Here is a 57,671-nt window from a genome sequence, read left to right as displayed (position 1 = left end):
TAGACATCCAGAACAATACAGTTACCGCGCAAAATAAGGGTATACGAAAAGAGGAGGGTGATTTGGGAATTGTCATGAGAGATGCTCCTTTCGAGATACAAAAACAAACAAAGGGATTTCCAACCCGAAGTTGTAATCCCTTTACTTTTATTAGCTAGATGAGAACATGATCTGTGTCTCATTATTGCTGGCAGTGATTTTCTTTCAAAGCTTCACTCATACGTTCTTGTAACTTGTTTTCATATTGTTCTAAGCCTTTTGTGTCTGTGCTTCCACTTTGGTTATGCGAAATCACAGCATCTTGCATTTGTTTCGTATACGCAGCCATAAATTCCCTACAAGCAGTACCAGTGGATAAGGAGTTGTTCTTTGGTGTCGGCGTAGGTGCCACCGGTGGCATATTCGGCGCAGACAAATCTGTCGTTGCAGAAACAATTTCATGCCGCCATTTCATCATAAATTCATATTCAGACAGTTTCTTTTTAGCAAATTCCTCTGCATCAGCTTTATTAATGATAAAAAAATCAATTGTTTTATTATTATGAATTCGGTTTACAACAAGTAGTTCAGCAGGAGAAGTTGAAACGAAACTTGATAAAGCAATTATATGATCATTGTCCTTATTAGAATCATTAGATTGTTCTAGATCCACTTTCAAATAGGAACCATATTCGTTATAGATAAGCTGTATATTTTTAGCGTCGTAATCCGCAGCTTTAGCTTTAAGTAACTGGAGTTTAGAGGTGAAATCCTCGACAGGGTTCGGAAAAGTAAGATCAACCGTATACGTGTCAGCATCCCACTTTACAGAGGCACCGGCTTGTTTCAGTAAGTACAGGGGAACCAATGTGCGCCCATCGCGTATAGTAGCAGGCACATCTTCAACTTTCAGTTCTTTGCCTTGGGACAAAACATTAACAATCGGATCGCCATTATAATCACCGTGAATACTTGAGGCGCTCACTATGCCACTAAAACAAAGAAATAATAGAGTGGTAGCGAGGATCTTCTTTTTTCTCATAAAATAATTCCCTTCTGCGTAATCTGCTTTATATGACGCACACGTCAATTGGAGGATTTATTTATGCAGAAATGAGCTATCCAAGCAATCTGGATTTATGGGCGCTTGCTCACGCCAAGGTGCGTTTTGAGCGCATCCTGTAATATGTGCGAATAGTTAACGTTCTGCTCGGCCGCAATATCGTCGAGCCACTTTGGAATCGTCAGCGTTTTCTTAACGGCTCTATTCGCCATCTTATCGCGGAAAGGCGGCATCCATACGTCGATGAGTACAAGCGTCTGTTGCGGTTCGAGATCGTTGCGCAGGATTTGCGTGGACGAAGGCTCCGGAATCTCGTCTCCATCGGATTCCATGCCGAATAGGTGCAGCGCCATACACTCGCGAGCCATGCGTAACGCTTCTTCGTCAGTGTCGCCGCAAGTAATCGCGCCGCGTAAGTCGGGAAATGTTACAGTAATACCGTCGTCTGCGTAATCAAAGATCGCGGGGAATACGTATCGGTCTTTTTTCATTTAATTTATCCGCTCCTCTTATTTAAAATGATAATCATATTGTTATCTATAGCCCAAGCGATAATCTATTATATTAATCCCGTAGAGGAAGGGGCTATTTAAGCCCCGCCTGTTTTAGGATGCTATGTACCGTTTTGATCGGTAAATCTTTATTCGGATGGGGGATAGTGACGCGTCCCTTTTTGGTCGGATGCTTGAACTGCTTGTGGCTTCCTTCATGATTAACCTCGTACCATCCATCGCGTTCGATCATCGCGATTAACTCCCGACTACCCGCCATCACGTCAACTCCTTTCCATATACCTATAATAGCACGTATTTTTACACGTGCAAATACGTTTATGCGTATTTTTACACGTGATTCTTATGAAGAAAATAGTTCCGTCAAGCTGGCGTTATAACTACCCTTAACTACGGACTTACCTTTCCGCGGCTCTTCGCGCAAACAAAACCTCCTACGTATACCGTAAGAGGTCGCATAAATCCGTTATGATAGCGAAGAATTTAAGACACACAGTCTCGTCCATTTTCACGTATAAACTGTGTACCTTGCGAAGGCCTATCCGTTATATTCAACGTTAGCTAAACGTTAATCTACCGCGGATTTGTGTTAAATGACGCGCCCGATACGATTCGAACGTACGACCTACAGTTTAGGAAACTGTTGCTCTATCCTGCTGAGCTACGGGCGCATAGCAAGAATTATGATAGCACGAAGCCTTTCGTGGCGCAAGCTTTCGGAGGATGACATTATTCGTTGAAGCGCAGTACTATTCTTTGCCGCGCAGCTTACGAAAGAAAGTGGTGAGCAGCGAAGCGCATTCTTCCTGCATAACGCCGCTTATCACATCTACTCGGTGATTAAACCGTTCTTCTTGCAGCAGATTCATTAGGGTTCCGGCGCACCCTGCTTTGGGATCCGTAGTACCGTAGATGACCTGCGGGATGCGTGACTGCACAATGGCTCCCGCACACATCGGGCAAGGCTCCAGAGTCACATATAGCTTGCAATCGAGCAGCCGCCAGGCCTGAAGATGTTCACTGGCTTGCTTGATAGCGATCATCTCTGCGTGAGCGGTTGGATCCAGTGTTGTTTCGCGTAAATTGTAGCCGCGGCCAATGATGGTATCGTTATGTACCACAACAGCCCCGATGGGGACTTCGCGGATAGCTTCAGCTTTGAGAGCCTCTATGATGGCTTCTTTCATCCATGGCAAATGTTCATCCACAGGGGGACACCTCGCAAACTTTTGATTATCCACATGTGGATAAGAAACGAACAAGTATTCGTTGTTAACAACCTGTGGACAAGTGTGTGGATAAGTCGATAAGTTGTGGATATATGTTTTTCATTGTAGGCACTCTCTATGCGTAATGCAAGGAAGACCTATAGCTATGAAGGGCAAATTAGCAAAATAGATTGAAAAAACCAGAAAAAATAGGTATACTACAGGTAATCAATAGGTCTTTTAGACCACAACTTGTAAAATTACATAGCAGGTTCGATAATAGCAAACTTGTCGAAAGGCAAGGACGCAAAGCTGAGGGTCTAAAGTTCCATTGGAACTATGACAGCCTGGTTACCGAAGATCATTGCTTTTCGATTGAGGTAATAGGCTGTTCCCACTGAGATGGGACGGTCTATTTTTATTTTAAATCAAAAATGGTTGCAGAGAGGATGTGGAGACCAGAATGGCGAAACCGCAAGAACTCATGAAGTTTTACGGAAGTAAGGAAGGTAATGACGCGGATGTTCTCATTGAAAGCAGGGCAGTGTTGTCTAAGAAAGATTTCGTTTCGACGGGCGTGATCACCTATTCACTGGGCGAGATCATGGAGCTTGAGATGCCTCAATCCGAAGCTTTCCAATTAGGAGATAAGGTTAAGGTGACGATTTATTCGAAATCAGGCTTGTTCGTATTCGATACGACCGTGGTGGCGAAAGATCAAGGTTCGGTCGTTATCATTAACCCACCGGAGAATCGGAAAAAATTTACGGAAAAACGTGAGTTCCCGCGTATCGATGTTACCCAGGACGGATTACTTCACAGCGTTCACGATCTGCGTAAACAGAACAAACACCAATTTGAAAATCCGGTTGTTATCTCGATTAAAAATATTTCGCTGAGCGGGGTTGGTTTTACAATCCTTGAAAATTCCATTGTAGATAAAATTGTAGAGAAACACTTGCATCTGGATGTAGAGCTGGATTTGGGCTTCTCTATGGCGTGCAAGACGGAAATTGTCCGCAAAGAAAAATCGGAATCGGGCATTTATTATGGGGCCAGGTATATTGACGTACCGGACATGAAAACGAACGCGCTCAGAGCCTTTATTCTTAAAAATCAGATTGAAATGTACTTCGATCACAAGAGAAAAGCCGAATATAAAAGCCAATTGGAAAAAAAGTCTGCGGCGAATCAATAGCCTGCAGGCTTTTTTTTGACTTGCAAGTGCTATATAATGAATATGGATCATTTTCGAAAATTAAGGAGTTGTAACTACAATGGCTTTGAAAGCAGGAATCGTCGGTCTACCGAATGTAGGAAAATCGACATTGTTTAACGCAATTACACAGGCGGGGGCAGAATCTGCGAATTATCCGTTCTGTACGATCGATCCGAATGTCGGGGTAGTAGAAGTACCGGACGAAAGATTGCAGAAGCTGGTGGAGATCGTTGTGCCGAAGAGCATTGTTCCGACTGCCTTCGAATTCGTCGATATTGCGGGTTTGGTGAAGGGCGCGAGCAAGGGCGAAGGGCTTGGAAATAAATTTCTGGCACACATTCGTGAAGTGGATGCCATTGTACACGTTGTCCGTTGTTTTGTGGACGAGAATATTACGCACGTTTCCGGGAAGGTTGACCCGGTAGGCGATATTGAGACGATTAATCTTGAGCTGATTTTGGCAGATATTGAATCTGTAGAGAAGAAGCTGGATCGTTCCCGTAAAAACCTGAAAGGCGGCGATAAGAAGGTTGTTGCTGAGGTTGAATGTTTGGAACGGATCAAAGAGGCGCTTTATGAAGATAAGCCGGCACGCAGCATTGACCTGAGCGATGAGGAAAAGTTAATCGTGCGTGATTTGCACTTGTTGACGATGAAGCCTGTGCTGTATGCAGCAAATGTTAGCGAGGAAGAAGTAGCATCGGCCGATGAGAATCCTTATGTGAAAATCGTCAAGGAATATGCGGCGAAGGAAAACAATGAAGTGGTTCCGATCAGCGCCAAGGTCGAATCGGAAATTGCTGAGCTGGAAGACGAAGAAAAAGCGATGTTTCTCGAAGAGTTGGGACTTCAAGAGTCTGGCTTGAATAGATTGATTAAAGCGGCTTATAAGCTGCTTGGTCTGTACACGTACTTTACAGCTGGCGTGCAGGAAGTAAGAGCTTGGACCATTCGCAAAGGAATGAAAGCACCGCAAGCCGCTGGCGTCATTCATACGGATTTCGAGCGTGGCTTTATCCGTGCGGAGGTTGTATCTTATGACGATCTTATCGCGGCAGGTTCGATGAACGGTGCGAAAGAAAAAGGGCAGCTTCGTTTGGAAGGCAAAGAATATGTCGTACAGGACGGCGATGTGATGCATTTCCGATTTAATGTGTAAAATAAAGTAAACAACCTCAAAAAAGATAAAAGGAGTGATCCGATATGTTAGATCGTTTGCAGGCAGTCGCGGATCGCTATGAGAAATTAAGCGAACTGCTGTGTGACCCCGATGTGACTAGCGATACGAAGAAGCTAAGGGAGTATTCCAAAGAGCAATCCGATCTTCAGGAAGCTTATGATGCTTATATCGAATATAAGAGTGTAAGCGAACAGTTGAGTGATGCGAAAGTGATGCAAAACGAGAAGCTGGACGAAGAGATGCGCGAAATGGTCAAAATGGAGATCGAAGAGCTTAGCGAGCAAGCTGCACAGCTGGAAGAGAAATTGAAAGTGTTGATGATGCCGAAGGATCCGAACGATGACAAGAACGTTATCGTCGAAATTCGCGGCGCCGCCGGTGGTGATGAAGCTGCGTTGTTTGCGGGAGATTTATACCGGATGTATACGCGCTATGCGGATGGCCAAGGTTGGAAAACGGAAGTGTTGGACGCTTCTTTGAACGATTTGGGCGGATTTAAGGAGATTATTTTCATGATTACGGGCAAAGGCGCTTTCAGTAAGCTGAAGTTCGAGAGCGGCGCGCATCGTGTACAACGTATTCCTGTAACGGAATCTGGAGGTCGTATTCATACCTCCACGTCGACGGTAGTTGTCATGCCGGAAGCCGAGGAAGTCGAGATCGAAATTCATGATGCGGATATTCGTGTTGATACATTCTGTTCCAGTGGAGCGGGCGGTCAGTCCGTTAATACGACGAAATCAGCAGTTCGGGTTACACACGTGCCAACGGGGATTGTAGCGACATGCCAGGATGGCAAATCGCAGAACTCAAATAAAGAGCAAGCGCTTCGCGTGCTTCGTGCGCGGATTTCCGATAAATTGCGCGAGGAAGAAGAAGCGAAGTATGCTGGCGAGCGTAAAAGCAAAGTCGGTACGGGCGATCGCTCTGAGCGTATCCGTACGTACAATTTCCCGCAAAGCCGGATTACCGATCACCGTATCGGTTTGACGCTGCATCGTTTGGAAACGGTGCTGAACGGAGATATGGGGGAAATCGTGTCTGCACTCACCATTGCGGCGCAGTCGGATTTGTTGCAAAACGGGGAGCAAGCGATGTGATGTCGACTGCTGGTAAAAGCATTAGAGAAGCCTATGTTGAGGCTTCTTCTTTTTTGGGGCAGCAAGGCGTAGCGGAGGCTGCGTCTTGTACGGAGCTCCTGCTCCAGCACCTATTGGGCTGGAGCAGGACAGAACTGCTGTTCCGCTGGCAGGAACAGCTGCCGGCTGAGTTGGCGGAACCATGGCACCAACTGGTGGAGCGGAAGGCCGCGGGTGAGCCGGTTCAGTATATCACCGGCGAGCAGGAGTTTTACGGCCTTCCGTTTGCCGTTAACGGCGCGGTACTGATCCCGCGGCCGGAGACCGAGCTCCTCGTGGAAGCTTTGCTCCACGAGGGCTCTCGTTTGTTCCCGCAAGGCGCTCCGCTTCTTGCGGATGTAGGCACCGGGAGCGGAGCCATCCCGGTGACGGTGGCGCACGCGCGCCCTGCGTGGCGCGTGGCGGCCAGCGACATCTCCGCGGCAGCGCTGGAGATGGCTCGCTTGAACGCGCAGCGGCATGGCGTGGCTGCGCGGGTGGAGTGGCTCGAGGGCGATCTCCTCGAGCCTTATATCAAGCGCCGATTGGCGCCGGATATATTGGTGTCGAACCCACCCTATATTCCGGACGGCGATCTGCCGGCGCTTCAGCCGGAGGTGCGGCTGTATGAGCCGCACACAGCTTTATTCGGCGGTGTCGAGGGACTCGACCTGTACCGCCGGATGATCTCGCAGCTGCCGCAGCTGCCGCGAATCCCGACCATAGTCGGGTTCGAGGTTGGCATCCGGCAAGCGGAGGCTGTGGCGGCGATGTTGCGCGCCGCCGCCGACTGGGACGAGATCCGATTCGTACCGGATCTCGCGGGCATTGATCGCCACGTGTTGGCGATTCGTGAGCGAGACCGGGCATAGCGGAAAGTCTTGACTCTCTCATCTACGAAGCAAAAAAATGATAGTTTACTAGGTTTAGCCCCTTCTCTTTTTGCCCATACTGATTTGTAGAAGCGAAGGGAAAGGGGCTTTTCCTCATGGTGAAAAAACGGGTACGTCATTCATTCAAGCACTTATTATTGGTAGCATTTGCACTCATAGTTATGATCGCATGTTGGGACTCTAACCGCATTAACGCAGCAGTCGTATCGCCGTCGATTCCAAAGGAATCGATTCGTTTGCGGATTCTAGCAAACTCGGATTCTGTGCAGGATCAAGCGTTGAAACGCGAGATTCGCGACGCCATTATTGCTCGCATGCAGGAGTGGGTCGTAGGCCCGCATACGTTGAATGAGGCGAGAGCGGTTGTGAATGCGCATTTGCCAGAATTCGATGTGTTGGTCGCTCAAATGATCGAAGAACGCGGTTATAAGTATTCGCACACAGTTGAGCTGGGCAAAGTTCCATTTCCGACTAAAATGTATGGAACTGAGGTTTATCCCGCTGGTGATTATGAAGCGCTTCGCGTCACGATTGGCAGTGGCGAAGGCCAAAACTGGTGGTGCGTGTTGTTCCCTCCGCTGTGCTTCGTGGATTCAGTTTCCGGAGAAGCGGTAGCATCAACAGCCGATGTTGTCGCGAAGACTGAAGGCGATGGGAAAGCGTTGTCCTCCGCGAGTGGAGGAAGTAAAGGAAAAGAATCGCAGGCGAAGTCTTCAGGGCAGGATGTGAAGATTGCGAAAGTTGCGAAAACGGATAAATCCAGTACGGAACAAGTGAAATCTAATGCAAACGCAAGCAGTAAAGAAGCGGGGGTCGAACAACCACAAACGGCTCAGCCGGAAGTGAAGTTTTTCCTCTGGGAAATGATTAAAAAAGTGATATCTTGGTTCAGTTAAGAAAGAATCACAAAGGTAAGGATGGCAGACATCGTGACTATATACTGGAAAGTGGATATGACCGGAGGACCTGACTACCCGAAGCTAGGTAATGGCGCTGATCTGGCGATCAAGGAGGCGGCCGCGCTTCTACAAAGCGGCGAAACGGTTGGTTTCCCGACGGAGACGGTCTACGGTCTCGGAGCGGACGCCACAAGCTCAGCTGCTGTGGAGCGAATCTTTAGGGCAAAGGGGAGACCTTCCGACAACCCGCTGATTGTTCATATTGCTGATCGGGAGCAGCTTGCAGGATTGATCGATCCATCGAGCCTCACATCGGAGCATCGCCAATTGATGGAGGCTTTCTGGCCAGGTCCGTTGACCATTGTGCTGCCTGTGCTAGCAGGTGGCATTTCGCCGTTGGTCACGGCAGGGCTTTCTACCGTCGGGATTCGGATTCCCGATCATCCGGTCGCACTGCGCCTTTTGCAGGAAGTGGGTTGCCCGGTTGCGGCGCCTAGCGCCAACAGCTCCGGCCGCCCAAGTCCGACGCTTGCTTCGCATGTAAAAGAAGATCTCGACGGGCGTATCGGCGGCTTAGTCGATGGCGGCCCTACTGGTGTTGGCGTCGAATCAACGGTGATTCAGATCGTAGCGGGTGAACTTTATATTTTACGTCCTGGGGGTATAACGTCGGAGCAGCTTCGTACGATACTGCCGGATACGCTTATTCATGAGCCGGAGCGGGAAGACGTGCACGAGAAAGAGGTGCCTCGCGCACCAGGCATGAAGTATACGCATTATGCCCCAAAAGGGTATATGTACATTGCGCAAGGAGATCATGAGGAGGATGTCGCCTCATGGATTCAACGCGATATCGATGCGGCTAAATTGCGCGGGGAGTCTACAGGCATCCTCACGTTCACAGAGCATGCTTCCCGCTATCAAGCTGATTGTGTGATTGCTTGTGGCTCATTATCGCGCCCAGAGACGATCGCGCAGGAGCTCTACGCCGCGCTGCGCCGTTTTGATGAGGAAGGCATTTGCTATATTGCTGCCGAGGCTTGTCCCGAGCAAGGAATTGGTCTTGCTATAATGAACCGGCTGCGTAAAGCGGCGGGAAATCGGATTGTACGCATTAGGTAGAGGGAATTGCCCGTAAAACCCATGGCTTGTAGGCTTATATACGGCAGATAACCCCATATCTCCTTTTCCCTTGATACTCGGGCTTGTACGCACTTAGTAAGCATGATTCCCTGTTTGTCCGCATATGTTGGGATAGAAAACGTGGACAGGGGGATGGCATCATGCTCGCATCTTCGATAGAACTTGGTCAGCTAGTAACGATTATCATTATGGCGGTAGCCTTGGGACTAGATGCTTTCTCTCTTGGAATCGGCATAGGGATGAGGGGCATTCGATTGCTTGATATTTTGAAAATTAGCCTGATCATCGGGATATTTCATATTCTTATGCCCTTGATGGGGATGTTTATGGGGCATTATGTTAGCTCTCTGCTCGGCAATGTAGCGACGGCAGCCGGAGGCTGTCTGCTTATCCTTCTCGGGTCGCATATGGTCTACAGTTCAATTCGGGGAGAAGAAGCCGCTTCATTTGACCATAGATCCATTTTGGGCTTGACGGTTTTTTCGCTTAGCGTGAGCATTGATTCATTCTCGGTCGGTGTTTCCCTTGGGATGTTTGCGACGGATATCGTATTGACGGTGCTTATTTTTGGCATATTCGGAGGCTTGATGTCCATTGCAGGCCTGCTGCTCGGCAGACGAGTAAGCGGATGGGCAGGGGAGTACGGCGAAGCATTCGGCGGGCTTATTTTGCTCGTGTTTGGGATCAAGTTTTTGCTGTGATACAATAGCCTACGAAATAGTATTCTTTTAATATGGAGGGATTTCATCTTGCGGATTCTATTTGTTTGTACAGGAAATACGTGCCGCAGTCCACTAGCTGAAGGTTTGCTGCGTATCAAGGTGCACAAAGAAGGACTTGCGGCTGAGGTTCGTTCAGCAGGCGTTTCCGCTTTTACAGGCGGTCCTATTTCCAGCAATAGCGCTTCGATTCTGAAAGAGGCAGGCTTTGAGGAACAGATCAACTCGCTAGCTATTCAGGAGTCTGAGGTGAAGTGGGCGGATGTCATTTTGACGATGACCGTGGGTCATAAGCGCACAGTTATTCAGCGGTTCCCGCATGCGGTCGATAAGACGTTTACCTTAAAGGAATATGTGGAGGACGATCCGCATATTTTGCAAGCCATCGTGGAGAGAGAACAGCTTGTCTCCGAACTTCAGCTTAAACAGGCTCTCGCGCAAACGGTATCTGTGGAAGAGAGAAGCCGTATTTTCAAATTGGAAAATAAAATCCCGGATTACGATATTTCCGATCCTTACGGCGGATCAATTGATATCTATCGTCAAACCGCTGAGGAAATTAGTATTCATCTCGATAAACTTGTTCTTAAAATTCGAAAAAAAGAGTAGCAAATTCCCCGCAGGAACCATCTTTACAGCGGCTGCGGAATACGCTAGAATAAAGTTATTGATCAAGACTCGGTGTAACTGGCGACGAGTGGGACTAACCACAATGGAGCATCGAGCTATACGGCCGGTCGCCTGGGCAAAAGAGCAACTCGCGTTCATACGCGCGTCCTGCTCTTTTTTTCGTTTTCCGGTGAGCTTTGGGATATAATAGGATGGTCGAAATCGAACAAGCAAAGGAGCGTTTCACTCATGAAAATTGCCTTAGGTGCGGATCATGCAGGCTATCGTTTGAAAGATGTCATCATTCCTTTTATCGAATCATTAGGTCACCAAGTCATCGATTATGGCTGGAATGGTCCGGATTCTGTGGATTATCCTGATTATGCACTGCAAGTGTGCGAGCAAGTTGTTGCGGGTGGAGCAGACAAGGGAATCCTCATTTGCGGGACTGGCATTGGCATGTCGATTGCCGCGAACAAAGTTCCTGGCATCCGCTGCGCACTTGTGCATGACCTGTTTTCCGCGAAAGCGACTCGCGAGCATAATGACACGAATGTGCTTGCCTTAGGCGAGCGGGTGATTGGGCCTGGTGTGGCCGAGGAAATCGTGAAAATTTGGCTGGAAACTGAGTTTTCTCAAGGCGTTCGCCATCAGAACAGACTCAGTAAAGTGAAAAGCATCGAAGATCGTTTCACGCTTCACCCGTAAGAAAGAATGGGGAGGTCAGCGCATGACAGATCCAATTCTTCACAACGTTGCTGAAGCTGTAGAAACCAATTTGCGAGAGCTAATCCGTGTTGGTGAACTTCGTTCTGGGCAGCTTCTCGTCATTGGCACGAGCACAAGCGAAATTCTCGGACACCGGATCGGCACATCGGGCACATTGAATGCGGCGGAGCCGATCTTCCAAACGGCGTTTCGTGTGAGCCGGGAGTTCGGGCTGCATCTCGCGTTCCAGTGCTGTGAGCATTTGAATCGTGCGCTTGTAGTTGAAGAAGAAATACTGACGCGCTATCCACAACTGGAGCAGGTATCGGTGATTCCGGTGCCGAAGGCCGGAGGTTCTATGGCTTCCTATGCGTATCGGCATTTTGTCCGCCCGATTGTCGTTGAGACGATTGAAGCGCATGCCGGCATCGATATTGGCAGTACACTCATCGGCATGCATCTTCGAAGAATTGCTGTCCCTGTTCGTCCGCCGGTCCGGACGATTGGTCAAGCCTATGTGACCATGGCCTTCACTCGGCCAAAGCTGATTGGCGGTACTAGGGCTGTTTACTCGGCGGAAATTGCTGAGCAACAGTACCGAGCTGCAGCGCCTGACGCAGACTGTTAGTGCCTTACGAAGGAATCAATGTTTTACGCAGATACAAATAAAACTTAGGAGGAACCTGAAATGTCAGATTTTTTAAGCAAGCAAGATCCTAAAATTGTGGAAGCTATGAATTTGGAGCTCGGTCGTCAACGCGACAAAATTGAGCTGATCGCATCTGAGAATATCGTAAGTCAAGCGGTACTGGAAGCTATGGGCACTGTTTTGACGAATAAATATGCAGAAGGCTACCCAGGCAAAAGATATTATGGCGGCTGCGAGTATGTAGACATCGTAGAAGATATCGCTCGCGATCGCGCGAAAGAATTGTTCGGTGCAGAGCACGCGAACGTTCAACCTCACTCCGGCGCACAAGCGAACATGGCTGTTTACCTGGCAGCGCTGAACCCTGGCGATACCGTGCTTGGCATGAACTTGGCGCATGGCGGTCACTTAACGCATGGCAGCCCGGTGAATGCTTCCGGTATTCTCTACAACTTCGTCGCTTACGGCGTTAGCGAAAAAGATTTCCGCATTGATTACGACGATGTCCGCAAAGCGGCATTCAAGCATAAGCCTCGCATGCTCGTCGCAGGCGCAAGTGCTTACCCGCGCACGATTGATTTCGAAGCGCTGGCTTCCATCGCGCACGATGTAGGCGCGCTGTTCTTCGTCGACATGGCGCATATCGCAGGTCTGGTTGCAGCTGGCTTGCATCCAAACCCAGTGCCGCACGCGCATTTCGTTACAACAACGACGCATAAGACGCTTCGCGGTCCTCGCGGCGGTATGATCCTTACGCGCAAAGCATGGGCAGCGGCGATTGATAAAGCGGTATTCCCTGGTTCTCAAGGCGGACCTTTGATGCATACCATTGCGGCTAAAGCTGTTTCCTTCGGCGAAGCGCTTCAACCGGAATTCAAAACGTATGCGCAAAATGTTATCAACAACGCGCAAACACTGGCAAATGCACTGCAAGCAGAAGGTATTGATCTGGTTTCCGGCGGTACGGACAACCACTTGATGCTGGTTGATCTGCGCAACCTGAATATTTCGGGTAAAGATGCGGAGCACGTACTTGACGAAATCGGTATTACTGCGAACAAGAACGCGATTCCTTTCGATCCGACAAGCCCGTTCGTAACAAGCGGTATTCGTCTAGGTACGCCAGCAGTAACATCCCGTGGTATGGGTGAAGAAGCAATGAAGACCATTGCGAAAGTAATTGGCCTTACGCTCAAAAACCCTAAAGACGAAGCAACACTTGAGAAAGCTCGCAGCCTGGTGAAAGACTTGACCGCGCAATACCCGCTTTATCCAGGTTTGACTTATTAATTGAAAAGCAGAAGGCCGGCATCCTCGCCGGTCTTTTTTTATTGCTCATTTGCGTTTTCTTTCGGTTCTACAGCAGATAAGTTGGATAACATATGATATAATGGACAAGGTTTGCTTGGACATATCGGTGAAATTATAGGTTTTGTCTATAGAGGAAATTTCGTCATGCAACTTTTGTTTGCCGTGAAGAGTCAAAATTTTCGAGGGAATAACGCATAGGAGGCATATATGAGTAAAGTATTTATTTGCGATCATCCACTCATTCAACACAAGCTTACATACATTCGGGATGAGAATACGAAAACGAAGGATTTTCGGGAGCTCGTTGATGAAGTAGCGACTTTAATGGCTTATGAGATTACGAGAAACATTCCCCTTGAGCATGTTCAGGTGAAAACTCCGGTTACGACTGCGGATTGCCGTATCATATCCGGAAGAATGCTCGGCCTAATTCCAATTCTGCGCGCGGGTCTTGGCATGGTAGACGGTATCCTCAAGCTGTTGCCAGCTGCTAAAGTCGGTCATGTCGGCCTTTATCGTGATCCCGAAACGCTTCAGCCAGTCGAGTATTATGTGAAGCTGCCTACAGATGTCCTGGAGCGGGAATTGATCGTCATCGACCCCATGCTGGCGACGGGCGGATCAGCGAATGCTGCCATTGATGTGCTGAAAAAAAGAGGCTGCAGCCAAATTAAGCTGATGTGCCTTATTGCTGCGCCTGAGGGCGTGAAGGCCGTTCAACAAGCACATCCGGACGTTGATATCTACGTCGCTGCTATCGATAATTACCTGAACGATCACGGTTATATTGTACCGGGTCTTGGGGACGCAGGAGACCGATTGTTCGGAACAAAATAATTTTAGGTCTACGGAGACAAGCTTTAGGAGGAGAATCTGATGAAACGTTTGAAAGTCATTACCATCTTTGGAACGAGACCGGAAGCGATTAAAATGGCTCCGCTCATTCTGGAGCTGCAGAAGCACCCCGAACATATCGAATCTTTGGTTTGTGTGACGGCTCAGCATCGACAAATGCTCGATCAGGTGCTCGATATTTTCAAAATTACCCCTGACTTCGACTTGAATGTCATGAAGGATCGGCAAACCTTGAATGAAATTACGATGCGCGTTCTCCAAGGCTTGGAGCCCGTGTTTCAAGAGGCGAAGCCGGATCTGATTCTTGTCCATGGCGACACCTTGACGACATTCCTCGCCAGCTATGCGGCGTTCATGCAGCAAATTCAAGTGGGTCATGTCGAAGCGGGTCTTCGCACGTGGAACAAAATGTCCCCGTACCCCGAAGAAATGAATCGCCAGTTAACGGGCGTGCTCGCTGATTTGCATTTTGCTCCGACGGAACAATCCGCAGACAACCTGCGTAAGGAGAACAAGCCGGAGTCCCGCATCTATGTAACGGGCAACACCGTTACGGATGTGTTCCAGTACACCGTGCAGAAAGAATTTGAGCACCCGGTGCTGGAATGGGCAGCTGGACGCAAACTTATTCTGATGACGGCGCATCGCCGTGAAGCACAGGGTGAGCCGCATCGCCAAATTTTCCGTGCGGTACGCCGTATCGCCGATGAATTCGAGGATATTGCGATTGTATATCCGGTGCATCCGAGCCCGGCTGTTAAAGAGCCAGCTCATGAAATTCTGGGCAATCATCCACGCATCAAGTTGGTGGAGCCTTTTGATGTGTTCGAATTCCACAACTTTTATCCGCATGCGCACATGATTCTAACCGATTCGGGAGGCCTTCAAGAAGAGGCGCCATCCTTCGGTGTGCCCGTTCTCGTTCTTCGTGACACAACGGAGCGCCCAGAAGGAATCGCAGCAGGCATATTAGAGCTCGTTGGGACGGATGAGGAAACGGTCTACAAACGTGCGCGCGCACTATTAACGGACCCGAATGTATACAACAAAATGAGTCAAGCCGCCAACCCATATGGGGACGGGAAAGCATCAGAACGTATCGTGAAAGCCATTCTCCACCATTTCGGCAAGACCCCTGATCGGCCTGACGCGTTCTAACCGTGACAAAATCATGACAAACGCTACAGCGTACAGTTCGACTGTTCGGTTTTGAAATCGGCAAACCTTAGAGCCACAAGGCTCTAGGGCAATTAGCAAGGGCGAACATTTGAAGTTCATTCAATTGACAAACCTTGCGTGGCTTCGATACAATAAATGAGGATTCGTAGCATGAGCTTACGAAGCGAGTTTTCCTATGGGAAAGCTTCAGGAGGATGCGATGAAACGACAGGATCCGAAGAAGGATAATCCTTGGCGAGCAGCAGCATTAACTAGTGCAATTGGCATTGACCTCGTAGTTTGTTTACTGGCCGGTTATTGGTTTGGTGAATGGTTGAGCCATGTGCTGGGAGGACAGCTCTGGTTGTTAGGCGGGTTCTTACTCGGGCTTGTAACCGGAGTCATCAGCATTTACTTCATGATAAAGCAGTACGGAGGGCTATGATGGATGACTTTTCAGCCACTCTGAAAACGGTTCAAAATGTATTTCTCTTCTTTTTATCCTTTTGTTTAGCTGCATGGGCGCTTCTTGTCGATTACAGGGTGTATATTGCCGGATTGATGCTTGGCTCACTAGCCAGTATCATTAATGCGAGATTTCTCGCCTGGAAAATCAATAAGATGGCAGCAGCTGCGATAGAGCAGAAGGGGCGCAAGGTGACCCTAGGATTTCTGACAAGAGCGGCGATTGCTGCTTTCGCAGGATTGGTTGCCGTCCGGTATCCAGAGCATATCGCGTTACCTACAACGATCATTGGATACTTTTTTGCTCAATTGGCAACACTCGTACTGGGTATTCTTTCTATTCGAAAGACGAAGAAGTAATTCCATTCGATGAAAGGGGTGAAAATGGAAAACATGGAACATCATGCACCAGAGTTTACGTGGTTGGGTATTCACTTCGACGCATCAGCACTCATGATGATCGGAATTACGACCCTGATTGTGTTAATCCTCGCGATTGCAGGAGCAAGCAAAGCATCGGTTACGAATCCGTCGAAATTGCAAAATTTCATGGAGTGGACGATCGAGTTTGTAGAAAGCATTATTGGAAGCACGATTGGCTCCAAACATGGTAAAGGCTTCATCGCATTGGGACTTTCGCTCATCATGTACATCTTTATCGGTAACATGCTGGGACTCCCGTTCTCGATTGTAACTGAAGATCATGTCTCTTGGTGGAAATCGCCAACTGCTGATATCGCAGTTACTGGAGCGCTTACGGTTATCGTTATCGTTCTAAGCCATTACTTGGGAATTACGCGTAACACGAAGCATTATTTCGCGCACTACTTTGAGTACAAAGGGGCGATGCTGATCCTTCATTTAATTGAGGTCGTATCGAAGCCGCTTACGCTCGCTTTCCGTCTTTACGGTAACATCTACGCAGGTGAAATTATGATATCTGTCATTATCGGAGCTGGCTGGTTTGGAATAGCGCCTCTCTTCGTTTGGCAGGGCTTTAGTGTGTTCGTAGGCGCAATTCAAGCCTTCGTATTCACGATGCTGACAATGGTTTACATCTCGCAAACATTGATTCACGAAGAGCAGCATTAGAAGCAAGACTGACCTCGGGAAGTCTCGAGTTAAATACACAAAACAAACTTATGAGTTTAAGGGAGGATTTTATCAATGGGAGCAATAGCATTAGTAGCAGCAGGTATCGTATTCGGTTTGGGAGCACTTGGTGCAGGTATTGGTAACGGTTTGATCGTAGGTCGCGCACTGGAAGGTATTTCCCGTCAACCAGAACTTCGTGGTACGCTTCAAACAACAATGTTTATCGGGGTAGGTCTGGTAGAGGCTATGCCAGTCGTTGCATTGGTTCTTGCGTTCATCTTTATGGGAAAAGCTTAAGAAACCGTTTGGCGGGGATGGCAGTAATAGCCACCACGCCTTCGTTTTGCCCACGTTATCAGAAGGGAGTGACGTTACTTGCATATTGAATGGTCCACATTTTGGATACAACTTATCGCGTTTTTGATTTTATATGTGCTGCTTTCTAAATTTGCGTTCGGTCCTCTGTTTGGCATGATGGAAAAACGCAGACAATTGGTTAAAGACCAAATTCAAACGGCTGAAGACAGCCGCAAGCAAGCGGAACAACTGCTAGAGGAACAAAAACAAGAGCTGCAAAAAACGCGCAAAGAAGCTTACGAAATTATCGAGCAAGCGAAACAAACAGGCTCCAAGCAAGCGGATGAAATCGTTCGCGCAGCGCAAGCGGAAGCAACTCGTCTGAAAGACGAAGCGCTTAAAGATATCGAGAATGAGAAAAACAAAGCGGTTGCGGCTTTGCGCAGCCAAGTTGGCGCGATGTCTGTTCTGATCGCATCTAAAATTATTGAAAAACAAATCGACGAAAAGTCACAAGAAGAGTTGGTTGAGCATTACCTCAAAGAGGTAGGAGGCAACGTATGAGTGACATCGTCGTAGCGAAGCGTTATGCCAGAGCTCTTTTCGAAGTAGCGCAAGCGAAAAGCTTGATTGCTCAAGTAGAAGAAGAGTTGAAATCTGTAGCTAGTGCGATTAGGGACAATGCAGACCTGCAGAAGTTCCTGAACCATCCGAACATCGGGACTTCCGTCAAGACGGACCTGCTGAAGCAGATTTTCGAAGGCAAAGTTTCCGAGCCGGTGTGGAACACGCTGCTAGTCTTGATTGATAAAGGAAGACAATCGATTCTTTCCGCTTTGGTTGCAGATTACGTCAAAATCGCAAATGAAGCACTTGGACAAGCGAGTGCAACGGTTTACTCCGCGATTGTTTTGACGGATGATCAGCAGGCGGAAATTGCGGCACATTTCAGCAAAGTTACGGGAAAAACCATTCGCGTGAACAATGTAGTTGAGCCTAAGTTGCTCGGCGGCATTCAAGTGCGCATCGGTGATCGTTTATATGATGGAAGCTTGGCAGGCAAGCTAGACCGCTTATCCAAAGCATTAGTTTAAAAATAGTTTAAATGCCCACTTTTCGGTTTTGAAAGCGGACATTTTGAACTTGGATTTCAATTTTAAGCACTGTAAGAATAGGGGTGAAGTTCGTTGAGTATCAAACCTGAAGAAATCAGCTCATTGATTAAGCAACAGATTGAAAACTATAAATCCGATATACAAGTGGTTGACGTAGGTACAGTTATTCAAGTCGGTGACGGTATCGCTCGTGCTCACGGCTTGGAAAACGTAATGGCGGGCGAGCTGCTCGAGTTTCCAAACGGCGTTTTGGGTTACGCGTTCAACCTTGAGGAAAGCAACGTAGGTATCGTTATTCTCGGACCTTACAAAGACATTCGCGAAGGCGACCAAGTGAAACGCACAGGCCGTATCATGGAGGTTCCTGTTGGTGATGAACTTCTCGGCCGTGTTGTGAACTCCTTGGGTCAACCGGTTGATGGCAATGGTCCAATCAACACGACGCAATTCCGTCCTGTAGAGAACATGGCTCCAGGCGTTATGGCTCGTAAATCCGTTCATGAACCTATGCAAACGGGTATCAAAGCGATTGACGCGATGGTTCCAGTCGGTCGCGGTCAGCGTGAGCTTATCATTGGCGACCGTCAAACAGGTAAAACAGCAATCGCGATTGACGCGATCCTTAACCAAAAAGGCAACGGCGTGAAATGTATCTACGTTGCAATCGGTCAGAAACAATCCACAGTCGTAGGCGTAGTTGAAAAACTTCGTGCTGCCGGCGCATTGGATTACACAATCGTTGTAACAGCATCCGCATCCGAGCCTTCACCAATGTTGTGGCTTGCTCCATACGCAGGTTGCGCAATGGCTGAGTACTTCATGTACAAAGGCGAGCACGTGCTTATCGTGTACGATGACTTGTCCAAACAAGCGGCTGCATACCGTGAGTTGTCCCTCTTGCTTCGTCGTCCACCGGGTCGTGAAGCATACCCAGGTGACGTATTCTACTTGCACTCCCGTTTGCTGGAGCGCGCAGCTAAACTGAGCGACGAGCTTGGCGGCGGTTCGATTACGGCGCTTCCATTTATTGAAACGCAAGCGGGCGATATCTCCGCTTATATTCCTACGAACGTAATTTCGATTACGGACGGACAAATCTTCTTGGAATCCGATCTGTTCTACTCCGGTCAGCGTCCAGCGGTTAACGTTGGTAACTCTGTATCCCGGGTAGGGGGCTCCGCTCAAACGAAAGCGATGAAAAAAGTTGCCGGTACACTGCGCGTAGACTTGGCCCAATACCGTGAGCTTGCTGCATTCGCAGCGTTCGGTTCCGACCTTGATAGAGCAACTAAAGCCCGTCTGGATCGCGGGGTTCGTACACTGGAAATCTTGAAACAAGGCGTGCATCAGCCGCTTTCGCTCGAGAAACAAGTAGCTTCCCTTTACTCCGTTGTAAAAGGGCACTTGGATGATATTCCGGTTCAAGACGTTACGCGTTTTGAAGGACAATTCTTGGCTTACCTGGAAACAAACCGCCCGGAAATCTTGAACAGCATTCGCGATACCAAAGATTTGGTTCCAGATAACGACAAAGCACTGGCTGAAGCGATCGGTACATTTAAAAAGAGCTTCGCAGTTTCTGAATAATATGGCGAGTACCTGAGCTTCCCGGATGGCGAAGACCAAGTACTCCAAGTATGCCTGATATTAGGTTCTATCGCCTGAGATCAGGCCTTCGAATGAAGGCTTTCCAAAGCCTCAAAAGAGAGGTGAGCAGGTATGGCAAAAGGTATGCGCGAGATTAAGCGCCAAATCAAGTCGACACAAAACACGAAGCAAATTACGAGAGCGATGGAAATGGTCGCTGCAGCGAACCTCAGAAGATCACAGCAGGCAGCAGAATCGGCCCGTCCTTACTCGGATAAGCTGAAGGAAGTCGTTGCGAGCATCGCAGCAGGCACTAAAGGGGTTAAACACCCTATGTTGCAAACGCGTGAAGTAAAGAAAACCGGTTATCTGGTAATTACTTCGGACCGCGGGCTTGCGGGTGGCTACAACGCCAACGTGTTGCGTAAAGTCATGACGGAAATCCGCGAAAGACATAAGTCCACAGCGGAATACTCGATTTTTGTAATTGGTCGTAAAGGCAGCAATTTCTTCTCGAAGCGCAATATTCCGATTGTACAGGAAGTAATCGGTCTTCCCGATTCACCGAAGTTTTCGGATGTTAAATCGATTGCGGCTTCTGCCGTAAGCAATTTCGAGAATGGTACGTACGATCAATTGTTCTTGGTCTACAACCAGTTCAAAAACGCAATCACCCAAATTCCGACCATGGTTCGCCTGCTTCCGATGGAGGAAGTACCGGGAGCGACAGCTGCAAGTTACGAGTACGAACCATCACCGGAAGGCGTACTAGAAGTACTGCTTCCTAAATATGCGGAAACACTAATATACAGCGCAGTTCTGGAAGGTAAAGCAAGCGAGTTCGGTGCGAGGATGACAGCGATGAACTCTGCAACGAAGAATGCGACGAAGATGATCAGCAACTATACACTGGCTTACAACCGTGCACGCCAAGCCTCGATTACGCAAGAAATTGCGGAAATCGTTGCCGGAGCTAGCGCGAACGCTTAATTGACAAATGGCCTCGGTTAGAGGCGAAGCTTTTTTTAGGAGGGAAACCATGAGCAAAGGGCGCGTTGTGAATATTACAGGGCCTGTCGTCGACGTTGAGTTCGAGCGCGGACAGCTCCCTGAAATTCTGAATGCTATCAAGATTGAAAAAACTGAAGGTGCACAAACAACCACAATCACGGTTGAAGCGGCTGTTCACCTTGGTGACAACCTGGTTCGTTGCGTGGCTATGTCCTCGACAGACGGACTTGTTCGCGGCGCTGCTGCGATCGACTCAGGCGCACCAATTACTGTACCTGTAGGCGCGGCAACACTAGGACGCGTGTTCAATGTCGTTGGTGAGCCAATCGATGGAATCGAAGAGGTTGACCGTACATTAAGCAGTCCGATTCATAAAGAAGCTCCTTCTTTCGAGAACCTGTCCACAAAGTCAGAAGTTCTTGAAACAGGAATTAAAGTTATTGACCTGATGGCTCCTTACGCTAAGGGTGGTAAAATCGGCCTCTTCGGTGGTGCGGGTGTAGGTAAAACCGTAACTATGCAAGAGTTGATCCACAACATCGCGCAAGAGCACGGCGGTATCTCCGTATTCGCAGGTGTAGGCGAGCGTACTCGTGAAGGGAATGACCTTTACCACGAGATGAAAGATTCCGGCGTTATCGCAAAAACGGCGATGGTGTTCGGTCAAATGAATGAGCCACCAGGCGCGCGTCTTCGCGTAGCTTTGACTGGTTTGACAATGGCGGAATATTTCCGTGACGTTGAGGGCAGAGACGTACTTCTGTTCATCGACAATATCTTCCGTTTCACCCAAGCGGGTTCCGAGGTTTCCGCCTTGCTGGGTCGTATGCCATCCGCGGTAGGTTACCAACCTACACTGGCAACAGAAATGGGTCAATTGCAAGAGCGTATTACATCCACGAAAAAAGGTTCCGTTACATCGATTCAAGCGATTTACGTACCTGCGGATGACTATACGGATCCGGCTCCAGCTACAGCGTTCGCACACTTGGACGCAACAACGAACTTGGAGCGTAGCATCGCGGCTGCGGGTATTTTCCCTGCGGTAGATCCGCTTGCTTCCTCTTCCCGTATCTTGACGCCTGAAATCTTGGGCGAAGAGCACTATAAAGTAGCACAAGGTGTTAAACAAGTTCTTCAACGTTACAAAGAGCTTCTGGATATCATCGCAATCTTGGGTATGGATGAGTTGTCCGATGAAGACAAACTGGTCGTAACCCGTGCGCGTCGTCTCCGTCTGTTCCTGTCCCAGCCGCTTCACGTAGCTGAGCCGTTCAACGGATTCCCAGGCTTGTACGTACCATTGAAAGAAACCGTGCGAAGCTTCAAAGAAGTCCTTGAAGGTAAACACGACGATCTTCCTGAAGTTGCGTTCCATAACGTGGGCACGATCGAGGACGCAATCGAGAAAGCGAAAACGCTGTAAGATTACCCTAGGTAATCTACGCGTAAGCTGAGGGAGGAGAATCCAAGTGAGTACATTCCTGCTGGAAATTGTTACTCCTGAGCGCAAAGTGTACGCTGATGAAGCGAGCATGGTTGTCGCAAGGGGTGTCGAAGGGGAGCTTGGAATTTTGCCGAACCACATCCCGCTCGTGACTCCACTCAAAATCAGCTCGATTACTGTGAAGAAGCAGGGCTCTAAAGACGAGATCATCGCAGTGAACGGCGGTTTTATGGAAGTGCGCAAGGATAAAGTGGTCATACTGGCGGAAAGCGCCGAGCTGCCAGAACAAATCGATGTAGAGCGTGCCAATGCAGCGAAAGAACGTGCGGAGAAACGTCTTGCGGACGCAAAGCAAGCAAACGTTGACTTCAAACGCGCTGAAGCAGCTTTACAAAGAGCATTGAATCGGATCGCAACGTCCGGAAAGAAATAGAGCACTATTTGCCATAATCAAAAGGGATACTGGATTTATTCAGTATCCCTTTTGATTTGTAAAAAGAGAATGATGGGGCAGAGATAAAAGGGAGTTGCAGATGCCAAGACAGCCTTTCCCAGATTTTCAACGATCGCATGTGATTTTAGTCATAGCGGAGAAAGAATCGGATTGGTAGGTTGTATATGGAATGAATATCCAAGCAAGAATATAAGTCTAAATAAAAAGGAAAGGAAAGTAACAATTGTAAGTTTTGTTTGGCTGCAAGGTTGAAAAACGCTGTCATACTATAGCGTTTGGAATATAACCCCTTTTTTTGGAAACTCTATACCATAGAATGAATGGAAATTGTCATCGACGCCCAAATACCTTTTTGATATAATATTGAAGGTGATTATTACCAAATTTAACGAGTGGGATGAGAAAAGTAAATAAGAATGGAGGCGGTTACATTCGGATGATGTACACAAATAATTATGTGATCGTAGCTATTTTCCTTGGGTTAGGTATTATATTGCCTATTGCGGCCCTATCGATCGGGAAATGGTTAAGGCCGAGTAAGCCCGTCGAGGAGAAGTATACCACGTATGAGAGTGGGAACGAGCCTGTTGGTGAGGGACAGATCCGTTTTAACATTCGTTATTATTTGTTTGCTTTAATGTTTGTTATTTTTGATGTAGAGACTGTATTCCTTTATCCATGGGCTGTCGCTTACAAACAGCTTGGACTTTTTGCTTTAGTAGAAATGTGTATTTTTGTAGCCTTGCTTGCCATAGGATTATTATACGCTTGGAAGAAGAAGGTGCTGCAATGGACTTCAGTCTAGAGTCGATATCTCCCGAAGAGCGGGAAGAGTTAAACCGTAATGTATTTATGACGACGCTGGAGCAAGTGAAAGCATGGGCTCGCAGCAATTCCCTTTGGCCTTTGACCTTTGGTCTGGCTTGTTGTGCCATCGAAATGATGGGTACAGGCGGTTCCCATTATGATTTAGATCGTTTCGGAGTCATCTTCCGTACATCTCCCAGGCAATCTGATGTGATGATTGTTGCAGGGACGGTAACGAAGAAAATGGCTCCTTTGCTGCGCCGTCTATACGAACAGATGCCTGAGCCGAAGTGGGTCATTGCCATGGGTTCCTGTGCGACAGCCGGCGGTCCATACGTGAAGTCATATTCGGTTGTGAAAGGTGTCGATCAGGTTGTACCGGTCGATGTATATATACCAGGCTGTCCGCCGAATCCGGCGGCGCTCATCTACGGCATTAACAAGCTTCAGGAGAAAATTCGCTATGAAGCGAAGACCGGGAAGCAGGTGACGAACCGATGAGCGAGGAAAAGAAGCTGGAGGGGCAGCCAGAGCAGAAGCCAGATTTGAAAGCCGAAGGAGCGCCGGAAGATGAGGTGTCTGGCAGCGCATCAAATAAGACGCAAGCGGAGTCTGGCAGTACGGCAATGGAGAATCCTGGCGATGTCTCTGGGGAAGTACAAACCAACGAGACTTCTAAGGGTGACTCGCCACTGGAAGAAGCCGCCGCTCAAGTCGGCGAGCTGACACCAGAAGCGCAGCTGAGCAAGACGCCGCTCAGCGCAGAGGTTCAGGCCGCGGTAGACAGCGCGGCAGAGATCCAGGCGGCTGATCCGGCCGCCCAGACGACTAGCGAGCCGAGCGATGCCCCGGCTGCTGAGCTTGCGGCTGCGCCGGCAAGCGGCGACGCGGCTAGCGCGACGCCAGCGGAGGCCGCGCCTAGCGCAGCCGATGCCGCAGCCGAGCGCGCTGCGGCGAGAGCCGCCCGCCAAGCGGCGCGGGCGGCCGCTACACCGACGGGCGATGCTCCGTCGGCTGAGACCCCAGCGGCGGCGTCCGGTGACGCCGCCGACGCCGAGAAGGCGGCCAAGGTTCAGGCCGCCGCAGAAGCTCGCGCCGCGCGGGCTAGCGCGCGCGCGGCAACGGCAGAACCGGCGGAGCCTGAAGCGCCGAAGGAGCCTTCGCCGAACCAGCCGCTTCTGGACCGGCTGGTGGAGATCTTGAAAGCCGATGTGGGCGAGGACGCCGTCGTGGAGGCCTTCATCAACGAGAAGGACGCGCACCGTCCGTATGTGGTCATTCACAACGGCCGCTGGACGCAGGCTGCGAAAGTCATGCGGGATCACGAGGAATTGGCGTGCAATTACCTTCGCAACCTCTCGGGTGTTGATCAAGAGACACACCTGGAGGTGGCTTACCATTTGCTTTCCCTCTCGCATAATCGTGAGTATTGTGTGAAAGTGAAAACAGATCGTGATCAGCCCAGCATCCCTTCCGCTGCTCCGATCTGGCCGACAGCCGATTGGAATGAACGGGAAGTATACGACCTGCTCGGGATCGATTTCCCGGGGCACCCGAATTTAGTAAGAATTATGATGCCTGACGATTGGGTCGGCCATCCGCTGCGCAAAGATTACGAACCGCTCGACCCGGAGGTGTAGCACTTGTTACGGACAGAAGAGCTGCTGTTGAACGTTGGCCCTCAGCATCCTAGTACACATGGCGTTTTCCGTGTCATCGTTAAACTGGATGGGGAGATTATCCGGGAGGCCATCCCGGTGATGGGCTATCTACATAGAGGAACCGAAAAATTGGCTGAAAATCTCAGCTATACACAAATCATTCCATATACGGATCGAATGGATTATGTCTCCGCAATGACGAACAATTACGTGCTCGTGCATGCTGTGGAGAAAATGATGCAGCTCGAAGTGCCCGAACGCGCGGAATTCCTGCGCTTGATCGTGATGGAGCTGCAGCGTATTGCCAGCCACATGGTTTGGTGGGGCACCTACTTGTTGGATATTGGGGCAATGAGCCCATTCTTATATGCTTTCCGCGATCGGGAGATCATTATTGACTTGTTCAATGAGCTTTGCGGAGCGCGCCTGACTTACAACTATATGCGTGTTGGCGGGGTCAAATGGGACGCTCCTGAGGGTTGGATCGATAAAGTTCGCAAATTCGTTCCCTATATGCGCGATAAACTCGAGGAGTACCACAACCTCGTTTCCGGCAATGAAATCTTTCTGGCCCGGATCAAAGGTGTAGGCAAATATGACGCTGAAACGGCGATCGCCTACGGATTAAGCGGAGCCAATTTAAGATGTACCGGCGTCAACTGGGACATACGTAAAACACAGCCGTACAGTCTGTACAACCGTTTCGAATTCGACGTGCCTGTACGTACAGGCGGCGACTGTTATGATCGTTACTTGATCCGCATGGAAGAAGTGAAGCAATCGCTGCGCATTCTGGAGCAGGCGGTAGAACAATTTCCGGCCGAAGGAGAAACCATGGGTAAAGTGCCTAGGGTCATCCGTCCGGCTGAAGGAGAGGTCTACGCTGCGATTGAATCGCCTCGTGGTGAGATCGGCTGCTACATTATTTCCCGGGGCAAACAAGAGCCGTACCGTTTGAAGTTCCGCAGACCTTCCTTCGTCAATCTGCAAATATTGCCCAAGCTGCTGGTCGGCGAAACGATGACGAACCTGATTACGATCTTGGGCGGAATCGACATTGTCGTTGGAGAGGTGGATGCCTAATGATGAATCTGCTTGAAGAGAGTCTGACCTGGACGAATTTCTTCATCTTCCTTTTCTGGGGCATCGTCATGCTGCTGCTCGTGCTCGGTTTCGTTACCTATGCAATTTACTTTGAACGTAAAGTCATCGGATGGATGCAGATGCGCATCGGACCGAACCGGACAGGACCGCTGGGACTGCTTCAAAGTGTCGCGGACGTGCTCAAGCTTTTGATTAAAGAAGATACCATTCCGCGGAAAGCAGAGCGCGAGCTTTTCATTCTAGCGCCCATTATTACCTTTATCCCGTCATTCACCATTATTGCGACGATTCCTTTTTCAGAAAAACTGTTTAATGCGAATTTGAATGTGGGACTGCTTTTCTATGTGGCCCTGACGGGGATCTCAACGATCGGTATTATACTTGGGGGTTGGGCGTCCAACAACAAGTATGCCCTTCTAGGGGGCATGCGTTCTGCGGCGCAAATGATCAGCTATGAGGTGCCGCTTGTCATTTCCTTCATCGGGGTTATTATGATGACAGGAAGTTTGAACCTGCATACGATCGTTGATCATCAAACCGGTGGCTTCTGGCATTGGAATTTCATTCCTCAAATTATCGGCTTTGTGATCTTCGTGATCGCCGGCGTTTCGGAACTCAATCGTACGCCTTTTGACTTGCCTGAAGCCGAGTCTGAGTTGGTTGCAGGGTATCACGTTGAATACAGCGGATTCAGGTTTGCTTTCTTCATGTTGTCAGAGTATGTCTACGTGTTTGTGATTGCGTCACTGGCAAGCCTAATCTTTCTTGGCGGCTGGCATGCGCCGTTCCCGTTCCTTGATTTCATCCCAGGCCTTATCTGGTTCCTGCTGAAATTCTCCTTCATCGTGTTCTTCTTGTTCTGGCTGCGTGCAACATTGCCACGGGTAAGGATCGACCAATTGATGGGCTTCGGCTGGAAAGTGCTGCTTCCACTGGCACTGGTCAACATGCTGCTGACCGCGATCATCATGAGTGTAACGTGAAGTGGATGGCTTACGAGGACAGTTTTGCTAAGCAAAACGCTAGGGAGGGATAATCGATGAAAGGTATTATGAAAGGCTTGGGCGTAACGTTCAAGAGTATGACTCAGAAAAAAATAACGTACGCATACCCCGACGTTCCGATCCAAATGCCGGACCGCTTCCGTGGTATTCAACATTTTGATCCAGAGAAATGCATCGTCTGTAATCAATGTGCGAAAGTGTGTCCAACAGAGTGCATTACGCTAACGGGCAAAGCGAATCCGGACCCTGAGAAGAAGGGTAAGGTTATTGATACCTACGATATTAATTTTGAAATTTGTATTTTATGCGATCTGTGCACAGAGGTTTGTCCGACAGAAGCGATTGTCATGACAAATAATTTCGAGCTAAGCACTTACAGCCGTGATGATTTGTTCAAAAATTTGCAGTGGCTGAATGAAAACAATCAGAATGTTCGCCAAGAGAACAATTCCGCGATGCCGAAAGGGGGAGCCAAAAAGAATGTTTAACGGTATTGGCGATTTCCTTTCAAGCGGATCGAGCTGGGCGTTTTTCATTTTTGCTTTGCTGGCGATCGGCGGGGCCATCTTTATGATCTCGTTTACGAAGGTTATTCATATGGTCGTTTCCGTTGCCCTCACCTTCATTAGCTTGGCGGGGCTCTACGTCATCCTGGAAGCGGAGTTTGTCGCTTTCGTGCAGGTGCTGATTTATGCAGGAGCTATCTCCATCTTGATGATCTTCGGCATCATGATGACGAAGCATAGACAAGGTGAGGAGGCGGAGCCTAAACGTCCTTGGCATGAGGGTTTAGTGATTATAGGAGCCTTGGGGCTGTTTGGGATTTTATTCTATGCAATTCAGAAGACGAATTTCGTCGCTACAGGCACATTGGATGCCGGCAAAGATAATACGCTCGAAATCGGTAAACTGCTCTATAACGAGCACGTCATCCCTTTTGAGATTATGTCCGTGCTGCTGACAGTAGCTTTTATCGGGGCAATCGTCATCGCGAAGAGAGAGGAGGACTGAGGCTGTGGGTACGATTGTTACTCCTTATCTCACGCTGGCGGCTATCCTGTTCTGCATCGGCTTGTACGGTGCTTTAACGAAGAAGAACGGGGTTATCGTCCTGCTATCCATCGAGTTGATGCTAAATGCGGTCAACCTGAATCTGGTAGCCTTCTCGAAGCTGGGTGATCATCCAGCGCTCACGGGCCAAATTTTCTCCTTGTTTAATATCACCATTGCGGCAGCCGAAGCGGCTGTAGGGATTGCGATTCTCATTACGATTTATCGGAATAAAGGAACATCAAACGTGAATGAAATGGATTCTATGAAGCGCTAGGAGGCTGAGAAGGACATGGTATCGGACTATTCGCAATATGCATGGCTCATTCCGTTGTTTCCGCTGCTCGCTTTTCTAGCGCTTACGGCTATGGGACGCCAATTGAAAGATCTTGGCATTTACATCAGTATTTTCGCGATGCTGGCCTCATTTATCGTGGCTCTGCTGATTTTCGTTGAACGACTAGGCGGTAAAGTTGAGGATTACACATGGGATAAGCTGCACTGGCTCCAGGTCGGTGATTTCACGCTGAATATGGGCTTTGAGGTCAACAATTTGAACAGCCTCATGCTCGTCATCGTGACGCTGGTTTCTCTGCTTGTGAACATCTACTCCAAAGGCTATATGAAAGGCGACGAACGCATTCATGTGTTTTTCAGCTATATTGCGCTGTTCTCCTTCTCGATGCTGGGCCTTGTCATCGCGGAGAATATGCTGGAGCTCTATATTTTCTGGGAGCTTGTCGGCGTATGTTCCTTCCTGCTAGTCGGATTCTGGTACTTTAAACCGGAAGCGAAAGCGGCTGCGAAAAAAGCATTTATCGTTACCCGCATCGGCGACGTAGGTCTGTTCATCGGCATTCTGCTGCTGTATTGGTATATGCCAGGACACGCGCTGGATTTCAGCTCCATTCATAATGCGTTCTCATCCGGTAAAATTGACCCGACAATCGTCACATGGATCGCTATTCTAATCTTTGTCGGAGCGATCGGTAAATCGGGACAATTCCCGCTGCATACATGGCTGCCCGATGCGATGGAAGGCCCAACGCCGATCAGTGCGCTTATCCATGCCGCAACGATGGTTGCCGCTGGGGTGTACTTGGTATCGCGCACTTTCGATATTTTCCATGCCTCGCCAGATGCTCTGCTCGTCGTTGCCTATGTGGGCGGATTCACGGCGATCTTCGCTGCAACGATTGGTGTTGCGCAGAATGATATTAAACGTATTCTTGCGTTCTCCACAGTGAGCCAGCTCGGCTACATGATGATGGCGCTCGGGATTGGCGTTTCCTTCGCATCCGGGATGTTCCACCTGTTCACGCATGCTTTCTTCAAAGCGCTGCTATTCTTGGGCGCAGGCAGTGTGATTCACGCCGTACATACGCAAAACATCAATGAAATGGGCGGGTTATCCCGCAAAATGAAAATCACCACATGGACGTTCGGCATAGGGACGCTTGCCCTGGCGGGAATTTTCCCCTTCGCGGGCTTCTGGTCCAAGGATTTGATTCTGACGGAGGCGTATGAGCATAACCAGCTTCTGTTCTGGGTTGGAGTGATCGCAGCTTTCTTCACAGCATTCTATATGTCGCGTTTATTCTTCCTGGTGTTCATGGGCTCCCCGAGTCCTAAGCCTGCTGTTGCTGGGCATGACGATCAAGGCCATCATGCGCACACCGCACATGAACCGCACGAATCTCCGGCATCGATGACGACTCCGCTTATCATACTTGCTGTATTAGCTGTTATTGCAGGCTTCGTGAACACACCGTTTAACGAATGGCTCAGCCACTGGCTGACGGGTGAGAATCACGCAGAACCGGCGAATTGGACCGTCATTATTTTATCGACGCTTGCAGGCTTGCTGGGTATCGGCCTAGGCTATCTCATGTATGTGAAACGCTCTATTCCGCGCGATGTTATTTCCGGGAAAGCGCCTTGGCTCTATACCTTGCTGAATCGCAAATACTTTATCGATGAGTTCTATGAAGGTGTAATCGTGAAGCCGCTTCGAGGCTTAGGTTATGTACTGGAACTGATTGATGTTTACATCATCGATGGTTTGGTTCGTTTGGTCGCCTTTACGGTAGTTGGGCTCGGACGCCTAGGCTCCCGGCTTCAAAACGGCCAATTGCAAACCTATGGCATTATCACAATACTGGGTATGCTGATTCTGGCGCTCGCCATCGCGGGAAGGAGGTTCATCCATGCTGGATAACATACCGATTTTAAGCCTTATTGCCTTTTCTCCACTGCTTGGTGTACTGGTCCTGCTCTTCATTCGCGGTGATAAAGGCAAACTGCTCAAAACCATTGGCATTGTAACGACGCTGATCCCGCTTATTTTAGCGGCTTGGCTGTACGTCGATTACAACTATCAAGGTGATCCCCTTCAGTACAAGGAGCAGTTAAGCTGGATTAAAGTTCCGCTCAACCATGAGGGTATTCAGCAGTTGACTTCCTACTATTTCGAATTTAAGTATTCGCTGGCGGTGGACGGACTTTCATTACCGCTAGTGTTTCTGACCGCTTTCGTATCAGTCATGGCTGCCTTGGCTTCGGTACATATTAAAAAGCGTTGGAAAACATTTTACATCCTGTTCCTTTTGTTGGAAACCGGCATGTTTGGCGTCTTCATGTCACAGGATCTGTTCTTGTTCTTCTTATTTTTCGAAATTACGCTCGTTCCGATGTTCTTCCTTATCGGGATCTGGGGCTACATGAACCGGGAGCAAGCGGCGAACCGCTTCCTGGTCTACAATGGGCTCGGTTCCGCGATTATGCTTATTGCTTTCTTGATTTTGGTCAGCACAGCAGGGTTTAGCCAAGTGGCGTCGCAAACAGAAGCCATCGTGTATTATAGCGGTGATATTCATACGATTGCGCATAATTTGCTGCAGGATCCTAGCGCTTATGTGAATCAGCAAGGCACGCCGTTCTTCCTAAGCGCAGCGATGCGATGGACCGTGTTCATCTTGCTCCTAGTCGCGTTCGGCATCAAGCTGCCGATCTTCCCGTTCCATACGTGGATGCTCAAAGTACATACAGAAGCTCCGCCATCTGTGGTTATGATTCACTCGGGCATTTTGCTCAAAATGGGAGCCTACGGCCTCATTCGCTTCGGCATCTTGTTCTTCCCTGCGGAAGCGAAGCAGTGGGCTTGGATGCTGGCCCTGCTCGGCGTCATCAACATTGTGTACGGCGCGATTCTAGCCATCGTGCAAAAGGATTTCAAGCTGGTGCTGGCTTACTCCAGTATCAGTCACATGGGCATCGTCCTGCTCGGACTTGCCGCGTTTAACATCACCGGCCTGCAAGGCGCGGTGTTCCAGCTCATCTCGCACGGACTCATCTCGGCGCTGATGTTCCTGCTTGTCGGCAGCATCTACGAGCGAACAGAATCGACCCAGTTGGATCGGTTGGGCGGCCTGGCTGCTGCAGTGCCATTCATCAGCGGCATCCTGCTGATTGCCGGTATGGCATCGCTCGGATTGCCGGGCTTATCCGGATTTATCAGTGAATTTCTAGCGTTCCTGGGTCTGTTCGAAACGCATAAAGTGTATGCGGCTGTCGGTACGCTCGGTATTATTTTAGCGGCAGTCTATGTGCTTCGAGGGGTGTTGAACATTACCTACGGCCCTATCGAGCGGCGTTTACAGACGCAAGGTATGCGTGACGCCAGACTTATTGAAGCCATACCGATGATTGCCTTAGTGGCATTTATTCTGCTGCTTGGCATATTCCCAAGCGTGCTGAGTCAGCCGCTGCAACAAACGATAGGCAGCTTTGATCAACTGATCCAAAGCGTAGCCGGGAAGATAGGAGGTTAGTCCGGTGGAACAGCTTCGACTCCATGTCACCGATTTATCGCATCTGCTCCCTGAGCTCACCCTGATTGCCACCGCAATCATCCTATCGCTCTTGGATTTGATTATGCCGAGAACGGCAAGCCGATCCATCATTGGGTGGCTTTCCTTGATCGGAATTATCGTCTCCGGGTTATACGTTGTGCTCCAGCTGAACCCGGCAGAAGCCGTGCAATTGCTCAACAACAGCTATCGTGTGGATGACTTCTCGAATTTGCTCAAGCTGTTCATCCTCACGGGAACGGGACTTATCGTATTCATGAGTTTGGGCTTCGTTAAGGAGACCGATATTCCGCATGTTGGCGAGTACTATTATTTCTTGCTTCCTGCAGCGCTTGGCGGCATGATTATGGCCTCTTCGGGCGATCTGATCACTTTGTACGTTGGACTCGAGTTGTTAAGCATTACGTCCTATCTGCTCGTGGCTATGAAGAAAAGAGATCATCAGTCCAATGAAGGAGCGTTCAAGTATTTAGTTATGGGCGGGATTTCATCGGCTATTATCTTGTATGGGATGTCCTTCCTGTACGGGATGGCGGGGACAACCAATTTGTCGCAAATTGGTGCGGCACTGCCCTCACTCGTTCCGGCATACGAGGCTCTGCTCTACGTCGCGTTCTTCTTGCTTTTGGCAGGCTTCGGCTTCAAAATCGCCGCTGCTCCTTTCCACAGCTGGGCACCGGATGTGTACCAAGGCGCTCCGACGCCGGTGACCGCGTTCTTGGCGGTTGTTTCCAAGGCGGCAGGCTTCGCGATCCTGTTCCGTATCTTCTACGTGCTGTTCGGATTCAGCAGCATTGAAGGCAGCTCGATCCAATCGGATGTGTTTCTGGCGATTTCAGTTATGGCTGCCATCGCAATGGTGACGGGTAATTTCATCGCCTTGAAACAAACGAATATGAAGCGGCTCCTTGCTTATTCGGGAATTGCGAATGCCGGATATTTGCTCGTACCGATCGGCACTTACTTTTCGGGTACGCATTCCAGCAATTTCTCTGAATTTATCTTTTATTTGATCGCCTACTTGTTCATGAATATCGGGGCTTTCGCCGTTCTGATGATTATTGAGCAAGCCGAGGGGAATACCGAGTTGAAAGGCTTCGGAGGTCTGTACTATCGGGCGCCTTTGACTGCTGTCGCGATGGTGCTCATTGTCCTGTCTTTAGCGGGTATTCCTGTGAGCGGCGGATTCTTCGGGAAGCTGTATATTATTTTAGGGACGATGCAGACTCACCAATACTGGCTCGGTGCGCTCATGATTGTCACCAGTGTCGTATCGTTCTACTACTATTTCGGTGTTGTTCGTCAAATGTTTATGCGCAGCGATTACGAGTCTACGGAAGTTAAGGTTACGGTCCCGTTAGGGGTTACCGTCTGGCTGTGCGCTTTAATCGGTTTGGCGTTAGGCTTTGTCCCTCATCTTGTGCTGAAAGGCATTGAATCCATTTTCAGTCTGATGAAAGATTTTATGATGATGTAAAGCATCTTCTGAGGAAGCCTCTTCCCGCGTAAATTGTGGGGAGGGGCTTTTTTGCGTTTAGACCAAAATTTACCTGCCAAAAAACTGTAGGGATATCTGAACTTTTTGCGAAGAAAAACCGTTAAAGGTATCAAGAAGCTGTGGAATGTGGTATAGATAGAGAATGTGAAAAAGACTATTACTAATAAGGAAGCCTGTGATTTCATGAAACTAACTCGACACCTCCTGCTCCTTGCAATCATGCTACTGGCTCTGGAGCTCTCAGGGATTGCGCCAAGGGCAGAAGCGGCTTATCCGCAATCAACGGATCCGATGAGGGTTAAGCAGGTTTATTTGGATATGATTCATATGAATCAAGGCTGGGCAGCTGCTGGAGACGTGAAGACCCCGATCGTGGTGGCGGTCGTAGATACTGGAGTCGATCTTGCGCACCCGGATTTGGCAGGGAACTTTGTTGAGGGCGTGAATTTGCTTCAGCAGGGCAAGAAGCCAACGGATGATAACGGACATGGGACTAACGTTGCTGGCGTTATTGCGGCCACGATGAATAATGATAAAGGGATTGCCGGGATTGCGCCTAATGCTAAAATCATGCCGATTAAAGCGCTGGAGGCTGACGGCACGGGCGGCGAAGCGAAGCTTGGCGAAGGCATCCGATACGCAGTGGATCATGGGGCTAAGATCGTTGTGCTTTCACTTGGACTGAATAAATACTCCGACTACTTGGCGGATATTGTGCAGTATGCAGAAGACCACGAAGTGCTGCTTGTTGCAGCCGTCGGGAATGAAGGAACCAGTGTGAAATATCCTGCGGCCTATCCGACGGTCCTTGCGGTTGGCGGTGTAACTGCAGATAAACATGCGGATTACCGCTCCAACTTCGGGCCTGAGCTTGATCTTGTGGCTCCGTGGGATGTGTACACGACATCGCTCGGAGGCGGCTACCAGTATCAGGACGGCAGCTCGATGGCGGCACCGCAGGTCGCGGCGGCAGCTGCGCTCGTCTGGGGGAAATACCCCGGATTGCGTGCCTACCAAGTCCGCGATTTATTGGAGCAAACGACGGAAGATCTCGAAGATGAAGGCTGGGATGATCATACAGGCTATGGCATGCTAAGGGCTGATATGGCGCTTACGCAGCCCTACAATGAGGATCGTTTTGAGCCGAATAACCGGCAGGCCGAGGCGGCAAAGCTGCCCGTTCATGCGGCAATCCATGCGACGCTGAGCTCAGCGCAGGATCAAGACTGGTACGCTATCGATGCGCCATACGATGGCTCAATCGAATTGATGCTGCGCAGCGGTGATACCTCTGGCATCCGTGTGCAGGTCGATTCCGGTGAGGTTTTTACAACGGATGCATCGAATCGGCCCTTCACGTTTCAAGTGAGCAAAGGGCGCACGTACGTGCAGCTTCAGACTGTCGATCGCACGCGCAAAGCGGCGCTCAGTTACTCCTTACAAACGAATTTCAATATTTATAAAGATCCATTTGAGGATAATGATAAGCAGTACAAGGCTTTTGTTCTTCCGGCCAGGAGTCAAACGATTCGTGGTACTTTTCATAAAAAAGGCGATGTTGATTGGTTTGCGCTGCCGTTAGAGAAATCGGGGACGATGCGTTTGAAACTGTTTGTCGATACCGCCCGGATAGATCCCGCTATTTTCTTCCAGAAGGAAGGGGAAAAGGGGATCTCGATTGACCAGTCGGGGGATGGAGTTATGGAAAGCAGTTCCCAGATGGAGCTGCTGCCTGGCCAATATTACATCAAGGTAAGCAATGTGAAAGATTACTCCGAGCCGATTACGGGTGAGTATACACTTGAGATTGAATACGCGCCGAAGTTAATTGATCCGAATGAGCCAAACGATAAACCTTACCAGGCGACCTTTGCGGCTATGTTCTCGGAGTATGAGGGCTTGTTTGATAAGAATGAAGACGTGGACTGGTTTCAATTCCGTATGGATCGTGACGGTTTATCTCAAATTAGTTTGACCAACCTTCCTGCGGGACGCACACTTTATGCGACTTTGTATGACAGCTCATTAAAGGAACAAGCGTTATATAAGAGTGAACCCGGTGCAGACTCGCTTTTTATCGAGAAGGTCTTGGATCAAGGAACGTATTATATCAAGCTGACCGCGGACAAATGGTTCTTGAGCCAGATGTACCGGTTGAAAGCCGAAAGTTATCCGCTAGTAAGCGGATTTATTGACATCGACGGCCACTGGGCGGTGGATGCCATTACGAAAATGACACAGCAAGAAATCATTAGCGGCTATGGGAATTACCGTTTTGCGCCGAATCAGTTCATCACCCGAGCAGAAGCGGCAACTGTTTTGACAAGAGCTTTGAAGCTGTCGAAGATGAGGCAACTGTACTTTAATGATCTCACTTCCGCGCATTGGGCCTATGATTATGTCGCTAGAGCCGTGCAGGCCGATCTTGTGGATGGTTACCCGAATGGTACTTTTGGACCGGACCGCACACTAACGCGGATGGAGATGACACAAATGCTGGCGCGAAGCTTGAACATGACGGGAAAACGGCGGGGGAATTCCCCGTTTAACGATGTCGATGAATCTTACTGGGGTGTCGGTATTTTGAAGCAAATGTGGGCGGATGGCTGGATCAGCGGGTACTCAGATGGCACCTTTCATCCTGATGCAGAAGCAACGCGCGCTGAATTCGTAACGATGTTGGCGAAAGTGATTAATCGGTAACAGGAGTGAGGTAGCGCATGGCAGAGACAGACAAATGGAATGAAGCGGCAAGTTATGCATCGTTGATGAACATGGTCGACATTGCGGTGTATATTATGTGTATCGGTTTGGCATGGTGGGCCTTGCAGTCATTTCGCTTTGATGTGCTTCTCAAGAAGCCAAAGGGGGCGCAAGCCATTATGCTGCAGATCCTTTTATCCATTGCGTTGGGGCACTTGGTTGCCAGCTTTTTTATCCAATATTTAGGGTTTTCCATGAGCTTCAGCAAGATGTTCTAATGGCAGCTTCAACCCTCTTTTATGCAACTTTATCGAATAATGCGCAGTTTTCTTGTCAACAATGGATATAGAACGGATCGAAACATGCAACCTTATCCGAACTCTATGGGTGGCAATTGGAATACCAAAAGAACACAGTTGTCCAATATAGGGTGAAATGATAAACTTAGGAAATGTGCGAAGTGAAGTATTGTAAAAACTGCGTAAAATCAAAATAAGTTCGCGGAGGGACCATGATGAGCAAAATTATCGTCCGCGGTGGCCGAAAGTTAGCTGGCAATGTGAAAATCAACGGAGCAAAGAATGCGGTTCTGCCGATTATTGCGGCTTCCATTCTGGGGTCGGAAGGTGAAAGCGTCATCCATGATGCGCCTCCCTTAGACGACGTATTAGTCATCAATAAAGTACTGCAGAGTCTAGGTATTGAAGTGGAGTATGATCGTCAGGTCATTCGAGTTCGTGCTCAACAAATTACCACCTGCGAAGCTTCATATGATCTTGTCCGCAAAATGAGAGCCTCCTTCCTCGTGATGGGCCCTCTCTTAGCCAGGTTAGGTCAAGCGAGAATATCTCTGCCGGGCGGCTGTGCCATCGGTACAAGACCTATCGATCAGCACCTCAAAGGCTTCGAAGCGATGGGCGCTGAGATTGAACTGGGTCAAGGATACATTGAAGCGAAAATCAAGGGACGCCTCAGAGGCGCCAAAATTTATCTGGATGTAGCCAGCGTAGGCGCAACCGAGAATATTATGATGGCAGCCACGTTGGCCGAGGGCACAACCACGATTGAGAATGCAGCCAAAGAGCCGGAGATTGTAGATTTGGCCAATTACTTGAATGCGATGGGTGCTGTCATCCGCGGCGCAGGAACAGGCGTTATTCGAATAGAAGGCGTAGAGAAACTTCGAGGGGTCGTACATACGGTTATACCGGATCGGGTAGAAGCGGGTACATACATGATAGCGGCAGCCATTACGGGCAGTGAGCTATATATGGAAGGCGCCATTGGAGACCATCTCAGACCTGTTATTTCAAAAATGCAGGAAATGGGCGTCCTTATTGAAGAGGATGAGAACGGCATTCGTGTTTCTGCCTCCGGACCGCTGCGTGCAGTGGACGTGAAGACGCTGCCTTACCCCGGCTTCCCAACCGATATGCAGTCCCAGATGATGGCGTTGCTGATGGTTGCAGACGGCACGAGCCTCGTAACGGAGACTGTATTTGAGAACAGGTTCATGCATGTGGAAGAATTCACAAACATGAACGCACAAATCAAAGTCGATGGCCGTACAGCCATCGTAAGCGGCAATGCGAAGCTGCAAGGCGCGAAAGTGTGCGCGACCGATTTGCGCGCAGGAGCTGCGCTCATCCTAGCGGCGCTAGTGGCCGATGGGGAGACGGAGATATCCGGCGTTCACCATATCGATCGCGGATACGTCGACATTACCGATGTGCTTCGCGATTTGGGAGCGGACATCCATCGTGTGGTGCCGCAGGAAGTGGAAGAGCAAGAAGCTGTGGACTTGGGCTTCTTCAATATCCAGCCAACACTCGCTTAACAGCAGAAGCAGATGATAAGAGATTAATAAATGAAGCCGGTTCCCTTGGGGAGCCGGTTTTTTGCAAAGATAAGAATGTATATATTGCTTTAAGGGGAGCAAGCTTGGTTTGGAGAGATGGTACTGTAAGTGGTTCACCGAACTGCTTGATCCTTTGAAAACGTTATCATGGGCGGGCTAACGGAACTACAGTGCGTTATGGCTAGTCATAACGGCTTGAATGGGCATTTCGCGGAACTACAGTACGCTATGCATCAGAAACTGGGGGTTTCACGCTAGCAATTACCTGTTTAACGCATCATAGTTCCTCGTCACGGTAAAAAAACAGGGAATTTAAAGGGATAACGCACCGTAGTTCCGTCATTACAGCTGGGCGATAACCCGGTGATGGAAAAGAGAAGTGGAAGGCAGCTCAAAGTAGAACAGTAGAGGGGATGGGTGTGGGTGTGGGATGGAGAAGCGTTAGTGCCCGTATTTGAAATCGTCTTATTACCGCTAAGTAAACTCAATGGAAAGACGATTTCAAGAAACGGTCGGAACCCCGTCCACAATCCACTCCCCAAGCGCCAACCAACATATGGTTTATACCAGGGACGCCGCGAGACGGTTTTCTTTTGGAGAGACAGATTGGTTCGAGGCTGAGCAGTTCAAGACAAAAGATTCTTAGTGCCCGTAGGAATAGCGAATCGTAGTTTCGCGAGTTGAGTTGATCTGCCATAGTTCTAGCAATGCTGCGGCGATTGATCTTCGCCCCACCCGTTTCGTGCTTCCATGGGCAATTAACTTCCCTTCTCCATGTTCTATTCTAGTAATTCCTCTCATAAGCTACGGTATAGATGCATGGCGGGCGGCAAACAAATCTTGTCGCCTGTTTTGCGTAGAGCTACCCACTATCAACTAGCGAACGCGCTTATGGAGGCTGCTTACACGATGCTCAAGAAGCTCAAGAAGAAACGCGCTCTGAACCACGGAGTCATCCTTTGGGTGGCTGTTTGCTTGTCCAGCATGCTTTGCGTCACTATCATCGTTCCTGGATTGGTAGTCAAGAAGATTCCCCAGGACAACAGCGAGAACGCGCTGCCTGTCCAAAAGAGTGAGCAAGGTCTCATGATTCCAGTGTATTTGACGAAGAAAGCGACGATCGAAACCGTGCCATTAGAGCAGTATGTCAAAGGTGTTCTCGCCGCCGAAATGCCGATCGAATTCGAGCTTGAAGCGCTAAAGGCACAGGCTATGGCAGCCCGCACCTACGTGGTTCGCAGAGTGCTGGAGCAGGACTACAGCAATGTGCCGGTCCGTGACGCGCTTGTAACGGACACGACCGCTCACCAAGCCTATCTTAGCGAACAAGAGCTTCGGAACAAGTGGGATGCGAGCACATATGCAGCGAATATGGCCAAAATTGATAGAGCCGTGAACGAAACGCAAGACGCGATTCTCACCTATCAGCATCAACCGATAAATGCAACCTTCTTCTCAACGAGCAATGGATACACAGAAAACTCAGAAGACTACTGGCCTTTCGTAATTCCCTATCTGCGCAGTGTGCCAAGTCCTTGGGACACGAAGCTCTCTCCGCGCTATCAGGAGAAGGTGCAGCTTAGCTATAAAAGCGTGCTTCAGAAGCTGGGTGTGAGCAGCATAACGACGGTCAGTACAAGCTCGAAGGGGATGAAAGTGCTAGAGTGGTCAGCAGGGCATCGCATCAAATCGATGACGATCGGCGGCAAAACGTTCTCAGGCCGCGAAGTGCGGGAGAAACTAGGACTAGCTTCCTCTCAATTTACTTGGAACTGGAAAGGCTCGCAGCAGATTGAGTTCACTACTTACGGGTACGGACATGGCGTCGGTCTAAGCCAGTGGGGCGCCAATGGCATGGCGAAGGAAGGGAAAACAGCGGAGCAGATCGTAACCTACTATTACACGGGGATCTCTATTGAAAAAGCAGCGCCATTTCTAAAGAAATTATAAAATTCCCTCTATAAAAATATCTTTCTTCAAGTATAAAACCTCTAAATGTGTCAAGAATGGTTGATGAGGTGATAACCATGAATGATCAAAACAAAGGTTTTCAGAAAGAAGAAGCTCCTAAAACTGCACAAGGAGCACAAGGTTCGACATCTGCATGGAAGAGGTTGCTTGCTAAAAAGTGGGTATTCCCAGCGACGTATATGGCAGCAGCAGCAATTATCTTAACCTTAATGTGGGTGTACCAGACGAAGCCAACCACGAAACTCAGCCAAGATGAACTGGGCATTAAGGTTAGCAGCAATGAAAAAGCAACAGATGGCACTAAAGCGCCAGATGGTTCGGTAGCGGTATCCGCCCAAACGGAAACGATGCAATGGCCGGTGAAAGACAAGTCGCAGGTGACCGTCTCCATCCCATTCTATGACACGAATGCAACGAATGAAGTGAAGCAGGCGGCCATGATCCAATATAACGATCAATTGACGCCGCACACAGCTATCGATTTGAAAACGAAAGATGGCGCTGCGTTTGACGTACTGGCTGCTATGAGCGGTAAAGTGACTGCCGTCGAGCTCAACCATCCGGTTGTCGGCAATCTCGTTGAAATCACGCACAGTAATGGTCTAGTAAGCGTCTACCAAAGCTTGGCTGATGTGAAGGTGACCAAAGGCGCCGATGTGAAAAAAGGCGATGTGATCGCGAAAGCGGGCCGCAATGAATTCGAGAAAGAAGACGGCGTCCACTTGCACTTCGAAGTCCGTCAGGGCATCGATGGCGCAGCGGTGAATCCGGAGACGATTTTAAACGAAAAACAGCAATAGGCATACATACAGCGAGGGCAGCGGGTTCATCCTGCTGCTTTTTTGCATTATTTAGAAAATAAATGTACGAATTGAGCTTGTCAGGCTTGGTTACGTAGAATATCTAGTCATGCCCCTCATATACTGTACCAAACTATCTCGAGTAGGGAGGCGAGGGGAGTGCACGATTACATCAAAGAGCGGACCATTAAGATTGGTACCTGTATCGTCGAGACTAAGAATACGGTTCGCACCATTGCTAAGGAATTCGGCGTTTCCAAAAGCACGGTGCACAAGGATTTGACGGAACGGCTGCCGGAAATCAACCCGGACCTGGCGAATCAGGTGAAGCACATTCTGGAGTACCATAAGTCCATAAGGCATCTTAGGGGAGGAGAAGCAACGAAAATTAAGTATCGCAAAACGCGCAGCCCAAAGCCTTCCGAAAACTTAGTAACCGTCAAATCGTGACGGTACTAACAGCAGTGAAGCCTTCCTTTTAATGGACTTGTCGAATTTTCACAAAAAAAGAGGAATTCATGCATTTATAGCGAATTTAGCTTATAATTAGAACTATATACAAGAGCGCCGATTCTTCACGGAATGGACGGTTGATTTAGGGAGGATTAACTTGAAATGTTAAGCAAGGATATTGGAATAGATCTCGGCACGGCGAATGTGCTTATCCATGTAAAAGGACGCGGTGTCGTGCTCGATGAGCCTTCCGTGGTAGCGATTGAAAGCGATACGAAGCGGGTGCTTGCCGTAGGTGAGGAAGCTTTTCGGATGGTCGGTAGAACACCTGGTAACATTATCGCTATTCGTCCTTTGAAGGACGGGGTTATCGCTGATTTTGATATTACGGAAATGATGTTGAAGCATTTTATCGCCAAAGTGGGAGGCAAGAATTGGTATTCTCATCCGAGAATTCTCATTTGCGCTCCCACCAACATCACCTCAGTTGAGCAGAAGGCGATTCGTGAAGCAGCTGAGCGCAGCGGTGCCCGGGAGGTATTCATGGAGGAAGAGCCGAAGGCGGCTGCGATTGGCGCTGGTATGGACATCTTCCAGCCGAGCGGTAATATGGTCGTAGATATCGGCGGAGGAACGACGGATGTGGCTGTGTTGTCCATGGGGGACATCGTCACATCCTCCTCCATTAAGATCGCAGGGGACAAGTTTGACACAGCGATTACGAAGTATATCAAAAATAAATACAAATTGCTCATCGGGGAACGGACAAGCGAGGACATTAAGCTCAAAATCGGAACGGTATATCCACACGGCAGAGATCAAGAGATGGATATTCGCGGAAGAGATATGGTGTCTGGCTTACCGCTGACAATTACGATTCACTCCAGCGAGGTGCAAGAAGCGCTGTGGGATCCGGTTTCTTCGATCGTAACCGCAGCGAAAAGCGTACTGGAGCGCACGCCGCCTGAGCTTTCAGCCGATATCATTGACAGAGGCGTTATTCTGACGGGTGGCGGCGCTTTGCTGCACGGTCTGGATCAATTGCTGGCGGACGAGCTGAAAGTTCCCGTTTTAATCGCAGAAGATCCGATGTCTTGTGTAGTTAAAGGAACTGGCATTATGCTCGACAATTTAGATAAAGTAAGCAAGCGGAAGTTTGTCTAACCGATAAACCACACAACCCAAGAGGTGAAAAGATGCTAAGAGGACTGTATACCGCGGCTTCAGGAATGATCTCCGAGCAGCGCAGACATGATACGATTACGAATAATATTGCCAATATCAATTCGCCGGGCTTTAAACAGGGCAATGCTCTGTCCCGTTCGTTCCCGGAGATGCTCATATCCACGATTCGCGGTGGACAAGGCGCATCTACGGCTCCGCTTGGCAAGTTAAATACAGGCGTGTTCTCCGAGGAGAACATTTCTTTACATACGCAGGGTGATCTGCAAGAAACACAGAATCCGTTCGATTTCGCGCTGGTTTCCAACATTCAAGTGGCCGGCATGACCTTCGATACGTCAGGCAAATTTGTCAACGCAGACGGCAGTATGATCTTCCAGCCGCAGGCGCTATTTACTGTGCTCAATGCAGACGGTGAGCAGCGTTACTCGTTGAACGGTAAGTTTACGGTGGATACAGCAGGTCAATTAGTGAATGCAAACGGTGACTTGGTGGTAGGACGCGACGGTCAAAGGATTCAGCTGATCGATGCGACAGGCCAGCCGGTTCATGCATTCAAGGTGAATGATAAGGGTGAATTCTTTGACGGAAACGGCCAGCCATTGACCAATGCCGCAGGACAACCTGTGGGTCTTATGCTCTCTCGCGCGGAGAACCCGAATCTGCTGCTGCGCGAAGGGAACGGCTTGTACCGGATTAATCCGGGGGATGAAGCGACTGTGACGCAGATCGCAGCCGGCGACCAAGTTGAGGTTCGTCAAGGCTTTGTGGAACGTTCCAATGTGGATTCCGCACAGTCCATGGTCGATATGATGTCTGCGCTTCGCGCGTATGAGGCTAATCAGAAGGTCATTCAATTCTATGATAAAAGTATGGATAAAGCAGCTAACGAAGTTGGCCGTGTTTAATCTAGCTGGCGAAGGAGCCTACCATGAACAATTCCATGATTAACTCATCGGTATCTATGCACAGCTTGCAACAAAAGCTGGATATCCTCTCGAACAATATCGCGAATGTCGATACGAAGGGCTTCAAGAAGAAGGAAGCTTCCTTCGAAGATGTATTGACCAACGTGAAGGGGCAGCCAGAAGGCTTCCGTCAGCAAGGGCGATTTTCGCCGCTTGGATTTAACCAAGGCTGGGGCTCGAAACTCGTACAGATCCAAACGAACCTGGCGCAGGGACCGATTCAATCAACCGGGAATGGGACGGATTTTGCGATTCAAGGCGACGGGTTGTTTGAAGTACAACTCGATGCGTTGGATGCTAACGGCCAACCGCAAGTTGCTTGGACACGCAATGGTGCATTCAACATGAGCCCGGATGGGACTGGCAATAACGTATTGACGACCAAGGACGGTTACTTCGTTCTAGGATCGGATGGCAACCCGATTCGTGTTCCGAGTGGTTTGCGACCAGTTGTTGGATCAGATGGTACCGTGACTGGCTATGACGAACAAAATCCAAACGCAGCGCCAGTTGGTCTGGGGGAAATCAAGCTGGTTCGTGTTGTGCGTCCGCAGCTTCTTCATGATGTAGGCGAAAATTTGTATGCTTTACCTGTGGGATTGACGGTAGCGGAGAAAGCGAACATTTTACAAACCGTGAACGGCAACGCTAACAACGCAACAGATCGCGTCACGCTGATGCAAGGGTTCCTGGAGCAATCCAACGTTACGTTAGCGGATGAAATGACGGATCTGGTCATGGTGCAGCGCGCGCTTCAGCTTAATTCCCGAGCAATCACTTCTTCGGACCAGATGATGAACATTGCGAATAATCTGCGCGCCTGATAAAGAAAAGGGAGGGATAAGGCTAGATGGCGGACAAGCCTACTCCACAAAAAAAGAAAAAGCCGCAGCCCAAATGGCTCAAAATAATAGGACTCATCATCAGAATCATACGTGTACCTGTCTTAGCGGTGCTGGCCGTATTCATCGGCTTGTGGATAGGGTATTCCAAGCTTGGTCATCAGCCAGCTTCGGAAATTTTCCATATAGACACCTGGCGGCATTTATACGATCTGGTGTTTGCCAAATAACTGAACTCCCGCGAGGGAGTTTTATTTTTTGGAAAGCAGCGGTATAATGGATGGAGGTTTAGGTTCATTATGCAGATTACAAGGCACGGGAGGGGTACCTTGAACATACCGAACATGCTCACGATAAGCAGGTTTATCCTGATCCCTGTCTACCTCATGTTCTTCTTCAATGGCTATATCAAAATTGCCTTTCTTATCCTGCTTGTGGCAGGACTTACCGACATTCTCGACGGCTACCTGGCACGATCTAAAGGGTTAACCACACCCATTGGCGCGATGCTCGATCCGCTCGCAGACAAAAGTATGATGATTGCCGTTATTTTATCCTTGCTCATCTCCGGTATGATTCCATGGCAAGCGGCGGCGGCGATGTTCATTCGCGATGTAGGGATGATCATAGGTTCAGCCTTCTTTCACTTCCGTGGCAAGCTAACCGTTCCAGCCAATGTGATGGGCAAACTAACGACGGTGCTATATTATTTGGCTATTTTATTTATTGTATTTGAATTGAACTTCGCGATTACGTATTTATGGTTCGTCATCCTCGTTTCCTTTTTGACGTCCATCATCTATATCTTCCAATTCCTCTTATTGAACCGCAAAGCCAAGACCAAGCATTTTTGATATGATTTTGGTTGAAATGGAAAAAGAGCCTATGTATCGGTCTGCGGGACAGACCGATACATAAGCTCCCTTATATGAACCTTCACTTCTGCAGCTCGTGAAGGGACAGGGTTAGTGTAAGTTGTTATTTTGTATTTTATGCAAGCATCTTGAAAGGAGAGCTTCACTGTTATGCTAGATATCACACAAATTCAAGAGATTATTCCACATCGCCCGCCTTTCCTTCTGGTAGATCGTATATTGGAAGTGGAAGAAGGAGTTAGAGCCGTAGGCATCAAAAATGTAACGATCAATGAACCCTTCTTTGCAGGCCACTTTCCGGGTTATCCGGTTATGCCGGGCGTGCTTATTCTTGAAGCTTTGGCCCAAGTAGGGGCTGTAGCGGCCCTTTCTATGCCGCAAAACAAAGGAAAAATCGGCCTGTTCGCAGGCGTCGACGGCGTCCGCTGGCGCGAGCAGGTGGTGCCTGGCGATACGTTGAGACTCGAAATGACGATTACGCGTTCCAAAGGTGCGATAATGAAAGGCAAAGCCATAGCTACGGTAGGCGATAAAGTGGTAGTTGAAGGCGAACTTATGTTTGCCTTTGCTAATAAATAAACTAGAGATAAAGGAGATGAACCTGACAACTATGACGCGTGTGCAAACTCAATATCAATTATGGCTCGAAGATCCAGCAATCGATGCCGGAACTAAGGAAGAACTTCAATTAATCCGTGAGGATGAGAAAGAAATTGAGGATCGTTTCTATAAGGATCTGGAATTTGGCACAGGTGGACTGCGTGGTGTCATTGGCGCCGGTACAAACCGGATCAACATCTATACCGTTGGTCGTGCGAGCCAAGGTTTAGCGCAATATGTGCGCGGAACGGGTACAGCTGCTCCTTCCATCGTCATTGCCTACGATTCACGTTACATGTCGCCGGAATTTGCTCTAGAGTCTGCTCTTGTATTTGCAGGAAACGGAGTCAAAGCGTATGTGTTCGAAGCGCTTCGTCCTACGCCGCAGCTCTCCTATGCCGTTCGGTACCTAGGGGCTACCGCAGGAGTCGTCATTACAGCCAGTCATAACCCACCTGAATATAACGGCTACAAAGTATATGGAGCAGATGGCGGGCAGCTTGTGCCTGAGTTTGCAGAGCAAGTGATTGCTGAAGTTCAGAGCGTAGATACGTTTGCTAAAGTGAAAAAGCTGACGCAGGCGGAAGCAGAGTCACAAGGACTTCTGCAGTGGTTAGGCGAGGACATCGATCGCAAGTACATAGAAGCGGTATCCGCGATAAGCCAGAACCCGGAAGTGATTAAAGAAATTAGCGACGATTTCCGTATTGTATTTACACCGCTGCACGGTGCAGGCAATATGCCGGTACGTGAAGTATTGAAAGCTGCCGGCTTCGGACAAGTACGGATCGTAGCAGAGCAAGAACTGCCAGATTCACAGTTCTCGACTGTAAAGTCACCCAATCCTGAGGAGAAAGATGCTTTTACCCTTGCGATTGCTCAGGCGAAAGACTGGAACGCGGACATTATTATCGGAACGGATCCGGATGCGGATCGTATGGGCGCAGTCGTGAAGGATTCGAACGGTGAATACTTCGTCCTGACGGGTAACCAATCAGGTGCTATTATTGTTAATTACCTGCTTGCAAGCTTGAAAGAACGTGGAACACTCCCGGCGAATGGCGTCGTGGTCAAAACGATCGTTACGAGCGAAATGGGAGCGGTCATTGCCAATCACTATGGCATTCCTACATTGAATACGTTAACTGGATTTAAGTATATCGGGGAAAAAATGACGCAGTTCGAACAAAGTGGGGAACACACGTTCTTGTTCGGTTATGAGGAAAGCTACGGGTACTTGGCCGGAGGCTACGCAAGGGATAAGGATGCGGTCATTGCCTCGATGCTGATTTGCGAAGCAGCTGCTTATTACAAGAAGCAGGGTAAAACCTTGTATGAGGTACTGCAGGAGCTTTACGCATCCTTTGGCTACTTTTTGGAAAAGCTGGAGTCAAGGACGCTTAAAGGCAAAGACGGCGTGGAGCAGATCGGCCGTATTATGGAATCGTGGAGAACGAACCCGCCTGGTGAGATTCAAGGTATTCCTGTAACCGATGTGGAGGATTACGAACAGGGCATTAACGGTTTGCCGCGCGAGAATGTGTTGAAATTCAAGCTGGCCGACGGTTCCTGGTTCTGCCTACGTCCTTCGGGAACGGAACCGAAAATCAAATTTTACTTTGCCGTGCAGGGAACAACAGGTCCTGAAGCTGCTCAGCAATTGGATGGCATTATTCAATACGTACTCAGCCGTGTAGACGGATAACGAAATAGGATGAAATGAACCTCTTCAGAACCTAAGTCGGGTATAGGTCGTCTAATGAATAGTTGGAAAGATAGTCAATCCGCATTCATTTGACCTATTCGCAGGCTTGGATGTTCTGAAGAGGTTTTCGAATGTAAAGGGACAGACTCGGCTTATGCTTGAAAAAAGCTTTCCTGCGGAAAGCGCTGAGCATATGCTTCCGATGTCAGTTTTTCTGGCGAAAAACGCTAAGCAAATGCTTACGAAGAAAGCTTTCCTAGGGAAAGCTCTAAGGAGTGAACAACTTGGTTCAGTGGTACAAAACTTGGAATAATCCCCTGAAGAATGTATTATGGTGGCTCGTTATTATTGGCATGCTAGGCTCACTGCCGCTAGCCTTCGCCCGTCATCAGACAGAGACGTCCGCCAATCAAGTGGAATTTGTATTTGATTATCGCGATTTGCTCGATATTGCGGATATTCAGACAAATCCGCAGAGCTTTGCAGCCGACCAGCTTAAGAAAATGAAGGCAGCAGGCATTGGCTCTATGGCTGTTTACGAGAGCACACTTTCTGAACTCAGAGAGAGCCGCCGAATCGAAATGTTCAATTCGCGCGACGCGATGGCGATGACGCAAACCTTTGGTGAACCGAATGAGAATTTCACGTACATCCTATTCGCGGATAGTGCAACCCAGCAGAAGCTGGAGCCTTTGATCCAAAAAACATTCGGTGATTTGAAAGTAGCCACGAAACCGTGGAGCTTCAAAAACAAAAATGGGCTTATTGTTCAAATGAGCATGGATGATGCATCCATTAAGGCAATGGATCCGGATCCGATGACCCTTCAAATGCTGAAGGAGCAGGGGTTTCAAATCGTAGTGCGCCTCTCGAATCGCAGAGCCTTCGTCACGAACGAGATGGATCGCTTATTGAAGCAACTGCACGATATCGGAGTGAAACGGATAATTGTCGACGGCAATGAAGTGCCGGGTTATACGGAAGAGAATACCGAAGTTAATCTGAACAAAATGGCCGAACTTTTACATAAGAACGGTATTGGTCTAGCAGCGATTGAAATGCTGAAAGAGCCTCAAAAAGGGTTTAGTACGTTAGCTAAAGAGACCAATTATGATGTCGTTCGTCTACATTCTTTTACGGAAAAGGATGGCGAAAAGCTGACGGAGCCGTTAAAGAAAGCTGAGCTTGAAGATCGTATCCAAGGTGTGGCTGATCGATTCGTTCTTGCTGTGAAGGACCGGGATATTCGGATGGTTTTTCTGAATGCCAAACCGGTAAAGAGCTTGGATAAAGGTAAGCTTGTAGATCCGTTATCCGCTTTTTATGAGAGCTTGCAAGGTAAAGACGGGGCGATCCCGCGAATTGAAAAAGTTGGCTTTACACTGGGGCAAGCACAAGCATTTACAGTAGAAACATCTGCGTGGCAGAAAGTGGCTCGCGTCTTCATGCTCGTGGGCGGAGTCAGCTTAATTGTTCTCGCTGTGACGTTCTTTGTTCCAGAGGCGGCTCTTTTCCTATTCGTCTTCGGTTTACTAGGCGCTATTGCCTTACACACATTGTCAGCAAATTTGTATGCGCAAGGGTTAGCGCTGGGAACAGCTGTTTGCGCGCCAAGCGTTGCGATGATGCTGGCTATCCGATCGATACGATCAGGAGCAGCAGCGAAATGGAAGTCCAGAGTCGGCTACGGACTATGGCTCCTTCTCAGAACCTCTCTGATCTCGCTGATTGGCGTTGTATTTGAGGTAGTGCTGCTGAATCACATTACGTATTTACTTGTCATTCAACAATTCCGCGGCGTAAGTGCGCTGCATTTACTGCCAATCGCGATAGCAGGGCTGTACCTGGTCTTCTTCAGCGAAAATAACACATATGCAGAAAAATGGGCGCATGTTCGCCGGATGCTCTCTTCCTATATCAGCGTACTGTGGATTGTAACGGCTGGTATTGCACTTGCAGCGGTGTATTATTACTTGTCGCGCACAGGAAATGAAGGACAAGCGTCGGCGGTAGAGAAACTGTTCCGTTCCTTCCTGGAAAATACGCTGGGCGTTCGCCCGCGGACGAAAGAGTTCCTGTTTGCTCATCCGGTTTTCTTATTGGGCGCTTATCTCGCTGTCCGGTATAGACATGCTGTATATCTCATGTTCATTGGCGTTATCGGTCAGCTTTCGATTGTAGATACATTTGCTCACTTGCATACGCCTCTGCACATCTCGCTGATTCGGATTACGTATGGTGTCGTGTTTGGCGCTTTGATTGGCCTTGTCTTGATTGCAGCCTGGGAAATTGTCACAAGGAGTTGGAAGCGATGGGTGCCTCGGTTGTCAAAATAGCGCTATCCGGCTACTACGGCTTTGATAATAGCGGCGATGAAGCGGTGCTGCAATCGATTTTGCTCGCTTTGCAGGAGCAAGGACAAGCGCAGGGTTTTCGGATCGAACCTATCGTTCTCTCGGCTAATCCGGAGAAAACATCGGAGATGTATGGCGTGAAGGCCTATCATCGGATGAAACCGGGAAGCCTCCTTCGCGCGCTCCGTGAAGCTGACGGTTTGATCAGCGGTGGCGGCAGTTTGCTGCAGGATGCAACAAGCTCGAAAACGATTCCGTATTACTTGGCGGTATTGAAGCTGGCGCAATGGCTGGGCAAGCCGACCTTTGTGTACTCCCAGGGCATCGGCCCCGTGAACCGGCGGATGTTCGATGGGTGGATCCGCGGCGTGTTTAAACGCTGCCGGTATGTGTCGGTTCGCGATACGGAGTCCGCGGACTTATTGGCGAAGATGCGCCTCCCGCGTGAGCGCATCGAGGTTGTGCCCGACCCGGTCATGGGCTTGCCGCTGCGCGATGCGCGCGGCGCGGCAGGGCCCTCGACCGGGTCAGCCGGAGCATCGGGCGCCGCGCCCGATGCGGTGCGGACGGTCGGCGTGTCCGTCCGCTTCTGGAACGCGGACCGCTCAGAGCTGGAAGCTCTCTCGCGGTCCTTGTCCTTACTGCTCGCAGCCCGCACGGATGTGCGGCTGCGGTTCCTGCCCTTCCACCTCCCTTCGGATGAGGTGGCGTCGCAGTTCGTGATCGACCGACTCGGTGATCACGCGACTCGGGTGGAGATGGCGCGAGGCATCGCCCATCCGCAGGATATGCTGGAGCAGGTGGCGAGCTGCGACCTGCTGATTGGCATGAGGCTGCATGCTTTGATTTATGCAGCGTCGCAATACGTGCCTATGGTAGGCATCTCGTACGATCCGAAGATCGACCAGTTCCTCCATAGGCTCGGCATGAAAGCCGCGGCATCGACGGCAAGCTTTGATAGCGAAGCATTTACCGAGGAAGCGCTGCGACTCCTCGGTAATCAGGAGTGGGCGGCGTCCCGCAGCGCCGCCATTGAAGAGCTCAAAGCGCAGGCGCAGCGCCCTGCGCAGCAAATTATCGCTTTTTATAACAAAATTAATCAACTAAATGTCTGATTCCAACGTCATAAAGGATGAGAGATCCATGAGCCCAACAACAACTACAGAGAGTTTTGCAGTTTCTGCTAAAGCCATTCCGAAAGTCCGCATCTACGGCGTGCCCTTCTCCAAGATGGGCATGCAGCAGACGGTCGCTTACTTAACTGGTGCCATCCAGCAAAGAAAGCCGCATCATATCATTACCGCTAACCCTATTATGATTATGGCCGCGCAGGAAGATCCGGCTTATCTTCGTCTGATGCAGCAGGCTGAGCTTATCGTTCCAGATGGAACCGGCGTTGTTTGGGCTGCTAATTATGTAGGTGAGCCTGTCGTGGAGCGGGTACCTGGCTTTGATTTGCTGCACCAGTTAATGAAAGTGGGAGAGCCCTTAGGTTGGAAAGTATACCTTCTTGGGGCTTCGGATGAAGTTATTCAAGCCGCCGCTGCTCGATTGCAAGCAGCTTATCCTGGCATCAAGCTTGTGGGCGTCCGCGATGGGTATTTCGGTGCTGATCAAGATGCCGAAGTTATTCAAGATATTGTGGAGGCAGCGCCGGACCTTCTCTTTGTAGGCCGATCCGCTGCCAATCAGGAACCTTGGATCGCCAAATATAAGGCACAACTCGGTGTGCCTGTTATGATGGGCGTCGGAGGAAGTTTTGACGTCCTTTCGGGCAAGCTAAAGAGAGCGCCACTCCTGTTCCAGAAACTTCGGCTGGAATGGTTTTACCGCCTTCTGCAAGAGCCGTGGCGCTACAAAAGAATGCTTTTACTCCCGAAATTCGCATTGAAGGTCATGCGGGATAAAGAAAAAGTCACTAAATCATGAAAAAATTTATGAAAATCGCCTGAAAATGGCCATTTCAGACAAATTTAGCAGTGGTATTTGTGGACAAATCGGAGTATAATTCATTTCGGCGGATGCCTGCCACCCAAGACAAGAGGAGCTGTGAAGAAGAAGATGTATGGATTATATGCGATTGGGTTTATCGCTTCGTGCTTATTGGCACTGCTGCTGACACCCCTAGTCAAAAAATTTGCCTTCTGGATAGGAGCCGTTGATGCCCCAAACCATCGAAAGGTACATACCCGAATAATGCCGCGTCTCGGAGGATTAGCCATATTCCTTGCGTTCGTCGGCGCTTATTTCATCATCTCTCCAGCACTCGATGCGGTCAACTCGGATGCGGCGTTTGGTTTGCTGCTTGGAGGTGTCGTGATTGTCATCACGGGGGCATTGGATGATCGATTCCAGCTTTCGCCCAAATGGAAGCTGCTCGGGCAGCTGATTGCTGCTTGTATCGTCGTTGCTTTCGGTCTCAAAATCGACCTGGTTAACATCCCCTTCGGAACGACGAACTTTAGCATTGGTTGGTTAAGCATTCCGATCACAATATTGTGGATTGTTGGCGTGTCCAACGCGATTAACCTGATTGACGGCCTTGATGGATTGTCAGCAGGAGTATCGGGGATTGCTACAACTACGATTTTAATTTTAGCTCTTATGATGAACAATGTAACGGTTATCCTGCTCTGTGTGATCTTATTGGGCAGTATTATAGGCTTCATGTTTTTTAACTTCCATCCGGCCAAAATCTTCATGGGTGACTCAGGCGCTTTGTTCCTGGGTTTTGCTCTGGCGACACTATCTATTCTGGGCTTTAAGCAAGCTGCCGTTGTATCTTTATTGATTCCGATTATGATTTTGGGTGTGCCCTTATCCGATACCTTTTTTGCGATTATGCGCCGTTATGTCAATAAGCTTCCGATCTCTGCTCCGGACAAAAGCCATCTTCACCACTGTCTGCTCCAACTCGGCTTCAGTCATCGTACGAGCGTGTTGATTATTTACGGAATTGCCTCCATTTTCGGCGGTAGCGCGGTGGTGTGCTCCGTATTTATTTCTCAGGACTCAACATGGGGATTAATTATGATTATTGTTGCTCTATTCTTGGTTATGCTAGTCGGAGCGGAAGCGATCGGCATTATCAGTAAAAGCCGTAAGCCGGTTATTAACTTCCTCCAAAAGCTTGTAGGCAAGCAAGTGCAAAGCGATCGCGCGGGCAAGTAACTTTAATCATCCAATATATGAAAACCCACCCTACTTGGTTGGGTTTTTTTGCTTTTTGTGATTTTTTTTCTTACTCTAAACATTTCCTGCGATTTTACCGATAAGTAAGATACAGCAACTTTTGGCTCATGGACCGCGTCTAATCATGTAGAATGTTGGAAAATCATAGGAGGGGTTGTCGAATACGGAAGAAGTTGCGGGAACATCACACAAGTAAACTAACATAGTATATATAAGGAGGAACTAGCTTTGAAAATGTTCAATAAAAAATGGGCAAGCCTCATGTTAATTGTGACCTTGCTTATCAGCGCGTTGCCAGCGATGTCAGCGTATGCACTCGGGACGATTACAATTACTAACTTGTATTCTCCTGTGGGTACAGTTGATGATTCGCTGATCGATCGTTTTACGCAAAGTCCAATCACTGTAAACGTTACAATTAATGGGATTACAGATGATCAAATCAATAGTGTTTATTATGAAGTTGTTAATGAAAATACAGGTCAAACAACTTTAAACACAACGAATAAACCAATTCGAAAGCCCAATAATAGCAGTGAAATTTATTTCGATGGCGTTGCTTTAACCGAGGGTAAGAACAAAATTACGGTTAAATTCGGAGCAAGCGGCGGTGTTATTTCCAATCCTGCCTATGCCTACTATACGCCGGTATCGAATATTGCTGGATTGAAATTTAATGATGATTCATTTGTAGATGGCGGCATGTTTCCTACGCATGGACCGTACACAGGAATCAATATTACAGGTAGTGCGAATAATGCTGTTGATATTGAAGCGAACTTAGGGGGAACTGTCTATCAGCGCGCAGCCTTTGCTAGCGGCTTGTTCACCTTCGTAACGAATACCGGCAGATCTACGGATATGGAGTTCAATCCTGGCGATAACAAGGTTACTTTCGCAGCCAGAAATCAATCCAATTTCTATACAACAGAGCGCACTTTTACGTACGACAACGGTAAAGCTCTTGCGTATAATACGCAGCTAAAACTTAAGGGTGATCCTGCCACAGCCTATCAAAAACTAGTGAACAATCCTACATTGCAAACAACAGGCGTTGCGGATTTCGATTTTAAAACAGATGTTAAAGTTCATGGCAATGTGACGGATTATGTATACGTGGACATGTTCACGACATCCGGAAACAACTATCGTTACTATATCTCGGGTGGCAGCCAACTGAGTACGCCTAAACTAAGCGACGGTTCGACATTAGCACCTGCTTTGACTGGTGCCGGCGGGTCCGCTACTATGCTGACTCACTCCTATACAACGGCTGAGCCATATGTGAATTATCATTTTGAAGGACAGCTTCCTGTAAATATTAATAAAACGACACAAGAACTTTATTTTGTGTTCACGGATGTCAATGGAGCAACGACTACATCCAAATACGTGTTCTCTTATGTCAATACGAATCAACCATACGTAGACAAAGTAAACTTGATTCGCTCCGCTCCTGGCGGTGCTTCAACGTACGAATCTACGATCAGCGAGGGTGGTTCAACACAAATCACGAATTTCCCAGCTAAATTGAGAGTTTATACGAATGCGAACGCAACAGACGTAAAAGTGGATGTTGGTAATTTCACAGTTACCAGACCAATTACACATGCAGCGCCGTTGCACTATGCAGATGTGGATCTTCAAGGTATTATTGACGGTCCGGTTGTCATGAAAGTTACTCCGCTTATTAGCGGTACAGAGTATATCTCGGGAGCGAAGCAGTATAATCTTGTCATCACAAGCTCACCGTATGTCATACTTAATCAGCTTTATAACTCTATGGTCGTCAATTCGGCTGCTAAGTTAACATGTGCAACAGGTGGCGTTGCGCCATGTATTTCAGGTCGTGTTGTCAACATTAACACGAATGCGGATTATACAAGTACTGTGTACAAGCTAAACGGTATTGATTTGGGTACGCCTACCGTCGTGCCTACCACTACAAATGGCGGCGTCTTCCAATTAGACAAGTTTATTGATCCAAGCAAAACAGCACCAGACAATCAAATCTTTGGCAAGGACGGCAAGTTTACACTGACAATAGAGTTGAAGGTTTCAGGTCAATTAATATCCACGACTACGATGGAAATTTTCGTCCTCTCGGACAACGTTCCATCCGTTAAGACCTTACAACCTTATGAATCAGATGCGCTAAATCCGGAGTTCATCAAAGATAAAACATTACCTGATACGTATGTCACCAAAGCGATTCAAGTTAAATTGATCGGGGAAGTTCTAAATTCCGTAGTAGCTGTTCCAGGTGATACTAAAGGTACCGTGTTGTACCTACGGAAAGCACCGTATGCTGTAACATCAGCTAATGAACGCATTACATTGACGCCGGCGGGTCAAGCTGTTTTTGATACAGGAACCTATTTCGCGCTAAGCGAATTTGGTCAATATGTATTCGAGCTTGTTGCTACTAACACTACTTCCGGTACAACAGCTAATAGAATCGTAACGATTACTCGTGAGCCTGCACCTTATACATTCGTGCATCCATCATCTAAACAAATCATTAAGAATTCTAAAAATATTGATCAAGCTAATATTAACCAAAACTACTTTATGATCGAACTTGAAGCTGCCCAAGCGGATTCTGTTCTTTTCGGTAAAGAAGAAGCGATTTATGACAAAGTGACAAAGCATTTCTTCTATGAAGTGAAGAACCTGAAAAGCGGAGCCAATGAAATTAAATTCACAGTCATCCGAGGTACATCTAAATTAAGCGGAAGTATTGTGCTGTTTAATACGAATGTCACCATGGTAGGAGCGCAAATTAAAGCTCCGCTGACCAGCACTATGAAGGTTTTTGATGGTGATGTCCAATTTACCTTCCCTAAAGATACGAAGTTAATGCGTTATGATCGTAGCGTTGCGACTCAATATGTAAGTGCGGATCGCCAAATCTTATTTGGTATCGCGAGCAACGAAGATGGCCGAGTTGATCGGACTGAGGGCGTAGATGCGGTTGAGAATAAAAATGGAATGATCGCTCTGGCTGAATTGACAGGACGTTTCAGACCGGCAAGTAAACGTTACTGGTTTGATGCAGGTATCATTAAGCCGGATGCCAACATTACGGACTCCACGCTGCAGGAAGCATACATGGGAAGCGGCTACTTGCCAAACCTTATCAGTGGAGGCGCAACAAGACCTGCATTTAACCTTAGGGATTACAAGGATGTTGTTGTTCCAACCAAAACGGGTACATTAACTTTGAAGTACGATAGCAATATCGTTAGCGACGCTTGGAGATATCTGACTGTCTATCAATACACGCCATTTGAAGATCCGAACGGTTCAGGTCTATATCTGCCTAAATGGAAAAACATTGGCGGTAAAGTTGATCCAGGTAAGGGTACAATCACGGTGCCAGTAGATTCATTTGGTTATTTCCAAGTCATGTACATGGATAATAGTTATAATGATGTGACGAATCACCCGTGGGCAAGAAATGATTTGGATATTCTATACTCCAAAGGGTATATAGATGGCAAGACTGATGGATTGTTTATGCCGAATGATGCAATTACACGCGGTGAATTTGTAACTATGCTTGTCGATATCTTCAATATTCCATTACGAAATACAGATATTGAAGAAAGCTCAGTACTTCAAAGTCAAACAGGCACTTTTGTTGACGTTCAAAAGGGTTATAGCTTACCAGGCAGTAACAATGGCAGACTCTTTGACTATCAGCATATTGAAGCAGCTGCTAGAGCAGGTATTGTTCGTGGTAATGCGAATGGACTCTTCTTGCCTAATAACTCGTTAACTCGCCAAGATGCAGCCGTTATGATCGCCCGTGCAGCCGATTTGAAAGTATCCAGTGATGAAAACAAATCGATGGCAAACCTGAAGAAAGTCTTCACGGATGCTGATATCGAACATATGGAGCTTTATGCCGCACCTGCTATTGAGGCTGTTTATAAAGGTAAGTTAATTGAAGGCATTGAAAATGCTCTTCTTACAGGACAGAAGAAACCAACGTATCGTTTTGATGCTCGTGAAACCTTTACGCGTGCGCAAGCTGCAGCCGTAGCTGTTCGCGTACTGAAACAACAAGCTATCATTCCTAAATAATATAGTGGAGAAAGATCGTTCCTCAGGGAACGGTCTTTTTTTTGCCTTCTATTATATATGCGATAATTCAGGGTTACTTTCAGGAGGTTTTAAGCATTCTTTTACCTGGGACTCAGATTCATTTCTAAGTTTATTCATACTTTCGAAGTAAACTTGTTTATAACAAACGGGAAAAGGGATCATCTTAGATGAAGCACTTTGATGTCTAGATAAGATGGTCCATATGGAAAATACTTATCAATGAATTAACCGTTGGTTGATAGTATACTAAGTTTGTAGCCGAGGTGATAGACGAACAGCTACACAGTAGTGTGCGCTGAAATAGCGCAGCAGCCGCCCCGTTGGTTATAAGTTTTTATAACAAAAAACTTTCAAATATTAGGAGGAAACAA

At 48.5% G+C, this 57,671-nt stretch carries 57 protein-coding genes, 1 tRNA gene and 2 riboswitches (1 of these 60 running past the window's edge); of the genes, 52 read left to right on the top strand and 6 right to left on the bottom strand.

What is annotated here, in order from left to right; translation table 11 throughout:
- The 6 genes from ABRS97_RS24875 to tadA all read right to left on the bottom strand — a co-directional run.
- A protein-coding gene (locus ABRS97_RS24875) for an MFS transporter (RefSeq protein WP_367818457.1) crosses the window boundary here: on the bottom strand, positions 1-76 show its 5' portion. 1,133 nt of this gene lie to the left of the window's left edge; 76 of the gene's 1,209 nt are visible here — the first part of the coding sequence; the start codon lies at positions 74-76; its stop codon lies off the left edge, out of view.
- Between the two features lie 105 nt (positions 77-181).
- Positions 182-1,021, bottom strand: coding sequence for a stalk domain-containing protein (locus ABRS97_RS24870; RefSeq protein ID WP_367818455.1), 840 nt, complete (start codon positions 1,019-1,021; stop codon positions 182-184).
- A 95-nt stretch (positions 1,022-1,116) separates the two neighbouring features.
- Positions 1,117-1,533, bottom strand: a complete 417-nt coding sequence (locus tag ABRS97_RS24865) for a type II toxin-antitoxin system HicB family antitoxin (RefSeq protein WP_367818454.1) — start codon at positions 1,531-1,533, stop codon at positions 1,117-1,119.
- A gap of 94 nt (positions 1,534-1,627) precedes the next feature.
- Positions 1,628-1,813, bottom strand: a complete 186-nt coding sequence (locus ABRS97_RS24860; RefSeq protein ID WP_367818452.1) for a type II toxin-antitoxin system HicA family toxin — start codon at positions 1,811-1,813, stop codon at positions 1,628-1,630.
- A 338-nt stretch (positions 1,814-2,151) separates the two neighbouring features.
- Positions 2,152-2,225: transfer RNA gene (locus tag ABRS97_RS24855), tRNA-Arg, on the bottom strand.
- Positions 2,226-2,303: 78 nt separating this feature from the next.
- Positions 2,304-2,741, bottom strand: a complete 438-nt coding sequence (gene tadA / locus ABRS97_RS24850; protein WP_483312498.1) for a tRNA adenosine(34) deaminase TadA — start codon at positions 2,739-2,741, stop codon at positions 2,304-2,306.
- A 292-nt stretch (positions 2,742-3,033) separates the two neighbouring features.
- A riboswitch (cyclic di-GMP riboswitch) is annotated at positions 3,034-3,121 on the top strand.
- A gap of 104 nt (positions 3,122-3,225) precedes the next feature.
- Between tadA and ABRS97_RS24845 the strand changes: the two genes are divergently transcribed.
- From ABRS97_RS24845 to ABRS97_RS24590, 52 genes are all read left to right on the top strand, one after another.
- Positions 3,226-3,960: a PilZ domain-containing protein gene (locus tag ABRS97_RS24845; RefSeq protein ID WP_367818449.1), complete on the top strand. Its 735-nt coding sequence runs from the start codon at positions 3,226-3,228 to the stop codon at positions 3,958-3,960.
- 79 nt (positions 3,961-4,039) lie between these two features.
- Positions 4,040-5,140: a redox-regulated ATPase YchF gene (ychF, locus tag ABRS97_RS24840; protein ID WP_367818447.1), complete on the top strand. Its 1,101-nt coding sequence runs from the start codon at positions 4,040-4,042 to the stop codon at positions 5,138-5,140.
- A gap of 44 nt (positions 5,141-5,184) precedes the next feature.
- Positions 5,185-6,261: a peptide chain release factor 1 gene (gene prfA, locus ABRS97_RS24835; RefSeq protein WP_367818445.1), complete on the top strand. Its 1,077-nt coding sequence runs from the start codon at positions 5,185-5,187 to the stop codon at positions 6,259-6,261.
- The gene (gene prmC / locus ABRS97_RS24830) at positions 6,261-7,151 is read left to right on the top strand and encodes a peptide chain release factor N(5)-glutamine methyltransferase (protein ID WP_367818444.1); all 891 of its coding nucleotides are present in this window, start codon (positions 6,261-6,263) and stop codon (positions 7,149-7,151) included. Before prfA ends, prmC begins: the two co-directional genes overlap by 1 nt.
- Positions 7,152-7,267: 116 nt before the next feature.
- Positions 7,268-8,068, top strand: a complete 801-nt coding sequence (gene spoIIR, locus ABRS97_RS24825) for a stage II sporulation protein R (RefSeq protein WP_367818443.1) — start codon at positions 7,268-7,270, stop codon at positions 8,066-8,068.
- Positions 8,069-8,125: 57 nt separating this feature from the next.
- A complete protein-coding gene (locus ABRS97_RS24820; RefSeq protein ID WP_367818482.1) occupies positions 8,126-9,193 on the top strand; it encodes an L-threonylcarbamoyladenylate synthase in 1,068 nt (355 codons plus the stop codon).
- Positions 9,194-9,354: 161 nt separating this feature from the next.
- Positions 9,355-9,915: a manganese efflux pump MntP gene (locus tag ABRS97_RS24815; RefSeq protein WP_367818441.1), complete on the top strand. Its 561-nt coding sequence runs from the start codon at positions 9,355-9,357 to the stop codon at positions 9,913-9,915.
- A 48-nt stretch (positions 9,916-9,963) separates the two neighbouring features.
- A complete protein-coding gene (locus ABRS97_RS24810) occupies positions 9,964-10,542 on the top strand; it encodes a low molecular weight protein arginine phosphatase (RefSeq protein WP_367818439.1) in 579 nt (192 codons plus the stop codon).
- Between the two features lie 64 nt (positions 10,543-10,606).
- Positions 10,607-10,687, top strand: a riboswitch (ZMP/ZTP riboswitch).
- Between the two features lie 104 nt (positions 10,688-10,791).
- Positions 10,792-11,250, top strand: a complete 459-nt coding sequence (gene rpiB, locus ABRS97_RS24805) for a ribose 5-phosphate isomerase B (RefSeq protein ID WP_367818437.1) — start codon at positions 10,792-10,794, stop codon at positions 11,248-11,250.
- A 22-nt stretch (positions 11,251-11,272) separates the two neighbouring features.
- Positions 11,273-11,878, top strand: a complete 606-nt coding sequence (locus ABRS97_RS24800; protein ID WP_367818436.1) for a TIGR01440 family protein — start codon at positions 11,273-11,275, stop codon at positions 11,876-11,878.
- A gap of 60 nt (positions 11,879-11,938) precedes the next feature.
- Positions 11,939-13,189, top strand: a complete 1,251-nt coding sequence (locus ABRS97_RS24795; protein WP_367818435.1) for a serine hydroxymethyltransferase — start codon at positions 11,939-11,941, stop codon at positions 13,187-13,189.
- Positions 13,190-13,417: 228 nt separating this feature from the next.
- On the top strand, positions 13,418-14,047 hold the full coding sequence (gene upp / locus ABRS97_RS24790; RefSeq protein ID WP_367818434.1) for a uracil phosphoribosyltransferase: 630 nt from the start codon (positions 13,418-13,420) through the stop codon (positions 14,045-14,047).
- Between the two features lie 39 nt (positions 14,048-14,086).
- Positions 14,087-15,223 carry a non-hydrolyzing UDP-N-acetylglucosamine 2-epimerase gene (gene wecB, locus ABRS97_RS24785; protein ID WP_367818433.1) on the top strand — a complete coding sequence of 379 codons (1,137 nt, stop codon included), beginning with the start codon at positions 14,087-14,089 and terminating at the stop codon, positions 15,221-15,223.
- Positions 15,224-15,443: 220 nt separating this feature from the next.
- Complete coding sequence (locus ABRS97_RS24780) at positions 15,444-15,668, top strand: AtpZ/AtpI family protein (RefSeq protein WP_367818432.1); 225 nt, start codon at positions 15,444-15,446, stop codon at positions 15,666-15,668.
- Positions 15,668-16,048 carry an ATP synthase subunit I gene (locus ABRS97_RS24775; RefSeq protein ID WP_367859134.1) on the top strand — a complete coding sequence of 127 codons (381 nt, stop codon included), beginning with the start codon at positions 15,668-15,670 and terminating at the stop codon, positions 16,046-16,048. The genes ABRS97_RS24780 and ABRS97_RS24775 overlap by 1 nt, the downstream gene beginning before the upstream one ends.
- Before the next feature lie 33 nt (positions 16,049-16,081).
- Positions 16,082-16,780, top strand: coding sequence for a F0F1 ATP synthase subunit A (atpB, locus tag ABRS97_RS24770; RefSeq protein ID WP_367818430.1), 699 nt, complete (start codon positions 16,082-16,084; stop codon positions 16,778-16,780).
- A gap of 75 nt (positions 16,781-16,855) precedes the next feature.
- Positions 16,856-17,080: a F0F1 ATP synthase subunit C gene (gene atpE, locus ABRS97_RS24765; protein ID WP_028556930.1), complete on the top strand. Its 225-nt coding sequence runs from the start codon at positions 16,856-16,858 to the stop codon at positions 17,078-17,080.
- A gap of 78 nt (positions 17,081-17,158) precedes the next feature.
- The gene (gene atpF / locus ABRS97_RS24760) at positions 17,159-17,644 is read left to right on the top strand and encodes a F0F1 ATP synthase subunit B (protein WP_367818429.1); all 486 of its coding nucleotides are present in this window, start codon (positions 17,159-17,161) and stop codon (positions 17,642-17,644) included.
- Complete coding sequence (locus ABRS97_RS24755; RefSeq protein WP_367818428.1) at positions 17,641-18,174, top strand: F0F1 ATP synthase subunit delta; 534 nt, start codon at positions 17,641-17,643, stop codon at positions 18,172-18,174. Before atpF ends, ABRS97_RS24755 begins: the two co-directional genes overlap by 4 nt.
- Before the next feature lie 93 nt (positions 18,175-18,267).
- On the top strand, positions 18,268-19,782 hold the full coding sequence (gene atpA, locus ABRS97_RS24750; RefSeq protein WP_367818427.1) for a F0F1 ATP synthase subunit alpha: 1,515 nt from the start codon (positions 18,268-18,270) through the stop codon (positions 19,780-19,782).
- Between the two features lie 132 nt (positions 19,783-19,914).
- A complete protein-coding gene (gene atpG / locus ABRS97_RS24745; protein WP_367818426.1) occupies positions 19,915-20,772 on the top strand; it encodes an ATP synthase F1 subunit gamma in 858 nt (285 codons plus the stop codon).
- A gap of 49 nt (positions 20,773-20,821) precedes the next feature.
- The gene (atpD, locus tag ABRS97_RS24740) at positions 20,822-22,219 is read left to right on the top strand and encodes a F0F1 ATP synthase subunit beta (protein WP_367818425.1); all 1,398 of its coding nucleotides are present in this window, start codon (positions 20,822-20,824) and stop codon (positions 22,217-22,219) included.
- A 46-nt stretch (positions 22,220-22,265) separates the two neighbouring features.
- Entirely contained in the window at positions 22,266-22,673 is a 408-nt protein-coding gene (locus tag ABRS97_RS24735) for a F0F1 ATP synthase subunit epsilon (protein ID WP_367818424.1), read from the top strand.
- 460 nt (positions 22,674-23,133) lie between these two features.
- Positions 23,134-23,499, top strand: a complete 366-nt coding sequence (locus ABRS97_RS24730; protein ID WP_367818480.1) for an NADH-quinone oxidoreductase subunit A — start codon at positions 23,134-23,136, stop codon at positions 23,497-23,499.
- Positions 23,484-24,002 carry a NuoB/complex I 20 kDa subunit family protein gene (locus tag ABRS97_RS24725; RefSeq protein WP_163952210.1) on the top strand — a complete coding sequence of 173 codons (519 nt, stop codon included), beginning with the start codon at positions 23,484-23,486 and terminating at the stop codon, positions 24,000-24,002. Before ABRS97_RS24730 ends, ABRS97_RS24725 begins: the two co-directional genes overlap by 16 nt.
- On the top strand, positions 23,999-25,141 hold the full coding sequence (locus ABRS97_RS24720) for an NADH-quinone oxidoreductase subunit C (protein WP_367818423.1): 1,143 nt from the start codon (positions 23,999-24,001) through the stop codon (positions 25,139-25,141). Before ABRS97_RS24725 ends, ABRS97_RS24720 begins: the two co-directional genes overlap by 4 nt.
- 3 nt (positions 25,142-25,144) lie before the next feature.
- Complete coding sequence (locus ABRS97_RS24715; protein ID WP_367818422.1) at positions 25,145-26,245, top strand: NADH-quinone oxidoreductase subunit D; 1,101 nt, start codon at positions 25,145-25,147, stop codon at positions 26,243-26,245.
- A complete protein-coding gene (gene nuoH, locus ABRS97_RS24710) occupies positions 26,245-27,249 on the top strand; it encodes an NADH-quinone oxidoreductase subunit NuoH (RefSeq protein ID WP_367818421.1) in 1,005 nt (334 codons plus the stop codon). Before ABRS97_RS24715 ends, nuoH begins: the two co-directional genes overlap by 1 nt.
- A gap of 56 nt (positions 27,250-27,305) precedes the next feature.
- Positions 27,306-27,758: an NADH-quinone oxidoreductase subunit NuoI gene (gene nuoI, locus ABRS97_RS24705; protein ID WP_367818420.1), complete on the top strand. Its 453-nt coding sequence runs from the start codon at positions 27,306-27,308 to the stop codon at positions 27,756-27,758.
- Positions 27,751-28,281: an NADH-quinone oxidoreductase subunit J gene (locus ABRS97_RS24700; RefSeq protein WP_367818419.1), complete on the top strand. Its 531-nt coding sequence runs from the start codon at positions 27,751-27,753 to the stop codon at positions 28,279-28,281. The genes nuoI and ABRS97_RS24700 overlap by 8 nt, the downstream gene beginning before the upstream one ends.
- 4 nt (positions 28,282-28,285) lie before the next feature.
- A complete protein-coding gene (gene nuoK, locus ABRS97_RS24695; protein WP_367818418.1) occupies positions 28,286-28,597 on the top strand; it encodes an NADH-quinone oxidoreductase subunit NuoK in 312 nt (103 codons plus the stop codon).
- Between the two features lie 15 nt (positions 28,598-28,612).
- Positions 28,613-30,538: an NADH-quinone oxidoreductase subunit L gene (gene nuoL, locus ABRS97_RS24690; RefSeq protein WP_367818417.1), complete on the top strand. Its 1,926-nt coding sequence runs from the start codon at positions 28,613-28,615 to the stop codon at positions 30,536-30,538.
- On the top strand, positions 30,528-32,150 hold the full coding sequence (locus ABRS97_RS24685; protein ID WP_367818416.1) for a complex I subunit 4 family protein: 1,623 nt from the start codon (positions 30,528-30,530) through the stop codon (positions 32,148-32,150). The genes nuoL and ABRS97_RS24685 overlap by 11 nt, the downstream gene beginning before the upstream one ends.
- A gap of 4 nt (positions 32,151-32,154) precedes the next feature.
- Positions 32,155-33,666 (top strand): NADH-quinone oxidoreductase subunit N, encoded by a 1,512-nt coding sequence (locus ABRS97_RS24680; protein WP_367818415.1) that lies wholly within the window; start codon positions 32,155-32,157, stop codon positions 33,664-33,666.
- A gap of 204 nt (positions 33,667-33,870) precedes the next feature.
- Positions 33,871-36,390 carry a S8 family serine peptidase gene (locus tag ABRS97_RS24675; RefSeq protein WP_367818414.1) on the top strand — a complete coding sequence of 840 codons (2,520 nt, stop codon included), beginning with the start codon at positions 33,871-33,873 and terminating at the stop codon, positions 36,388-36,390.
- A gap of 17 nt (positions 36,391-36,407) precedes the next feature.
- A complete protein-coding gene (locus tag ABRS97_RS24670; RefSeq protein ID WP_367818413.1) occupies positions 36,408-36,668 on the top strand; it encodes a DUF1146 family protein in 261 nt (86 codons plus the stop codon).
- A gap of 236 nt (positions 36,669-36,904) precedes the next feature.
- Positions 36,905-38,227, top strand: coding sequence for a UDP-N-acetylglucosamine 1-carboxyvinyltransferase (gene murA / locus ABRS97_RS24665; RefSeq protein WP_367818479.1), 1,323 nt, complete (start codon positions 36,905-36,907; stop codon positions 38,225-38,227).
- Between the two features lie 861 nt (positions 38,228-39,088).
- Complete coding sequence (gene spoIID, locus ABRS97_RS24660) at positions 39,089-40,198, top strand: stage II sporulation protein D (RefSeq protein WP_367818412.1); 1,110 nt, start codon at positions 39,089-39,091, stop codon at positions 40,196-40,198.
- 77 nt (positions 40,199-40,275) lie between these two features.
- Positions 40,276-41,019 (top strand): peptidoglycan DD-metalloendopeptidase family protein, encoded by a 744-nt coding sequence (locus ABRS97_RS24655; protein WP_367818410.1) that lies wholly within the window; start codon positions 40,276-40,278, stop codon positions 41,017-41,019.
- Between the two features lie 159 nt (positions 41,020-41,178).
- Positions 41,179-41,469: a sporulation transcriptional regulator SpoIIID gene (spoIIID, locus tag ABRS97_RS24650; protein WP_147950590.1), complete on the top strand. Its 291-nt coding sequence runs from the start codon at positions 41,179-41,181 to the stop codon at positions 41,467-41,469.
- Between the two features lie 165 nt (positions 41,470-41,634).
- The gene (gene mreB / locus ABRS97_RS24645; RefSeq protein WP_367818408.1) at positions 41,635-42,636 is read left to right on the top strand and encodes a rod shape-determining protein; all 1,002 of its coding nucleotides are present in this window, start codon (positions 41,635-41,637) and stop codon (positions 42,634-42,636) included.
- Positions 42,637-42,668: 32 nt separating this feature from the next.
- A complete protein-coding gene (locus tag ABRS97_RS24640) occupies positions 42,669-43,562 on the top strand; it encodes a flagellar hook-basal body protein (protein WP_367818405.1) in 894 nt (297 codons plus the stop codon).
- Positions 43,563-43,585: 23 nt separating this feature from the next.
- Positions 43,586-44,446: a flagellar hook-basal body protein gene (locus ABRS97_RS24635; protein ID WP_367818404.1), complete on the top strand. Its 861-nt coding sequence runs from the start codon at positions 43,586-43,588 to the stop codon at positions 44,444-44,446.
- Positions 44,447-44,472: 26 nt separating this feature from the next.
- Positions 44,473-44,694: a DNA-directed RNA polymerase subunit beta gene (locus ABRS97_RS24630; protein ID WP_367818403.1), complete on the top strand. Its 222-nt coding sequence runs from the start codon at positions 44,473-44,475 to the stop codon at positions 44,692-44,694.
- A 99-nt stretch (positions 44,695-44,793) separates the two neighbouring features.
- Entirely contained in the window at positions 44,794-45,318 is a 525-nt protein-coding gene (locus ABRS97_RS24625) for a CDP-alcohol phosphatidyltransferase family protein (RefSeq protein WP_367818402.1), read from the top strand.
- A gap of 171 nt (positions 45,319-45,489) precedes the next feature.
- A complete protein-coding gene (gene fabZ / locus ABRS97_RS24620; RefSeq protein WP_367818400.1) occupies positions 45,490-45,918 on the top strand; it encodes a 3-hydroxyacyl-ACP dehydratase FabZ in 429 nt (142 codons plus the stop codon).
- Between the two features lie 16 nt (positions 45,919-45,934).
- Positions 45,935-47,644 carry a phospho-sugar mutase gene (locus tag ABRS97_RS24615; protein WP_367818398.1) on the top strand — a complete coding sequence of 570 codons (1,710 nt, stop codon included), beginning with the start codon at positions 45,935-45,937 and terminating at the stop codon, positions 47,642-47,644.
- A gap of 284 nt (positions 47,645-47,928) precedes the next feature.
- Complete coding sequence (locus ABRS97_RS24610) at positions 47,929-49,980, top strand: DUF5693 family protein (protein WP_367818397.1); 2,052 nt, start codon at positions 47,929-47,931, stop codon at positions 49,978-49,980.
- The gene (gene csaB, locus ABRS97_RS24605) at positions 49,956-51,113 is read left to right on the top strand and encodes a polysaccharide pyruvyl transferase CsaB (protein ID WP_367818396.1); all 1,158 of its coding nucleotides are present in this window, start codon (positions 49,956-49,958) and stop codon (positions 51,111-51,113) included. The genes ABRS97_RS24610 and csaB overlap by 25 nt, the downstream gene beginning before the upstream one ends.
- Positions 51,114-51,141: 28 nt before the next feature.
- Entirely contained in the window at positions 51,142-51,927 is a 786-nt protein-coding gene (locus ABRS97_RS24600) for a WecB/TagA/CpsF family glycosyltransferase (protein ID WP_367818394.1), read from the top strand.
- Between the two features lie 132 nt (positions 51,928-52,059).
- On the top strand, positions 52,060-53,169 hold the full coding sequence (locus ABRS97_RS24595; RefSeq protein ID WP_367818477.1) for an MraY family glycosyltransferase: 1,110 nt from the start codon (positions 52,060-52,062) through the stop codon (positions 53,167-53,169).
- 255 nt (positions 53,170-53,424) lie between these two features.
- The gene (locus ABRS97_RS24590) at positions 53,425-57,279 is read left to right on the top strand and encodes an S-layer homology domain-containing protein (RefSeq protein WP_367818476.1); all 3,855 of its coding nucleotides are present in this window, start codon (positions 53,425-53,427) and stop codon (positions 57,277-57,279) included.
- Positions 57,280-57,671: the final 392 nt, after the last annotated feature.

Origin of the sequence: Paenibacillus tabacirhizosphaerae (assembly GCF_040812395.1) — a bacterium.
Lineage (GTDB): Bacteria > Bacillota > Bacilli > Paenibacillales > NBRC-103111 > Paenibacillus_E.
The sequence above is the reverse complement of the archived record's forward strand: the minus strand, read 5'-3'. Positions and strand labels throughout refer to the sequence as shown.

What these genes read in the sequence shown, in the direction of transcription:
- ABRS97_RS24870 (WP_367818455.1), bottom strand. Translation starts at nt 1,021, where the DNA reads ATGAGAAAAAAGAAGATCCTCGCTACCACTCTATTATTTCTTTGTTTT.
- ABRS97_RS24865 (WP_367818454.1), bottom strand. Translation starts at nt 1,533, where the DNA reads ATGAAAAAAGACCGATACGTATTCCCCGCGATCTTTGATTACGCAGAC.
- ABRS97_RS24860 (WP_367818452.1), bottom strand. Translation starts at nt 1,813, where the DNA reads ATGGCGGGTAGTCGGGAGTTAATCGCGATGATCGAACGCGATGGATGG.
- tadA (WP_483312498.1), bottom strand. Translation starts at nt 2,741, where the DNA reads ATGAAAGAAGCCATCATAGAGGCTCTCAAAGCTGAAGCTATCCGCGAA.
- ABRS97_RS24845 (WP_367818449.1), top strand. Translation starts at nt 3,226, where the DNA reads ATGGCGAAACCGCAAGAACTCATGAAGTTTTACGGAAGTAAGGAAGGT.
- ychF (WP_367818447.1), top strand. Translation starts at nt 4,040, where the DNA reads ATGGCTTTGAAAGCAGGAATCGTCGGTCTACCGAATGTAGGAAAATCG.
- prfA (WP_367818445.1), top strand. Translation starts at nt 5,185, where the DNA reads ATGTTAGATCGTTTGCAGGCAGTCGCGGATCGCTATGAGAAATTAAGC.
- prmC (WP_367818444.1), top strand. Translation starts at nt 6,261, where the DNA reads ATGTCGACTGCTGGTAAAAGCATTAGAGAAGCCTATGTTGAGGCTTCT.
- spoIIR (WP_367818443.1), top strand. Translation starts at nt 7,268, where the DNA reads ATGGTGAAAAAACGGGTACGTCATTCATTCAAGCACTTATTATTGGTA.
- ABRS97_RS24820 (WP_367818482.1), top strand. Translation starts at nt 8,126, where the DNA reads ATGACCGGAGGACCTGACTACCCGAAGCTAGGTAATGGCGCTGATCTG.
- ABRS97_RS24815 (WP_367818441.1), top strand. Translation starts at nt 9,355, where the DNA reads ATGCTCGCATCTTCGATAGAACTTGGTCAGCTAGTAACGATTATCATT.
- rpiB (WP_367818437.1), top strand. Translation starts at nt 10,792, where the DNA reads ATGAAAATTGCCTTAGGTGCGGATCATGCAGGCTATCGTTTGAAAGAT.
- ABRS97_RS24800 (WP_367818436.1), top strand. Translation starts at nt 11,273, where the DNA reads ATGACAGATCCAATTCTTCACAACGTTGCTGAAGCTGTAGAAACCAAT.
- ABRS97_RS24795 (WP_367818435.1), top strand. Translation starts at nt 11,939, where the DNA reads ATGTCAGATTTTTTAAGCAAGCAAGATCCTAAAATTGTGGAAGCTATG.
- upp (WP_367818434.1), top strand. Translation starts at nt 13,418, where the DNA reads ATGAGTAAAGTATTTATTTGCGATCATCCACTCATTCAACACAAGCTT.
- wecB (WP_367818433.1), top strand. Translation starts at nt 14,087, where the DNA reads ATGAAACGTTTGAAAGTCATTACCATCTTTGGAACGAGACCGGAAGCG.
- ABRS97_RS24780 (WP_367818432.1), top strand. Translation starts at nt 15,444, where the DNA reads ATGAAACGACAGGATCCGAAGAAGGATAATCCTTGGCGAGCAGCAGCA.
- ABRS97_RS24775 (WP_367859134.1), top strand. Translation starts at nt 15,668, where the DNA reads ATGGATGACTTTTCAGCCACTCTGAAAACGGTTCAAAATGTATTTCTC.
- atpB (WP_367818430.1), top strand. Translation starts at nt 16,082, where the DNA reads ATGGAACATCATGCACCAGAGTTTACGTGGTTGGGTATTCACTTCGAC.
- atpE (WP_028556930.1), top strand. Translation starts at nt 16,856, where the DNA reads ATGGGAGCAATAGCATTAGTAGCAGCAGGTATCGTATTCGGTTTGGGA.
- ABRS97_RS24755 (WP_367818428.1), top strand. Translation starts at nt 17,641, where the DNA reads ATGAGTGACATCGTCGTAGCGAAGCGTTATGCCAGAGCTCTTTTCGAA.
- atpG (WP_367818426.1), top strand. Translation starts at nt 19,915, where the DNA reads ATGGCAAAAGGTATGCGCGAGATTAAGCGCCAAATCAAGTCGACACAA.
- atpD (WP_367818425.1), top strand. Translation starts at nt 20,822, where the DNA reads ATGAGCAAAGGGCGCGTTGTGAATATTACAGGGCCTGTCGTCGACGTT.
- ABRS97_RS24730 (WP_367818480.1), top strand. Translation starts at nt 23,134, where the DNA reads ATGTACACAAATAATTATGTGATCGTAGCTATTTTCCTTGGGTTAGGT.
- ABRS97_RS24725 (WP_163952210.1), top strand. Translation starts at nt 23,484, where the DNA reads ATGGACTTCAGTCTAGAGTCGATATCTCCCGAAGAGCGGGAAGAGTTA.
- ABRS97_RS24720 (WP_367818423.1), top strand. Translation starts at nt 23,999, where the DNA reads ATGAGCGAGGAAAAGAAGCTGGAGGGGCAGCCAGAGCAGAAGCCAGAT.
- nuoH (WP_367818421.1), top strand. Translation starts at nt 26,245, where the DNA reads ATGATGAATCTGCTTGAAGAGAGTCTGACCTGGACGAATTTCTTCATC.
- nuoI (WP_367818420.1), top strand. Translation starts at nt 27,306, where the DNA reads ATGAAAGGTATTATGAAAGGCTTGGGCGTAACGTTCAAGAGTATGACT.
- ABRS97_RS24700 (WP_367818419.1), top strand. Translation starts at nt 27,751, where the DNA reads ATGTTTAACGGTATTGGCGATTTCCTTTCAAGCGGATCGAGCTGGGCG.
- nuoL (WP_367818417.1), top strand. Translation starts at nt 28,613, where the DNA reads ATGGTATCGGACTATTCGCAATATGCATGGCTCATTCCGTTGTTTCCG.
- ABRS97_RS24685 (WP_367818416.1), top strand. Translation starts at nt 30,528, where the DNA reads ATGCTGGATAACATACCGATTTTAAGCCTTATTGCCTTTTCTCCACTG.
- ABRS97_RS24675 (WP_367818414.1), top strand. Translation starts at nt 33,871, where the DNA reads ATGAAACTAACTCGACACCTCCTGCTCCTTGCAATCATGCTACTGGCT.
- ABRS97_RS24670 (WP_367818413.1), top strand. Translation starts at nt 36,408, where the DNA reads ATGGCAGAGACAGACAAATGGAATGAAGCGGCAAGTTATGCATCGTTG.
- murA (WP_367818479.1), top strand. Translation starts at nt 36,905, where the DNA reads ATGAGCAAAATTATCGTCCGCGGTGGCCGAAAGTTAGCTGGCAATGTG.
- ABRS97_RS24655 (WP_367818410.1), top strand. Translation starts at nt 40,276, where the DNA reads ATGAATGATCAAAACAAAGGTTTTCAGAAAGAAGAAGCTCCTAAAACT.
- mreB (WP_367818408.1), top strand. Translation starts at nt 41,635, where the DNA reads ATGTTAAGCAAGGATATTGGAATAGATCTCGGCACGGCGAATGTGCTT.
- ABRS97_RS24640 (WP_367818405.1), top strand. Translation starts at nt 42,669, where the DNA reads ATGCTAAGAGGACTGTATACCGCGGCTTCAGGAATGATCTCCGAGCAG.
- ABRS97_RS24635 (WP_367818404.1), top strand. Translation starts at nt 43,586, where the DNA reads ATGAACAATTCCATGATTAACTCATCGGTATCTATGCACAGCTTGCAA.
- ABRS97_RS24630 (WP_367818403.1), top strand. Translation starts at nt 44,473, where the DNA reads ATGGCGGACAAGCCTACTCCACAAAAAAAGAAAAAGCCGCAGCCCAAA.
- fabZ (WP_367818400.1), top strand. Translation starts at nt 45,490, where the DNA reads ATGCTAGATATCACACAAATTCAAGAGATTATTCCACATCGCCCGCCT.
- ABRS97_RS24615 (WP_367818398.1), top strand. Translation starts at nt 45,935, where the DNA reads ATGAACCTGACAACTATGACGCGTGTGCAAACTCAATATCAATTATGG.
- csaB (WP_367818396.1), top strand. Translation starts at nt 49,956, where the DNA reads ATGGGTGCCTCGGTTGTCAAAATAGCGCTATCCGGCTACTACGGCTTT.
- ABRS97_RS24600 (WP_367818394.1), top strand. Translation starts at nt 51,142, where the DNA reads ATGAGCCCAACAACAACTACAGAGAGTTTTGCAGTTTCTGCTAAAGCC.
- ABRS97_RS24595 (WP_367818477.1), top strand. Translation starts at nt 52,060, where the DNA reads ATGTATGGATTATATGCGATTGGGTTTATCGCTTCGTGCTTATTGGCA.
- ABRS97_RS24590 (WP_367818476.1), top strand. Translation starts at nt 53,425, where the DNA reads ATGTTCAATAAAAAATGGGCAAGCCTCATGTTAATTGTGACCTTGCTT.